53 protein-coding genes and 1 pseudogene (2 of these 54 running past the window's edge) are annotated in these 56003 nt (G+C 64.2%); 26 read left to right on the top strand and 28 right to left on the bottom strand.

The features are described from left to right. Positions 1 to 194, top strand: partial view of an adenine phosphoribosyltransferase gene (locus tag ASD87_RS07970; RefSeq protein ID WP_056319625.1) — the 3' end only. The gene continues 361 nt to the left of window position 1, outside the view; only the last 194 of its 555 coding nucleotides appear in the window; its start codon lies off the left edge, out of view; its stop codon occupies positions 192 to 194. A 51-nt stretch (positions 195 to 245) separates the two neighbouring features. Here the strand turns inward: ASD87_RS07970 and ASD87_RS07975 are convergent, their stop codons facing one another. Next, entirely contained in the window at positions 246 to 1136 is an 891-nt protein-coding gene (locus tag ASD87_RS07975) for a LysR family transcriptional regulator (RefSeq protein WP_056319627.1), read from the bottom strand. Positions 1137 to 1521: 385 nt separating this feature from the next. Here ASD87_RS07975 and ASD87_RS07980 point away from each other — a divergent pair, with 385 nt between their 5' ends. Next, complete coding sequence (locus tag ASD87_RS07980; protein WP_056319630.1) at positions 1522 to 1902, top strand: DUF4148 domain-containing protein; 381 nt, start codon at positions 1522 to 1524, stop codon at positions 1900 to 1902. 448 nt (positions 1903 to 2350) lie between these two features. Further along, positions 2351 to 3463 carry a porin gene (locus ASD87_RS07985; protein ID WP_056319633.1) on the top strand — a complete coding sequence of 371 codons (1113 nt, stop codon included), beginning with the start codon at positions 2351 to 2353 and terminating at the stop codon, positions 3461 to 3463. 161 nt (positions 3464 to 3624) lie between these two features. Here ASD87_RS07985 and ilvA read toward each other — a convergent pair whose 3' ends face one another. Then, a complete protein-coding gene (ilvA, locus tag ASD87_RS07990) occupies positions 3625 to 5133 on the bottom strand; it encodes a threonine ammonia-lyase, biosynthetic (RefSeq protein ID WP_056319636.1) in 1509 nt (502 codons plus the stop codon). 95 nt (positions 5134 to 5228) lie between these two features. Between ilvA and ASD87_RS07995 the strand changes: the two genes are divergently transcribed. The 5 genes from ASD87_RS07995 (at position 5229) to ASD87_RS08015 (ending at position 12274) form a co-directional block, all read left to right on the top strand. Continuing rightward, entirely contained in the window at positions 5229 to 5765 is a 537-nt protein-coding gene (locus ASD87_RS07995; protein ID WP_056319771.1) for a YqaA family protein, read from the top strand. A gap of 132 nt (positions 5766 to 5897) precedes the next feature. After that, on the top strand, positions 5898 to 9857 hold the full coding sequence (locus ASD87_RS08000; RefSeq protein ID WP_056319639.1) for an FAD/FMN-binding oxidoreductase: 3960 nt from the start codon (positions 5898 to 5900) through the stop codon (positions 9855 to 9857). A gap of 238 nt (positions 9858 to 10095) precedes the next feature. Continuing rightward, positions 10096 to 11214, top strand: a complete 1119-nt coding sequence (locus ASD87_RS08005; RefSeq protein ID WP_056319640.1) for a YhcG family protein — start codon at positions 10096 to 10098, stop codon at positions 11212 to 11214. Between the two features lie 188 nt (positions 11215 to 11402). Beyond that, a complete protein-coding gene (locus ASD87_RS08010) occupies positions 11403 to 11846 on the top strand; it encodes an Hsp20/alpha crystallin family protein (RefSeq protein ID WP_056319643.1) in 444 nt (147 codons plus the stop codon). A gap of 32 nt (positions 11847 to 11878) precedes the next feature. Then, positions 11879 to 12274, top strand: a complete 396-nt coding sequence (locus tag ASD87_RS08015) for an Hsp20/alpha crystallin family protein (RefSeq protein WP_056319645.1) — start codon at positions 11879 to 11881, stop codon at positions 12272 to 12274. A 175-nt stretch (positions 12275 to 12449) separates the two neighbouring features. Here ASD87_RS08015 and ASD87_RS08020 read toward each other — a convergent pair whose 3' ends face one another. After that, the gene (locus tag ASD87_RS08020) at positions 12450 to 13418 is read right to left on the bottom strand and encodes a tripartite tricarboxylate transporter substrate binding protein (protein ID WP_056319648.1); all 969 of its coding nucleotides are present in this window, start codon (positions 13416 to 13418) and stop codon (positions 12450 to 12452) included. A gap of 155 nt (positions 13419 to 13573) precedes the next feature. Then, positions 13574 to 14293 carry a YggS family pyridoxal phosphate-dependent enzyme gene (locus tag ASD87_RS08025; protein WP_056319653.1) on the bottom strand — a complete coding sequence of 240 codons (720 nt, stop codon included), beginning with the start codon at positions 14291 to 14293 and terminating at the stop codon, positions 13574 to 13576. 211 nt (positions 14294 to 14504) lie between these two features. On the opposite strand from ASD87_RS08025, the gene ASD87_RS08030 reads away from it, so the two are divergent. Beyond that, positions 14505 to 15746, top strand: coding sequence for a PLP-dependent aminotransferase family protein (locus ASD87_RS08030; protein WP_056319774.1), 1242 nt, complete (start codon positions 14505 to 14507; stop codon positions 15744 to 15746). A 172-nt stretch (positions 15747 to 15918) separates the two neighbouring features. Then, positions 15919 to 16935, top strand: coding sequence for an amino acid ABC transporter substrate-binding protein (locus ASD87_RS08035; protein ID WP_056319656.1), 1017 nt, complete (start codon positions 15919 to 15921; stop codon positions 16933 to 16935). A 70-nt stretch (positions 16936 to 17005) separates the two neighbouring features. Here the strand turns inward: ASD87_RS08035 and ASD87_RS08040 are convergent, their stop codons facing one another. The 3 genes from ASD87_RS08040 to dprA all read right to left on the bottom strand — a co-directional run bounded on the left by ASD87_RS08040 (position 17006) and on the right by dprA (position 19627). After that, positions 17006 to 17479, bottom strand: coding sequence for a hypothetical protein (locus ASD87_RS08040; protein ID WP_056319659.1), 474 nt, complete (start codon positions 17477 to 17479; stop codon positions 17006 to 17008). Positions 17480 to 17518: 39 nt separating this feature from the next. Beyond that, complete coding sequence (locus ASD87_RS08045; protein WP_056319662.1) at positions 17519 to 18427, bottom strand: hydroxymethylglutaryl-CoA lyase; 909 nt, start codon at positions 18425 to 18427, stop codon at positions 17519 to 17521. Between the two features lie 93 nt (positions 18428 to 18520). After that, positions 18521 to 19627: a DNA-processing protein DprA gene (gene dprA / locus ASD87_RS08050; RefSeq protein WP_056319665.1), complete on the bottom strand. Its 1107-nt coding sequence runs from the start codon at positions 19625 to 19627 to the stop codon at positions 18521 to 18523. A gap of 230 nt (positions 19628 to 19857) precedes the next feature. Between dprA and def the strand changes: the two genes are divergently transcribed. Both def and fmt read left to right on the top strand, forming a co-directional pair. Continuing rightward, positions 19858 to 20370: a peptide deformylase gene (gene def / locus ASD87_RS08055; protein WP_056319667.1), complete on the top strand. Its 513-nt coding sequence runs from the start codon at positions 19858 to 19860 to the stop codon at positions 20368 to 20370. Between the two features lie 14 nt (positions 20371 to 20384). Continuing rightward, on the top strand, positions 20385 to 21326 hold the full coding sequence (fmt, locus tag ASD87_RS08060; RefSeq protein ID WP_056319669.1) for a methionyl-tRNA formyltransferase: 942 nt from the start codon (positions 20385 to 20387) through the stop codon (positions 21324 to 21326). 19 nt (positions 21327 to 21345) lie between these two features. On the opposite strand, the gene ASD87_RS08065 is transcribed toward fmt, so the two are convergent. The 5 genes from ASD87_RS08065 to ASD87_RS08085 all read right to left on the bottom strand — a co-directional run bounded on the left by ASD87_RS08065 (position 21346) and on the right by ASD87_RS08085 (position 24411). After that, positions 21346 to 21867, bottom strand: a complete 522-nt coding sequence (locus ASD87_RS08065) for a class IV adenylate cyclase (protein WP_056319671.1) — start codon at positions 21865 to 21867, stop codon at positions 21346 to 21348. Positions 21868 to 21882: 15 nt separating this feature from the next. Then, positions 21883 to 22509 (bottom strand): pyridoxamine 5'-phosphate oxidase family protein, encoded by a 627-nt coding sequence (locus ASD87_RS08070; RefSeq protein WP_056319673.1) that lies wholly within the window; start codon positions 22507 to 22509, stop codon positions 21883 to 21885. Positions 22510 to 22521: 12 nt separating this feature from the next. Then, positions 22522 to 23148, bottom strand: a complete 627-nt coding sequence (locus ASD87_RS08075; protein WP_056319675.1) for an HAD hydrolase-like protein — start codon at positions 23146 to 23148, stop codon at positions 22522 to 22524. Between the two features lie 70 nt (positions 23149 to 23218). After that, the gene (locus tag ASD87_RS08080; protein ID WP_056319678.1) at positions 23219 to 23785 is read right to left on the bottom strand and encodes a hypothetical protein; all 567 of its coding nucleotides are present in this window, start codon (positions 23783 to 23785) and stop codon (positions 23219 to 23221) included. A 35-nt stretch (positions 23786 to 23820) separates the two neighbouring features. Beyond that, positions 23821 to 24411, bottom strand: coding sequence for a TIGR00730 family Rossman fold protein (locus ASD87_RS08085; protein ID WP_056319681.1), 591 nt, complete (start codon positions 24409 to 24411; stop codon positions 23821 to 23823). 234 nt (positions 24412 to 24645) lie between these two features. Here ASD87_RS08085 and ASD87_RS08090 point away from each other — a divergent pair, with 234 nt between their 5' ends. After that, positions 24646 to 25206, top strand: coding sequence for a bacterioferritin (locus ASD87_RS08090; RefSeq protein WP_056319683.1), 561 nt, complete (start codon positions 24646 to 24648; stop codon positions 25204 to 25206). Between the two features lie 136 nt (positions 25207 to 25342). Here the strand turns inward: ASD87_RS08090 and rimO are convergent, their stop codons facing one another. The 6 genes from rimO to ASD87_RS08120 form a co-directional block, all read right to left on the bottom strand. Beyond that, entirely contained in the window at positions 25343 to 26692 is a 1350-nt protein-coding gene (gene rimO, locus ASD87_RS08095; protein ID WP_056319685.1) for a 30S ribosomal protein S12 methylthiotransferase RimO, read from the bottom strand. 597 nt (positions 26693 to 27289) lie between these two features. Continuing rightward, positions 27290 to 27541 (bottom strand): HigA family addiction module antitoxin, encoded by a 252-nt coding sequence (locus tag ASD87_RS26550; RefSeq protein ID WP_082586233.1) that lies wholly within the window; start codon positions 27539 to 27541, stop codon positions 27290 to 27292. 156 nt (positions 27542 to 27697) lie between these two features. Then, on the bottom strand, positions 27698 to 28732 hold the full coding sequence (locus ASD87_RS26555; RefSeq protein WP_082586234.1) for a hypothetical protein: 1035 nt from the start codon (positions 28730 to 28732) through the stop codon (positions 27698 to 27700). A gap of 127 nt (positions 28733 to 28859) precedes the next feature. Then, the gene (locus tag ASD87_RS08110; RefSeq protein WP_056319694.1) at positions 28860 to 30887 is read right to left on the bottom strand and encodes a hypothetical protein; all 2028 of its coding nucleotides are present in this window, start codon (positions 30885 to 30887) and stop codon (positions 28860 to 28862) included. Positions 30888 to 30891: 4 nt separating this feature from the next. Next, a complete protein-coding gene (locus ASD87_RS08115) occupies positions 30892 to 31386 on the bottom strand; it encodes a hypothetical protein (RefSeq protein WP_056319697.1) in 495 nt (164 codons plus the stop codon). Further along, positions 31379 to 32308, bottom strand: coding sequence for a hypothetical protein (locus ASD87_RS08120; RefSeq protein ID WP_056319700.1), 930 nt, complete (start codon positions 32306 to 32308; stop codon positions 31379 to 31381). The genes ASD87_RS08115 and ASD87_RS08120 overlap by 8 nt, the downstream gene beginning before the upstream one ends. A gap of 236 nt (positions 32309 to 32544) precedes the next feature. Here ASD87_RS08120 and ASD87_RS27290 point away from each other — a divergent pair. Further along, a pseudogene (locus ASD87_RS27290) lies at positions 32545 to 32736 on the top strand (transposase); the annotation flags it as partial. A 132-nt stretch (positions 32737 to 32868) separates the two neighbouring features. On the opposite strand, the gene ASD87_RS08125 reads toward ASD87_RS27290, so the two are convergent. The 3 genes from ASD87_RS08125 to ASD87_RS08135 all read right to left on the bottom strand — a co-directional run bounded on the left by ASD87_RS08125 (position 32869) and on the right by ASD87_RS08135 (position 36411). Further along, on the bottom strand, positions 32869 to 33474 hold the full coding sequence (locus ASD87_RS08125; protein ID WP_235512660.1) for a transcriptional regulator: 606 nt from the start codon (positions 33472 to 33474) through the stop codon (positions 32869 to 32871). A gap of 257 nt (positions 33475 to 33731) precedes the next feature. Continuing rightward, a complete protein-coding gene (locus ASD87_RS08130) occupies positions 33732 to 35003 on the bottom strand; it encodes an MCT family MFS transporter (protein WP_056319703.1) in 1272 nt (423 codons plus the stop codon). Between the two features lies 1 nt (position 35004). After that, a complete protein-coding gene (locus ASD87_RS08135) occupies positions 35005 to 36411 on the bottom strand; it encodes an amidase (RefSeq protein ID WP_056319705.1) in 1407 nt (468 codons plus the stop codon). 197 nt (positions 36412 to 36608) lie between these two features. On the opposite strand from ASD87_RS08135, the gene gcvA reads away from it, so the two are divergent. Further along, positions 36609 to 37496: a transcriptional regulator GcvA gene (gene gcvA / locus ASD87_RS08140; protein ID WP_056319708.1), complete on the top strand. Its 888-nt coding sequence runs from the start codon at positions 36609 to 36611 to the stop codon at positions 37494 to 37496. A 63-nt stretch (positions 37497 to 37559) separates the two neighbouring features. Here gcvA and ASD87_RS08145 read toward each other — a convergent pair whose 3' ends face one another. After that, positions 37560 to 38192, bottom strand: coding sequence for a LysE family translocator (locus ASD87_RS08145; RefSeq protein WP_056319711.1), 633 nt, complete (start codon positions 38190 to 38192; stop codon positions 37560 to 37562). A gap of 95 nt (positions 38193 to 38287) precedes the next feature. Here ASD87_RS08145 and rsmB point away from each other — a divergent pair, with 95 nt between their 5' ends. From rsmB to ASD87_RS08180, 7 genes are all read left to right on the top strand, one after another. After that, on the top strand, positions 38288 to 39625 hold the full coding sequence (gene rsmB / locus ASD87_RS08150; protein WP_056319713.1) for a 16S rRNA (cytosine(967)-C(5))-methyltransferase RsmB: 1338 nt from the start codon (positions 38288 to 38290) through the stop codon (positions 39623 to 39625). A gap of 39 nt (positions 39626 to 39664) precedes the next feature. Continuing rightward, positions 39665 to 40255 (top strand): DUF4390 domain-containing protein, encoded by a 591-nt coding sequence (locus ASD87_RS08155; protein WP_082586235.1) that lies wholly within the window; start codon positions 39665 to 39667, stop codon positions 40253 to 40255. Next, complete coding sequence (locus ASD87_RS08160) at positions 40252 to 42567, top strand: ATP-binding protein (protein ID WP_056319716.1); 2316 nt, start codon at positions 40252 to 40254, stop codon at positions 42565 to 42567. Before ASD87_RS08155 ends, ASD87_RS08160 begins: the two co-directional genes overlap by 4 nt. Before the next feature lie 11 nt (positions 42568 to 42578). Beyond that, positions 42579 to 43274, top strand: coding sequence for a response regulator (locus tag ASD87_RS08165; RefSeq protein WP_056319719.1), 696 nt, complete (start codon positions 42579 to 42581; stop codon positions 43272 to 43274). Beyond that, on the top strand, positions 43271 to 44650 hold the full coding sequence (gene trkA / locus ASD87_RS08170) for a Trk system potassium transporter TrkA (protein WP_056319722.1): 1380 nt from the start codon (positions 43271 to 43273) through the stop codon (positions 44648 to 44650). The genes ASD87_RS08165 and trkA overlap by 4 nt, the downstream gene beginning before the upstream one ends. 53 nt (positions 44651 to 44703) lie before the next feature. Then, positions 44704 to 46173, top strand: coding sequence for a TrkH family potassium uptake protein (locus tag ASD87_RS08175; RefSeq protein WP_056319723.1), 1470 nt, complete (start codon positions 44704 to 44706; stop codon positions 46171 to 46173). A gap of 327 nt (positions 46174 to 46500) precedes the next feature. Beyond that, positions 46501 to 47739, top strand: coding sequence for a YbdK family carboxylate-amine ligase (locus tag ASD87_RS08180; protein WP_056319726.1), 1239 nt, complete (start codon positions 46501 to 46503; stop codon positions 47737 to 47739). A gap of 25 nt (positions 47740 to 47764) precedes the next feature. On the opposite strand, the gene ASD87_RS08185 is transcribed toward ASD87_RS08180, so the two are convergent. Further along, entirely contained in the window at positions 47765 to 48700 is a 936-nt protein-coding gene (locus ASD87_RS08185; RefSeq protein WP_056319728.1) for a methyltransferase domain-containing protein, read from the bottom strand. Between the two features lie 89 nt (positions 48701 to 48789). Here ASD87_RS08185 and ASD87_RS08190 point away from each other — a divergent pair, with 89 nt between their 5' ends. Both ASD87_RS08190 and ASD87_RS08195 read left to right on the top strand, forming a co-directional pair. Then, positions 48790 to 49524 (top strand): ComF family protein, encoded by a 735-nt coding sequence (locus tag ASD87_RS08190; RefSeq protein WP_369818514.1) that lies wholly within the window; start codon positions 48790 to 48792, stop codon positions 49522 to 49524. Positions 49525 to 49704: 180 nt separating this feature from the next. Next, positions 49705 to 50175 (top strand): tRNA (cytidine(34)-2'-O)-methyltransferase, encoded by a 471-nt coding sequence (locus tag ASD87_RS08195; protein WP_056319784.1) that lies wholly within the window; start codon positions 49705 to 49707, stop codon positions 50173 to 50175. A gap of 21 nt (positions 50176 to 50196) precedes the next feature. Here the strand turns inward: ASD87_RS08195 and ASD87_RS08200 are convergent, their stop codons facing one another. The 5 genes from ASD87_RS08200 to ASD87_RS08220 form a co-directional block, all read right to left on the bottom strand. Continuing rightward, positions 50197 to 51189: a tripartite tricarboxylate transporter substrate binding protein gene (locus tag ASD87_RS08200; protein WP_056319730.1), complete on the bottom strand. Its 993-nt coding sequence runs from the start codon at positions 51187 to 51189 to the stop codon at positions 50197 to 50199. A gap of 65 nt (positions 51190 to 51254) precedes the next feature. Further along, positions 51255 to 52322 (bottom strand): NAD(P)H-dependent glycerol-3-phosphate dehydrogenase, encoded by a 1068-nt coding sequence (locus ASD87_RS08205; protein ID WP_056319731.1) that lies wholly within the window; start codon positions 52320 to 52322, stop codon positions 51255 to 51257. A 17-nt stretch (positions 52323 to 52339) separates the two neighbouring features. After that, the gene (gene secB / locus ASD87_RS08210; RefSeq protein WP_056319734.1) at positions 52340 to 52876 is read right to left on the bottom strand and encodes a protein-export chaperone SecB; all 537 of its coding nucleotides are present in this window, start codon (positions 52874 to 52876) and stop codon (positions 52340 to 52342) included. 37 nt (positions 52877 to 52913) lie between these two features. After that, a complete protein-coding gene (gene grxC, locus ASD87_RS08215; RefSeq protein WP_056319736.1) occupies positions 52914 to 53171 on the bottom strand; it encodes a glutaredoxin 3 in 258 nt (85 codons plus the stop codon). A gap of 52 nt (positions 53172 to 53223) precedes the next feature. Further along, positions 53224 to 53646: a rhodanese-like domain-containing protein gene (locus tag ASD87_RS08220; protein ID WP_056319739.1), complete on the bottom strand. Its 423-nt coding sequence runs from the start codon at positions 53644 to 53646 to the stop codon at positions 53224 to 53226. A gap of 214 nt (positions 53647 to 53860) precedes the next feature. Between ASD87_RS08220 and gpmA the strand changes: the two genes are divergently transcribed. After that, positions 53861 to 54613 (top strand): 2,3-diphosphoglycerate-dependent phosphoglycerate mutase, encoded by a 753-nt coding sequence (gene gpmA / locus ASD87_RS08225; protein ID WP_056319742.1) that lies wholly within the window; start codon positions 53861 to 53863, stop codon positions 54611 to 54613. A gap of 7 nt (positions 54614 to 54620) precedes the next feature. After that, positions 54621 to 56003: the 5' portion of a murein hydrolase activator EnvC gene (locus tag ASD87_RS08230; protein WP_056319744.1), read on the top strand. Its footprint extends 219 nt past the window's final position; only the first 1383 of its 1602 coding nucleotides appear in the window; its start codon is at positions 54621 to 54623; its stop codon lies beyond the right edge, outside the window.

The raw sequence follows: 56003 nt of genomic DNA on the forward strand, positions 1-56003 counted from the left end.
TGCTGGTGGACGATCTGATCGCCACGGGCGGCACCATGCTCGCGGCCATCAAGCTGCTGCAGCGCCTGGGCGCCAACGTTGTGGAAGCCGCCGCGATCATTGATTTGCCGGATCTGGGCGGGTCCGCCAAGGTGGCTGCCACCGGCACGCCGCTCTACACGGTCTGTCAGTACGGCGCGGACACGACGCCGTAGCGGTACGGCATCAGCCGCCTCCTTCGCAGAAGGCCGCCCTGCGCACCTTCCTCAGGCGTCAGACAAGCGGGGCTGGATGAAATCCAGAAAAGCCTTGGTCTTGGCCGGCAGCATGCGCGAGGGCAGCAGCGCAAACAAGGGCAGGGGCGTCAGGCTCCACTCCGGCAACACGCGCACCAACCCCGTCTGCTTGATGGCGCGCTCCATCGCGTCGAACACCAGCAGCGGCGTGATGCCCAACCCCTGACCGGCCAATCGTCCCAGCATCCCCACGTTATTGGCCGACAGGCGGCCAGACACCTGCACGCGCTCGACCTTGTCGCCCGAATGGAGCATCCAGAAGGACGATTCCTCGCGCATGGTGGGGCGCAGGCATTCGTGGTGGGTCAGGTCCGCCGGTACCCGCGGTTCGCCGTGGCGGGCCAGATACTCGGGCGACGCATAGAGCTGGTGCGCCATCAGCACGATCTTGCGCGAGATGAGGCTGGAATCGGGCTGCTGCCCGAAACGTAGGATCAGGTCGAAGGGATTACTGATGGGATCGATCGGGCGCATGCTCAGATCGAAGTCGCATTCGATATCCGGATGCTGTTCGCGAAATTCGCGGATCACGGCGGGCAGGAACAATTGCGCCAGGCTGGTCGGCAGCGAGATCCGCAGACGGCCCTTGGGCTGCACGGCCATGTCCAGCAGTTGGTCGTGCGCGATGCGCGCCTCTTCGACGATATGGCGGCAACGTTCGAAGTAGATGGCGCCGGCTTCGGTCAGATCGATCTTGCGGGTGCTGCGGTTGAGCAGCCGCATGCCCACGCTGCGTTCCAGTTCGCTGACCCGGCGCGAGAGCGTGGAGGTCGGGATATTCAAGGCTTCGGCGGCGTGGCTGAAGTTCTTGCGCTTGGCGACCTCGACGAATAGCGCGATGTCGTTAAGCTGAATGTCCATGAATGTCCTCGAGACTCAAGTTTCCATTTCTGGCAGATTCGTATGATAAATGGAATTATTGTCCCGCCAGTAGAAATGTCTATTTCTCCACTTTGAACAACAATTCCATCGCGTGGGGGCTTCATATTGCGATACCCACCTTGCGGGAAACTGAACAAATGCGAGGTTTGGCATCATCCTGCGCAACCATTGCGGGCCCGTTCCACATAGAGCCATGACCCGGATTCGGCACGCAATTGTCCCATCCGTGCAAATATGTTCCCCAAATTAAGGGTTTTTACTTAGCGCCAATCGCCAGATACTTCGTCCCAGCAATCAAATTGTCATATCGAGCCCGCCAGCCTGGCGCAAGACGATGTGCAACGTTTAGGATGGAGTCATCGCAATGAAAGCCCTAGCAACCGCACTCATGGTTACCGCAACTCTGGTTGGCATGTCCGCCGCTCACGCCGATGGCAAGACGCGTGAACAAGTCCAGCAGGAACTGCAAGCCGCCAAGGCCGCGGGCACCGTCACGTTCGGCGAACTGGACTATCCGCCCGCTGCCCCTCAGACCACCAGCCTGTCGCGCGAACAGGTTCAGCAGGAACTGCAAACTGCCAAGGCCGCAGGCCAGGTGACGAGCGCTGAACTCGACTATCCGCCCAAGGCCGTCTCGCAGACCGCCGGCAAGACCCGTGCGGAAGTTCGCCAGGAACTGGCCGACGCCAAGGCGCGCGGCGAATACACGTTCGGCGAACTGGATTACCCGCCCAAGGGCCGCTGATTCAAAACCGGCTATCCAGCCGCCCGGAAGGTCACCGAAAGAACCCCTTGTGACGCCGAGGGGTTTTTTTGTGTCCTGCTTTTTGTGCGGCGGCTGAATTCGTGTGGCATTTACGCTGCAAAAACTGTTCCGCTCCCGCTACATCTGTTTCCCGCCAGGACGCGCGCCGCACGGCCGATCCGGTGATGTGAAAGCGCGATGCGAGCAATAATTCATATTTGAGATCAAGGTGTTAGCAGGCGCCAAGTGACGCCGCGCGCCTTCAGGGGCGCGTCATTATCCCAACCATGGAAAGTAGTTCGTCGAAATCCGGGTTACTACGAACTGCTACAAGCCGGACACTACCTTCAGTGCATCAGCCGCGCGATTGGACGCAGCGGCATGCGAGGTTCCGCGGTCTTGCGGCGCCAAGCAGTGCGCCTTTCATCTCGCCATTTTGGGGTTTCAAATGAAGAAGACGTTTTTGGCCGTCGCGTTGCTGACCGGCTTTGCCGGCGCCGCGCAGGCCGCCGATTCCGTGACGCTGTACGGTTTGATCGATGCTGGCCTTGGCTACGAAAAAGTGAAGTTCAAGGGCGACTCGCAGAGCCGCATTGGTGCGGTGCAGGGCGTGAGCAGCGGTTCGCGCTTCGGTCTGCGCGGCACGGAAGACCTGGGCGACGGCCTGCGCGCGGTCTTCACGCTGGAAGGCGGCTTCGGTCCCCTGAACGGCAACTCGCTGCAGAGCAATCGCCTGTTCGGACGTCAGGCCACCGTTGGCCTGGACAGCGATTCGTGGGGCCGTCTGGAATTCGGCCGTCAGACCAACCTGGCCTCGAAGTACTTCGGCTCGATCGACCCGTTCTCGATCAGCTACAACAACGCCAACATGGGCACCACGTTCGGCAGCGCCAACACGATGCGCCTGGACAACATGGTCCTGTATCAGACCCCCAGCCTGGGCGGCCTGAAGGTCGGCCTGGGTTATGCGTTCAGTGCGGACGACACCGTTACCGATTCGACGCAGAAGGGCTTTGCCACGGGCAACAACAACCGTGTGATCACCGCCGGCGTGCAGTACGTCAACGGCCCGCTGAACCTGGCCGCCGCCTACGATCGCTTCAACCCGTCCAACGACCGCGTCGGCGGCAAGGATGCGGCGCGCATTCAGGAATACATCGTCGGCGGTTCGTACGACTTTGAAGTCGTGAAGCTGGCCGCCGCCTTTGGCCAGACCCGCGATGGCTGGTTCATCGGCCAGAACATGGGCACCACGCCTGACGGCATGAACAAGCTGGGTTCGTTCAAGCTGGCCGACGGCTTCCGCGCCAACTCGTACATGATCGGCGCCACCGTGCCGCTGGGCCGCCACGCCGTGTTCGGCTCGTGGCAGCGCGCCACCGCCAGCAATGACAAGCTGACGGGTGACGACGCAACGTTCAACGTGTACAGCCTTGGCTATACCTACGAGTTCACCAAGCGCACGAACCTGTACGCGTACGCCTCTTATGGCGACAACTACGCGTTCCAGCACGATGCCACCGATACGGCAGTTGCCGTCGGCCTGCGTCACCGTTTCTAAGCAACAGCGCGTCCGGCCGGACCTTGCTGAATGCGCGGGCCATTCTCCGTGGACCGCCGAGTGACAGCGAACCCCCCCTACATTGGGTCCGGCCGGGCGTGACTTGCGCCCAGAAGGGAAGGGCCTCCGCAAGGAGGCCCTCTCGCATTGCAGCGCCGGAACTACAGGAAGAGCTTGTAGGCCGGGTTGTCGGTTTCGTTCCAGTGGGGATAACCCAATTCCGCCACGAAGTTGCGGAACAGCTTCTTGTCCGCGGGCGGCACCTGGATGCCGATCAGGATGCGGCCATAGTCGGCGCCCTGGTTGCGGTAATGGAACAGGCTGATGTTCCAGTCGGGATTCATCGCGTTCAGAAAGCGCATCAGCGCGCCCGGACGCTCGGGAAATTCAAAGCGGTACAGCAATTCGTTTCGCGCCAGCGCCGAGCGGCCGCCCACCATGTGGCGCAGGTGGGTCTTGGCCATTTCGTCGTGAGTCAGATCCAGCGTGTCGAATCCGTGCCGGCGGAAGTTCGCGGCGATCTTGTCCGGTTCCGCGGCGGACGAGACCTGGATGCCGACGAACACGTGGGCGCGATCCGCGTCCGAGATGCGGTAGTTGAATTCGGTGACGCTGCGTTCGCCCACTAGTTCGCAGAAGCGGCGGAAGCTCCCGCGCTGCTCGGGCATGGTGACCGCGAAGACGGCCTCGCGCATTTCGCCGACCTCGGCGCGTTCGGCCACGAAGCGCAGCCGGTCGAAGTTCATGTTCGCGCCGCAGGCAATGGCGACGAGCGTCTTGTTCTTGAGGTTGTGCTCGGCCGCGTACTGCTTGGCGCCTGCCACCGCCATCGCGCCGGCCGGCTCCAGCACGCTGCGCGTGTCCTGAAAGACGTCCTTGATGGCCGCGCAGATCGCATCGGTGTTGACCACCACGTAATCGTCCACGTACTTGCGCGCCAGCTTGAAGGTCTCGGCCCCCACCATCTTGACCGCCGTGCCGTCCGAGAACAGGCCGACGTCGTTCAGCTGGACGCGCCGGCCCGCGCGCACGCTGCGCAGCATGGCGTCGGAGTCCTCGGTCTGCACGCCGATGATCTTGATCTCGGGGCGCAGCTGCTTGATGTACGCCGCGACCCCGGCAATGAGGCCGCCGCCGCCGATGGCCACGAAGATCGCATCGATGTGGCCGGGGTGCTGGCGCAGGATTTCCATGCCGACGGTGCCCTGGCCGGCGATCACGTCGGGATCGTCGAAGGGATGGACGAAGGTCAGCTTCTCTTTCTTTTCCAGCACCTGCGCGTGCGCGTAGGCATCCGAAAAGCTCTCGCCGGCCAGCACGACCTCGCCGCCCAGGCGGCGCACGGCATCGATCTTGACCTGCGGGCTGGTCGTGGGCATGACGATCACGGCGCGGCAGCCCAGGCGGCTGGCCGCCAGCGCGACGCCCTGCGCGTGGTTGCCGGCCGAGGCCGCGATGACGCCGCGGTTGCGGGCCGCCGGACTCAGGTTGGCCATCTTGTTGTAGGCGCCGCGCAGCTTGAAGCTGAACACCGCCTGGGTATCCTCGCGCTTGAGCAACATCGTGTTCGACATCCGCTGCGACAGCAGGGGCGCTGCCTCGAGCGGGGATTCGACCGCAACGTCGTAAACCTTGGAAGTCAGGATGCGTTTCAGATAATCAGTGGACATGGACCGCGCGACAGGGCAAGAGTGGGGACTGGCCAGGATTATTGCAGGGAATGCCTGTCGCCTTCCCGGTTTCCCGCGGCTACACTGCCGCAACCATGGAAGAAAGTCTCTTATCCGCAGTTCATTGGCTCTTGGGGGTGCTGGCGCTGCCCTCGGTAGGCCTGCCGGCCATCTTCACCGTCTCGCTCGTGTCCGCGACCCTGCTGCCGCTGGGCTCCGAGCCGGCGGTGTTCGGCTATATCAAGCTATCGCCGGACATGTTCTGGCCCGCCGTCCTGGTGGCGACGGCCGGCAACACCGTGGGCGGGGCCATCAGCTACGCGATGGGGCTGGGCGCGGAGAAAGCGGTCGAGCGCTGGAAGGAAAAGCACCCCCATCCGCATCCCAAGGCCACCGAAGGCGGCCGGATGCGCGGACGCTGGAACGAGCGCGCCCACGATTGGCTGCATCGGATGGGGCCGCCGGCGCTGCTCTTGTCCTGGTTGCCCGCAGTGGGTGACCCCTTGTGCGCCGTCGCGGGCTGGTTGCGCCTGTCCTTCTGGCCCTGCGTCTTCTACATGGCCATCGGCAAATTCATGCGTTATCTGTTCATGACTGCCGGCCTGCTCTGGTTCTTCCCGGGCAAAATCTAGCGCTGACGCCACACTTAAACGGGGACGAGACACGTCGTCCCCGATGCGCTTTTGCACGGCTTGCCCGGGTTATTCGGGGCCAGGTCGGGACAATGGCATAAAATACTTTTTTAAGGGCCCCCTCTTGCCGCCATGAACGCCCCACTCGCCAGCCACATCTTGAACGGGGCGATGCCGCCCGCCGCACCCGCGCGATTGCGCGAAATCCCCTACAACTACACGTCGTTTTCCGACCGCGAAATCGTGGGCCGGTTGCTGGGCGAAGATGCCTGGAGCCTGCTGAGCGATCTGCGCGGCGAGCGCCGCACGGGCCGTTCCGCCCGGATGCTCTACGAAGTGTTGGGCGATATCTGGGTCGTGCGCCGCAACCCTTACCTGCAGGATGACCTGCTCGACAATCCCAAGCGCCGCAAGCAGCTCATCGAGGCCTTGCATCACCGCCTGGGCGAAATCGACAAGCGCCGCGAACCGGGCGCGCCCGCCGAAGCCGGCCACGATCCGCATCGCGACGAGAAGGTGGTCGGGCTGCTGGCCCGGGCGCGTTCGGCCATTGCCGCCTTCGAAGGCGAGTTCGACCAGACCGCCATGATGCGCAAGCAGGCCCAGAAGGTGCTGGGCCGCATCACGGCGCGCGACAACATCAAGTTCGACGGCCTGTCGCGCGTGTCGCACGTTACCGATGCGACCGACTGGCGCGTGGAATATCCCTTCGTCGTGCTCACGCCCGACACCGAGGACGAGATCGCCGCGCTGGTCACCGCCTGTATCGAACTGGGCCTGACCATCGTGCCGCGCGGCGGCGGCACCGGGTACACCGGCGGCGCCATTCCGCTGACCTGGAAGTCGGCGGTCATCAACACCGAGAAATTCGACAAGCTGGGCAAGGTCGAGTCCTGTATCCTGCCCGGCCTCACCGAGCCCGTCGCGGTCATCCACGCCGGCGCCGGCGTGGTCACCAAGCGCGTGTCCGAAGCGGCCGAGGCGGCCGGCTTTGTGTTCGCCGTGGACCCGACGTCCGCCGAGGCCTCGTGCGTGGGCGGCAACATCGCCATGAACGCCGGCGGCAAGAAGGCCGTGCTATGGGGCACCGCGCTGGACAACCTGGCCTGGTGGCGCATGGTCGATCCGGACGGCAACTGGCTGGAAGTCACGCGCCTGGACCACAACATGGGCAAGATCCATGACGTGGAAGTGGCCCGCTTCGAGCTCAAGTGGTTCGACGGCAAGGGCAAGCCCGGCGAACGCCTGCTCAAGACCGAGACGCTGGAAATCCAGGGCCGTGTGTTCCGCAAGGAAGGCCTGGGCAAGGACGTCACGGACAAGTTCCTGGCGGGCCTGCCCGGCATTCAGAAAGAAGGCTGCGACGGTCTCATCACGTCGGCGCGCTGGGTGCTGCACCGCATGCCGCGCCACACGCGCACCGTCTGCATGGAATTTTTCGGGCAGGCGCGCGACGCCATCCCGTCGATCGTCGAGGTCAAGGGTTACCTGGACGGCGAAGGCAAGGCGCGCGGCGCCATCCTGGCCGGCCTGGAGCACCTGGACGAACGCTATCTGCGTGCGGTGGGCTACGCCACCAAGAGCAAGCGCGGCGTGCTGCCCAAGATGGTCCTGATCGGCGACATCGTCGGCGATGACGACGACGCGGTGGCCGCGGCCGCCAGCGAGGTCGTGCGCCTGGCCAACACGCGCCACGGCGAAGGCTTTGTGGCCGTCAGCCCCGAGGCGCGCAAGAAATTCTGGCTGGACCGCTCGCGCACCGCCGCGATCGCCCGTCACACCAACGCCTTCAAGATCAACGAAGACGTTGTGATCCCGCTGCCCCGCATGGGCGAATACACGGACCACATCGAACGCATCAACATCGAGCTCTCCACGAGCAACAAGCTCAAGCTGCTGGGGGAACTTGACGCCTATCTGTGCACGCCGCTGCCGGTGGGCAAGATCGACGATGCCGACATCGAAACCACCCGCGCCGAAGCGCTGGCCGAGCGCACGCGTCAGGCCATCGAACTGATCGCCGCCACGCGCCAGCGCTGGCAATGGTTGCTGGACAACCTGGACCTGCCGCTGGGCGAGGCGCTGCCGCAATTGGACGGACTGGGTCTTGGCGAACTGCGCACCACGTTGACCCAACGCCTGGCCGCACAGCCCGGCGCACGCGTTTTTGACGTGGTGCAGGACCGCACCATCCGGGTCTCCTGGAAGACCGAGGTGCTGGCGGGCCTGCAGCGCGCGTTCTCGGGCGCGGCCTACAAGAAGATCGTCGACGAACTCGTCGCCATTCACGCCCGGGTGCTCAAGAGCCGTGTGTTCGTCGCGCTGCACATGCACGCCGGCGACGGCAACGTGCACACCAACATCCCGGTCAACTCGGACGACTACGAAATGCTGCGCGAGGCCCACGCGGCCGTCGAGCGCATCATGCAGATCGCCCGCGACCTGGACGGCGTGATCTCCGGCGAACACGGCATCGGCCTGACCAAGTACGAGTTCCTGACCGAGGCCGAGCTGGCCCCGTTCCAGGACTACAAGCGCCGCGTCGACCCGAATGGCCACTTCAACGCCGGCAAGCTCATGCCCGGCGCGGACCTGCGCCACGCCTGGACGCCCAGCTTCAACCTGATGGGCCACGAGTCGCTGATCATGCAGCAGAGCGACATCGGCGCCATTTCGGAATCGATCAAGGACTGCCTGCGCTGCGGCAAGTGCAAGCCGGTGTGCGCCACGCACGTGCCGCGCGCGAACCTGCTGTACTCGCCCCGCAACAAGATCCTGGCCACGTCGCTGCTGGTCGAAGCCTTCCTGTACGAAGAGCAGACCCGCCGCGGCGTCAGCCTGAAGCACTGGGAAGAGTTCGAAGACGTTGCCGACCACTGCACCGTCTGCCACAAGTGCTACAACCCCTGTCCGGTCGACATCGACTTCGGCGACGTGTCGATGAACATGCGCGCCGTGCTGCGCCGCATGGGCCGCAAGTCGTTCAACCCGGGCACGGCCAGCGCCATGTTCTTCCTGAACGCCAAGGATCCGGCCACCATCAACGCCACCCGCAAGGCGATGGTGGGCGTGGGCTACAAGGTGCAGCGCGCCGCGCACGACCTGTTCTCGGGCCTGGTCAAGAAGCAGACGGCCAAGCCGCCGGCCACGGTGGGCAAGCCGCCGCTGCGCGAGCAGGTGGTGCACTTCGTGAACAAGAAGATGCCGGGCGGGCTGCCCAAGCAGGCCGCGCGCAAGTTGCTCGACATCGAAGACGCGAACTACGTGCCGATCATCCGCGACCCCAAGGCCACCACGGCCGACACGGAAGCGGTGTTCTACTTCCCGGGCTGCGGTTCCGAGCGCCTGTTCTCGCAGGTGGGCCTGGCCACGCAGGCGATGCTGTGGCACGCCGGCGTGCAGACCGTGCTGCCACCCGGCTACCTGTGCTGCGGCTATCCCCAGCGTGGCAACGGCATGACCGACAAGGCCGAGCAGATCATCACCGACAACCGGGTGCTGTTCCACCGCGTCGCCAACACGCTGAACTACCTGGACATCAAGACCGTGGTGGTCAGCTGCGGCACCTGTTACGACCAGCTTGCCGGCTATGAATTTGAAAAGATCTTCCCGGGCTGCCGGCTGATCGACATCCACGAATACCTGCTGGAAAAGGGCATCAAGCTGGAAGGTGCCAAGGGCGTGCGCTACATGTACCACGACCCCTGCCACACGCCGATGAAGCTGCAGGAACCCATGAAGACCGTGCGCGCGCTGGTGGGCGATGGCGCGATCAAGAGCGACCGCTGCTGCGGCGAGTCGGGCACGCTGGCGGTCAGCCGTCCCGACATCTCCACGCAGGTGCGCTTTCGCAAGCAGGAAGAGCTGCAGAAGGGCGATGCCGCGATCCGCAGCGACGGCTTCACGGGCGACGTGAAGGTCCTGACTTCTTGCCCGTCGTGCCTGCAGGGCCTGTCGCGCTACGAGGGCGACACCGGCATGGAAGCCGACTACATCGTGGTCGAGATGGCGCGCCACATTCTTGGCGAAGGCTGGATGGAAGACTACGTGCGCCGCGCCAACGCGGGCGGGATCGAACGAGTCCTTGTGTAATCCGCGCCCTGCGCAATCGAGAACCGCGGCCAGCGATGGCCGCGGTTTTTTTTTGCGTCGCGCAATGCAGAGGGACGTCGCGTTGACTCCACTACGCGCTGCCGCGCTGAACGGGTGGACAAAATGGTCTCGTCTCGTCCGTTTCCATGCGAGCCGGGCGCTAGAGTGGCGCCTGGCCGCGTATTGGACCGAACATCCGGTATGCCGGCGGATTGGGCGGTTTCGAGGAGGCGTGGGCGTGACCAGAAAGACTGCTGCAGCGGGGAGGACGGCAATTCCCCCGCCGGTCGGCTATGCAGGAATACACGGTGGCATTGTCGAACTGCTGGACGCAACGCGTCAGGTTGCCGCGCGCAGTGTCAACGCCTTGATGACGGCCAGCTACTGGGAGATCGGCCGCCGCATCGTGCAGGCAGAGCAGAAGGGCAAGAGGCGCGCCGGCTACGGTGAGCAACTGATCTCTCGGCTGTCCGCGGACCTGAGCCAGCGCTTCGGCCGGGGCTTCAGCCCGGACAACCTGGAGAACATGCGTCAGTTCTTTCTTGTGTATCCCACGCCACCAATTTCCGAGACATCGTCTCGGAAATTCGGCCTCACAGGCCACGTGCCGTTATTTCAACTGCCTTGGTCGGCGTATGTCCGTCTGATGGCGGTAAAGAATGCTTCTGCGCGCCAATTCTATGAAGATGAAGCGTTGCGGGGCGGTTGGAGCGTGCGTCAGCTCGACCGACAGATCGGCAGCCAATTCTATGAGCGCACCATGCTGTCCAAAGAGAAGGCCGGTATGTTGGCGAGGGGTGGGGCGCTGACGCCGCAGGACCTGGTGACGCCTGACGACGCGATCAAGGACCCCTATGTCCTGGAATTTCTGAACCTCAAGGACGAATACTCGGAGTCTGATCTGGAAGCGGCCTTAGTGCAGCGGCTTGAAGACTTCCTGCTTGAACTCGGTGAAGGATTCGCCTTTGTCGGTCGCCAGCGCAGACTGCGGATTGATCAGACGTGGTATCGCGTGGATCTGTTGTTGTTCCATCGCAAGCTGCGCTGCCTTGTCATCATCGATCTGAAGCTGGGCAGTCTGACCCACGCCGACGTGGGTCAGATGCACATGTATTGCAACTACGCCAAAGCGCATTGGGCGTACACCGATGAGAATCCCCCGGTCGGCCTGATCTTATGTGCCGACAAGGGGCAAGCCCTGGCTCGTTACGCGCTGGAGGGATTGCCGACGAAGGTCATGGCCGCCAACTACCGCACCGTGCTACCCGATGCCGAGGTGCTGCAAAAAGAGCTGGAGAATGCGCGCAGGCTTATCGAAATCAGCGGGCCGAAGTTTCGCGGGACGAAGCGGCCATAGGTCGCGCACGACAGCTGTTGGGCTGTCGAAATTGAGGCTTTTGCTCCTGGTTTCACATGAAAAAAAGCCCCCTTGAAACTCCAAAAACCGCTCCCATACTTGGCACTGAAGCGATCAGACGTGCGGTCGCGGTGGTGGCGATTGTGGCGCGTCTGCATCAGTCCCTTTTTTGATCCGAGGAGACCTTCATGAGCAACTTTCCGTTCAACGACAGCGGCTTCGCGTCGGCCTTCGACGCCATTCAGGAACACATGGGCCGCGTGCTGCGCGGCGCTGGGGTGCCCGCCGCCTTGCGCGCCACGCCCCAGGGGTACTTTCCGCCCGTCAACGTCGGGGTGTCCGGCGATTCGATCGAAGTCGTCGCGTTCATTCCCGGCGTGGATCCGGAAGGCTTGAACGTGTCGATCGAAAAAAGCCTGTTGACCATCAGCGGCGAGCGCAAGCCGCAGGACCTGCCCGAAGGCGCCCGCTACTACGCGCGCGAGCGTACGCAGGGCCGTTACACGCGCGTCATCGAGCTGCCCGCCGACGCCGATCCGGACAATGTGCAGGCGCGTTACACGGACGGCTGCCTGGCCATTTCGGTCAAGCGTAAGGAATCGGCCAAGCCGCGCACCGTGACCGTGCAGTGACCCGCCAACGCAACCGCATAGGAGTAACGATCATGAATGAACGCAAAGACCTGACCGTGCCCGCCGAAGCGGCCGTCTCCGAAAAGCGCGACGGACGCGGGGTGACCGTGCCGGCCGTGGACATCTACGAGGACAAGGAAGGCATCACGCTGCTTGCGGACCTGCCGGGCGTGTCCAAGGAAAGGCTGCGCATCAACGTCGAGGCCGACGTGCTGCAGATCGAGGGCGAGGCCTCGGTCGAGACGCCGAGCGACCTGCGGCTGGTGCTGGGTGAAATGCGCGCGCCGCTCTTTCGCCGGGCGTTCCGGCTGGGACAGGAGTTCGATCGCGCGCAGATCAGCGCGAGCCTGAAGCAGGGCCTTCTGACGCTGCGCATTCCGCGCGTGCGTGAGGCGCAGCCGCGGCAGATTCCTGTCGTAGCGGGGTGATTCGGGCGTCGGAACGCCGTTTGGCGCGGCCAACTAGTGTCGGGCACCCGACGAGTCGCCACGGCAAACGGGGACTGTCTGCGCCGGGTGTCTGACACCGTACCGAGCACGCCCATGAAGAAAGCCGCGGTCAGTCGACCGCGGCTTTTTGCCGTGCCGGATGACGCCGGAGCGATCACTCCAGCTTGATGTTCGCCTTCTTGATGACGTCGGCCCAGGCGCTGCGCTCCTGATCGGCATACGTCTTGAAGTCCTGCGCCGACATCGGCATGGGGATGACGCCCATGTCCAGCATCTTCTGCGAGACCGCGGGCGACTTGAGCGTGGCGTCCAGGTCGGTCGACAGCTTCTTGACGACGGCTTCCGGCAGGCCGGCCGGGCCGACCAGGCCTTGCCAGGCGTAGGCCGTGAAATTGGCCACGCCCTGTTCGGCCATCGTCGGGACGTCCGGCAGCACCGTCACGCGCTCGGGTGTGGCGGCGGCCAGCACGCGCAGCTTGCCGGCCTTGACGTTGGGCAGGCCCGATCCCAGGTCGATGAACATCATGTCCACCTGGCCGCCCAGCAGGTCCTGGATGGCGGGCGCCGCGCCCTTGTACGGAACGTGCAGCACGTTGACGCCCGTGCGCTGCTTGAAGAGCTCCAGCGCCAGGTGATGCGGCGAGCCCGCGCCGGCGGATGCCGAGGTCAGCTTGCCCGGTTCCTTCTTGGCGGCAGCGAGCACGTCTTCGACCGTCTTGTACGGCGAATTGACGTTCACGGCCAGCAGCAGCGGGAACTTGGCGATGCCGCCGATGTAGGTGAACTTGGCGGGGTCGTAGGACAGCTTGGCGTAAAGCGACGAATTGAAGGCCAGCGTGCCGGAGTCCGCCGTGCCCACCAGGTAGCCGTTGGGTTCGGCCTGGGCGATGGCCGTGGCGCCGATGATGGTGCCGGCGCCCGGACGGTTCTCGACCACGATGGTCTGGCCCAGTGTCTTTTCCAGGCTGCTGGCCACGGTGCGGGCCACCACGTCGGTGCCGCCGCCGGCGGGGTAGGGAACGATCCAGCGGACCGGTTGCGTGGGCCAGGATTGGGCGGATGCCGCGGTGGCGGCCAGCGACAGGGCGGCAAGCGCCAGCAGGCGCTTTGCGTGCTTGTGCATGAAGTGTCTCCTCGTGCGGGATATCGTGAGCGCGGCGCTTGCGTCGTTGATCGACGTCAACTTACGCCGCATATTTTTTGCGTGGCTATTATGCCTTGCGCCTGCGCAAAAAGGGGCCCGTGCATTGGGCCCCCTCAAACTCCCGCATCTCCGTCTTATTGCGGATCCGGATAACTTCGCGCGCCGAAGATGGCCGAGCCGATGCGGACCTCGGTCGAGCCCTCCTCGATGGCCAGTTCGAAGTCGCCGCTCATGCCCATCGACAGACGGTCCAGCGAAACGCCGGGAATGTTCTCTTTTGCCAGTCCATCCCGCAGTTCGCGCAGCGCGCGAAAGCAGGCACGGACTTCATCGGCATTGGGGGAGTTGACCGCCAATGTCATCAGCCCCTGCACGCGCAGCGTGGGATAGTCGGCGGCGATGCGGCGCAGGAACGGGCCGACCTCTTCGAGCGCCATGCCGTACTTGCTGGGTTCGGACGAGGTCTTGACCTGCACCAGCACGTCCAGCGTGCGGCCCGCATTCTGCAGGCGGCGGTGCAGGGCATCGGCCAGCTCCACGCGGTCCAGGGATTGGACCTCCGACGCATCGCGCGCGGCGTCCTTGGCCTTGTTGGTCTGCAGGTGCCCGATCAGCACCCATTGCAGCCCCAAACCTGCCAGCGCCTCGGCCTTCTGGCGAATCTCCTGGGTCTTGTTCTCGCCAAAGCGGGTCAGGCCCAGCGCCATCGCTTCGCGGATGGCGTCCTCGCCAAAGGTTTTGCTGACGGGCAGCAGAGTCACGCTGCCAGGAGGACGGCCCGCCCGTTCGCAGGCCTCTCGGATGCGTTGCTGGATCCGGGCGAGGCGCCCGGCCATGGTGTCGTCGGCGGTCATGCAGCTCTCTGGGAAAACAGGATGTCCCATAGTGTAGGACGTGTTTTGGCGCTTGTCGGCGCGCGGACCAATAACCGGGCAAGGCTGGCGTTGACCCTGTCAGAGGGGCAGGCTTAGAATTTGCGGAGATTTGTTTATATTTCAAAGTTCTATGCCGTCCGGCGCCGCCCATTCGGGCGCCACGATCCCCCTCCTACTCAGCCATTCCGCCATGTCCAGTGCAGCGCCCGAATACGTCTTTGCCACGCCGTTCCTGAACCCTCCCGCCTCGCCCATCCGATCGCTCATGCCCTACGCCATGCGTCCGGGCACCATTTCGCTGGCTGGCGGATATCCGGCGCAGGAATTGTTCGACGTCGACGGCTTGTCGATCGCGTCCACGCAGGTCATGGCCCGGCTGGGCGCCTGCCTGCAGTATTCCAACATCGACGGCCAGGCCAGCCTGCGGCATGAGCTGGCGCGCCTGTCCGCGGCGCGTGGCCTGCATTGCAATGCCGACACGGAACTGGTCGTGACGGGCGGCTCGCAGCAGGCGCTGGCGCTCCTGACCCGCGTGATGCTGCAGCCCGGCGACCACGCCATCATCGAATCGCCAGCCTTCCCGAACTCCGTGCAGGCCTTGCGCTACACGGGGGCGACGGTCCACACCGTGCCTTCGGGCCCGGATGGCATCGACGTGGATGCGCTGGACGAATTGGCCGCGCGCGTGAAGCCCAAGATGGTCTGCGTCGTTGCCTCGTTTTCGAATCCCTGCGGCGCCACCATTTCGCGCGCGCGCCGCCTGCGGCTGCTGGAACTGGCGGTCAAGCACCGTTTCCTGATCGTCGAAGACGACCCTTACAGCGAACTGCGCTTTGCCGGGCAGGCCGTGCCGCCCATCGCTGCGCTGGCCGAGGGCGAGGCCCGCCATTGGGCGGTATATCTGGCCAGCATGTCCAAGACCATGGCGCCCGCGCTGCGTATCGGCTGGCTGGTCGCGCCGCCCGAAATCCGCCGCCGCTGCGTCGCCGCAAAGGCTGCCGACGACATGGCGTCCTCCGCGTGGATCCAGGAGGTCGTCGCCCAGTATGTGGCCAACGGCCGCTATGACGAACACGTGCCGCGCATCCGCGCCGCCTACGGCTTGCGCTGCACCGCCATGGCCGACGCGCTGGCGCGCGAACTGGATGGCCGCATCACGTTCAGCAAGCCCGAGGGCGGCATGTTCTTCTGGGCACGCCTGACCGGCGAGGTGGATGCGACGCGCCTGTTGCCTTACGCCATTGAGCACGAAGTCGTCTACGTGCCCGGCAAGGCGTTCTACGCCGACGCGGCGCAGGCGGATCTGTTCGCCATGCGCATGTCGTTCGCCACCATGAATGAAACCCAGATCGCACAGGGCATGGTCCGCCTGGGCCGCGCGCTCGACGCGTGCCAGGCCAACGAGCCGGTGTCGATTTCGCTGGCGGCTTGACGGCGCGCAGCGTCATGCCCACGCCGCGTTGCTATCCTTTCTGCGCAGGTCCGCCGGCACGCGCCGGCGGCATACCTAAATAAGCGTCCGTTATTTGGCGGGGGCGCTTCATGTCTATAAGCTGCATGCCTTGGCGCGCTTTCGCGCCCGGTAGCAGAAAGGAATTCTCGTCATGAACATTGCAAAAGGGTTGGTGGGCGCGGCGCTTCTGATGGCAGCCGCGCAGGGCGCGCAGGCCGCAACACTGGACGTCGTGAAACAGCGCGGCGCCGTCGCATGCGGCACGACCACAGGCTTTGCGGGCTTTTCCGCGCCCGACGCGCAAGGCAAATGGCAGGGCCTGGACGTGGACCTGTGCCGCGCCATCGCGGCCGCGGTGTTCGGCGATGCGAACAAGATCAAGGTGGTGCCGCTCAATTCGCAGCAGCGCTTCACCGCGCTGCAATCCGGCGAAGTCGATGTGCTGACGCGCAACACCACGGTGACGCAGCAACGCGACACGGCGCTGGGCATCATCCATGCCGGCATCAATTTCTACGACGGTCAGGGCTTTCTGGTGCCCAAATCGCTGGGCGTGAAAAGCGCCAAGGAAATCAACGGCGCCACGGTCTGCCTGCAGACCGGCACGTCCAACGAGAACACCCTGGCCGACTGGGCGCGCGCCAACAACGTGACCTACAAGCCCGTCGTCATCGAGACCTTCAACGAGGTCGTCAACGCGTTTGCCTCGGGCCGCTGCGACGTGTTCTCGACCGACGCCTCGGGCCTGGCCTCGATCCGTATCTCCAAGCTGCAGAATCCCGACGACTACGTCGTGCTGCCCGAGATCATCTCCAAGGAACCGCTGGGCCCGTTCGTGCGCCAGGGCGACGACGCGTGGCTGAATATCGTGCGCTGGTCGTTGTCGGCCATGATCGAAGCCGAGGAATACGGCGTCACGTCCAAGAACGTGGACGAACAGGCCAAGAGCGCCAATCCCAACATCAAGCGCATCCTGGGCGTGACGCCCGGCAGCGGCGCGAATCTGGGGCTGGACGAAAAGTGGGCCTACAACATCGTCAAGCAGGTGGGCAACTACGGCGAGAGCTTTGAGCGCAACGTGGGCGAGGGCAGCCCGCTCAAGATCAAGCGCGGCTTGAATGCGCAGTGGACGCAGGGCGGATTGATGTACGCGTTGCCGATCCGTTGATCCCGTGTGTCTCAAAGCCCGTGCGTGTCAGACACCTTGTGTGTCTGACACCGGCTGACTTTGGACGGAATCAGGCGCTCTTGTACAACTCTCCGATCTTCACGAACGCCGCGCGCAGTTCCCGCGTGCCGCCCTGAAAAATCACCGGCTTTCCGCGGTGCGTGAAGACGACGAGCCGCTTGGAAAACACCATTGGCACGAAGCGCGCGAAGCGCACGTCTTCCCAGGCCACTTCGCGCCGCGTGAACCATGTCTGGCGGATGCCGTGATCGTCGATCGTGGTGATGGACGTCTGCATGTGCCACGAGACAAACAACAGCGCCACAAAGCACAGCACCACGGCCACTGCCAGCAGCGTGTCGAAGGGCTGTGAGGGCGCGCGGATCGCGGTGGTGACAACCTGCACGCCCAGCACCGCAAGCAACACCCAGGTCAGGATGCGCACCCAGTCCGGCCAGGCCTGGCCCGCCAGGGGCAACGGGCCGATGGCGCGGAGCAGCGCCGCGAGGTCTTCGGGCGCGCGGGTGGCTGTCGGGGTGGTCATGCGGGCCGGGTCATGCGGACGGGGGCGTGCGGCGCGGGATCAGGCCGCGCGCTTGGCGGCGATGGCGTTGCCGGCGCGGCTGGAGCCCTTGCGGTTCAGATGCGCGGACATCCATTGCCCGATGTCGACCACGGCGTCGAAGTCCACGCCCGTGTCGATGTCCAGGCCGCGCAGCATGTACAGCACGTCTTCCGTCGCGACGTTGCCGGTGGCGCCCTTTGCGTAGGGGCAGCCGCCCAGGCCGGCCACCGACGTGTGGAAGATGGAAATGTTGGTTTCCAAGGCTGCCAGGATGTTGGCAAGCGCCTGGCCATAGGTGTCATGAAAATGGCCCGACACGCGCGCCGGGTCCACGACCTGCGTGACGGCGGCCATCACTTCGCGCACGCGCTTGGGGTTGCCCACGCCGATGGTGTCGGCCACGTCGATCTCATCGACCTGCATCGCCAGGTAGCGCTGCGCCACGTCCACCACGGCCTCGACGGGAACTTCGCCCTGGTAGGGACAGCCCAGCGCGCAGCTGATGCTGCCGCGCACGCGGATGCCGGCTTCGCGCGCGGCCTGCACGACGGGCTCGAAACGCGCGATGGATTCGGCGATGGAGCAGTTGATGTTCTTTTGGGAAAAGGCCTCGCTGGCGGCGCCGAAGATCACGATTTCGTCCGCGCGGGCGGCCAGCGCCCCTTCAAAACCCTTCATGTTGGGCGTCAGCACCGAATAGATGGTGCCGGGCCGGCGTTCGATGCGCGCCATCACGTCGGCGCCGTCGGCCATCTGCGGCACCCATTTGGGCGACACGAACGACGCGGCTTCCACATTGGGGAAGCCCGCGGCGCTCAGGCGGTTGACCAGTTCCACCTTGATGTCGGTGGGGACAAATTCCTTTTCGTTCTGCAGACCGTCGCGAGGCGATACCTCGACGATCTTCACGCGGGAGGGCAATGCCATGTCTCTTCCTGTGTCGGTATTGGGAGGCCGGCGCTACAAGGCTGCGGCGCTGCCGAACATATTAGCGCCATCGCATCCGGCCCCGTTGCAGTGCTAGTGCAAACGCTGGTAGCGGCCATCGTCCAGCCGGGCGATGCGGCCCTGCAATTCCAGTTCGACCAGTTGCGTCTGCAGGTCGGCCGTCTGCAGGCCGCATCGCGCCTGGATGGCATCCAGATGCAGCGGGTCGAAACCCAGGGCGTCGAGCAAGGGATGGGCGGGGGCCGGTGTCTGCCTGCGCGCGGGCGGCGTCGGCGTGGGGCCCCCGCCAAGCTCGTCCGTGATGTCCATGGCGGTTTCGACCAGCTTGGCGCCCTGGCGGATCAAGGCATGGCAGCCGCGCGACAGCGGCGAATGGATGGAGCCGGGGATGGCAAAGACTTCGCGTCCGCATTCCCCGGCTAGCCGCGCGGTGATCAGCGACCCGCTCTGCTTGGCCGCTTCCACCACCAGCACGCCGCGCGCCAGGCCCGCCACGATGCGGTTGCGCTTGGGAAAATGTTGCGGGCGCGCGCCGGTGCCCAGCGGAAGCTCCGACACCAGCGCACCGTGCGCGGCGATGCGGTGCGCCAGGTCGCGATGGCTGGCCGGATAGATGCGGTCGATGCCCGTTCCCATGACCGCAACGGTGCCCGCGCCCTGCGGGCCGGCGTCCAGCGCCCCTTCATGCGCGGCGGCGTCGATGCCTAGCGCCAGGCCGCTGACGACGCGCCAGCCGTTGCCCGCAAGATGCCGGGCAAACGCGCGCGCATTCTCCTGGCCGCCGGGCGTGGCATTGCGCGCGCCCACGACCGCCAGCGACGGCCCCTGCAGAAAAGCGGGGTCCCCGGCGACATACAGCAGGATGGGCGGGTCGGCGATCGTCAGCAGGCTTTGCGGATAGGAGGGATCGGCCAGCGTGAGGACGTGGCGGCCGGGCTGCTGCACCCATTCCAGCGCCGCCTGCACCTGCTTTTCCATGTCGGCCGGCATGGGCGCCGCCAATTGCCGCGCCAGCGCTTCCGGCACGTGCCGCGAGAGCGCGGTGGCGCGCTGCGCGTAGATCTGGTCGGGCAGACCAAGCGCGGCCAGCAGCTGGCAGGCGGTCGCGGAACCGACGTTGGGTTCGAGGGACAGCCGCAGCCAGGCGGCGAGTTCTTCGGGTGATTGCGTGAGGGGCATGAAACGGGCGCAGAAAAGGCGTCTGGGGTTCGAGAGTGTCGCATGTGCCACGCCCGTCCATCAGGACCGGGGTGGACGGATATGCGCGCCCGCGCAAATGGCGAAAACCCCCTGCAAAAACGGTGCCGCAGCAATGTCCGCAATCCCTGAATTAGCCGAAAACTATTAGAAATCAAGACTCTAATGAATTAAACTCTCGACCAAGCATCACTACTGGCGATCCCTCTTCAATGGCTTTACTTCCCATCCTTCGCTACCCGGATCCGCGCTTGCACAAAAAGGCCAAGCCGGTTGCCGAGGTCGACGACCGCATCCGCCAACTCGTGCGCGACATGGCCGAAACCATGTACGACGCGCCGGGTGTCGGCCTGGCCGCGACCCAGGTCGACGTGCACGAGCGCGTCGTCGTGATCGACGTGTCCGAGGAAAGCAATTCGCTGCTGACCCTGATCAATCCCGAGATCACCTGGCGCAGCGCCGATTACAAGATCTACGAAGAAGGCTGCCTGTCCGTTCCCGGCGTCTACGACGAAGTGGAACGCGCGTCGCGCATCCGCTGCAAGGCGCTGGACATCGACGGCAAGCCTTTCGAGTTCGAGGCCGACGGTCTTCTGGCCGTTTGCGTGCAGCATGAACTCGATCACCTGGAAGGCAAGGTGTTCGTCGAGTACCTGTCCAACCTCAAGCAGAATCGCATCAAGACCAAGCTAAAGAAAGCCGAGCGCGAAGCGCTGCGCGCCTGACGGAGAGCCGGTCCATGCGTATCGTCTTTGCCGGAACCCCGGAATTTGCCCGTATCGCGTTCGACGCCCTGCGGGCCGCGGGCCACGAAATCCCCTTGGTCATGACGCAGCCGGACCGGCCGGCGGGGCGGGGCTTGAAGCTCACGCCCAGCCCGGTCAAGCAAGCGGCGCTGGATGCCGGCATTGCCGTGGCCCAGCCGCGCAGCCTGCGTCTGGATGGCCGTTATCCGGACGAGGCCGCCGAGGCCCGTGCGTTGCTGGAAAGCGTGGCGCCCGATGTCATGGTGGTGGCTGCGTACGGATTGATCCTGCCGCAATGGGTGCTGGATCTGCCGCGCCTGGGCTGCCTGAACATCCACGCCAGCCTTTTGCCGCGCTGGCGCGGCGCCGCACCCATCCAGCGCGCCATCGAGGCGGGCGATGCCCGTACCGGCGTCACCATCATGCAGATGGACGAAGGCCTGGATACGGGCGATATGCTGCTCGAACGCATCGTGCCGATCTCGGACGAGACCAATGCCGCGCAGCTGCACGACGCGTTGGCGCAGGCTGGTGGTGAAGCCATCGTCCAGGCGCTGGATGCGTTGGCCAATGGCGGCCTGACCGCGCGCAAGCAGCCGGAAGACGGCGTGACCTACGCGGCCAAGCTGGACAAGGCCGAAGCCGCGCTCGATTGCAGCCAGCCCGCCCAATTGCTGGCGCGCCGTGTGCGGGCTTTCAATCCCGTCCCGGGCGCCAGCATCCGGTTGCCGGGGCAGCCCGATGCCGTGAAGGTCTGGCGCGCCCAGGCGCTGGCCGAGCCCACCTCGGCGGCCCCGGGCAGCGTGCTGCGCGCCGATGCGGCGGGCATCGACATCGCCACCGGCCAGGGCGTGCTGCGCCTGCTTGAATTGCAAAAGGCGGGCGGCAAGCGCCAGCCGGTGGATGTGTTCGTGCGCGGCTGGCAGCCCGCCTGACGGCGCTGCGCCAGGCGGCTCACGCCTGGCCGCGCGCCGCCAGCAGATCCAGATACGCGCCCGACAGCAACTGCTCGGGCGCGACGCCCAGCCCGGCCATCAGCGTCCGGGCTTCTTCCATGCCTGCTTCGACGCTTTCGTCGTCGCGCAGCACCACTTCCAGCTCCAGGAATTCGCCCAGGCCTTGCACGCGGTCCAGGTGGATGCGCGTGCGCCCGGCGATGAACACCGTGCGGTGTTTCCTGACGCGGCCGATCACGCCATAGGCGTGCGACAAGGCCTCGCGCAGGGAGTCGGGCGCGTCGGTGGGTGAGATGACGTAGAAGCTTTCCTTGGGGCCGCTATCGTTGGCGCGCTGATAGAAGATCAGCTCGCCTGAGCCGTCCGCGAAGGCGCGCAGCTTCAGGCGGCCGTTGGCGCACGTGAAGAAGGTGTCGTCCTGGTCGATGAAGACCGGCTCTTTTCCCGATAGCGCCGCGGCCAGGTGTTCGAGGGCATCCAGGCTGTCCACCCGCGCCTTGATCTCGACATTGCGTGCCATGGCCGCGCTCCGGATTCAGTAAAGCGAACCGGCCACGCGGGCGGGCAGTTCGCGATCGTAGGTCACGCCGTCGAACGTGCCCGCGGTCAGGTCGGACAGAATGCGGCCGACGCTGGGCAGCGCGGTGCGGGGGATCTGCGTCTGCGGGTCCCAGAGGCGCGAGCGCAGCAGGGCGCGCGAGCATTGGAAATAGACCTTCTGCACGTCGATGACCAGCACGGAGCGGGGCAGCTTGCCGTCCATCTCGAAGCGCGCCAGAAGCGCCGGGTCGACGCTGATGCGCGCCGTGCCGTTCACCCGCAATGTTTCGCCCACGCCCGGCACGAGGAACAGCAGGGCCACGCGCGGATCGGCGATGACGTTGAGCAGGCTGTCCACGCGGTTGTTGCCGCGGCGGTCGGGCAGGAGCAGCGTCTTTTCGTCTTCCACCACTACAAACCCGGCGGGGTCGCCGCGCGGCGAGGCATCCAGCCCATCCGGTCCCGCCGTCGCCAGCAGCGCGAACGGCGCGGCCTCGATGAACGCGCGGTAGTGCGGATGCACGTGGTCGACCTCTTTTTTCAGGGAGGCTTCGCCGGGCGAACCGTAAAGCGCGTGCAGGGCGTCGGCGTCGGTAATCAGGTGAGCGGGATCGGTATGCATGGGATCTGGGCGTTAGGCCAGTGCGTTGGGAAGGTCTTGAACCGCCAGGAACAGCTCGTCGGGGCCGCGGCCGCGCAGGGCGTCGACATGGTTGTAGCCCCAGGCAACCGATCCGACGCGCACGCCCGCCTTGCGGGCCGCGTCGATGTCGCGCATTTCGTCGCCCACCAGCAGGAAACGTTCGGGGGACGTGCCGTGCTGCTTGAGCAGGCGGTCGATCTTGGCGGCCTTGCCGAACAGGTCGCTGCCGCATTCGTAGTCGTCAAAGAGCGCCGCGGTTTCCTCGCCCAGCACGCGCTTGACGTTTTCGACGGAGTTCGAGCTGACCACCGCCAGGCGCAGGCCGCTCGCCTTCAGGCGGGCCAACGCTTGCGGGATGCCGTCAAACAGCTGCACGCTGGGATCGATTTCCTGCATCAGCGTGCGCACGTGCGTCATGATCGCGGGCAGCTTCCATAGCGGGATGTTCAGGTACTTCAGGATCTCCATCGCATCGCGGCTGCGAAGCGCTTCGCGTTCGGACGCATCGATCTTGCGGAAGTTGTACTTCTCCGCGACGGTATTGAGAATGGTGTTGAACCACGGCATGGTGTCTGCCAGGGTCCCGTCGAAGTCGAAGGCTGCAATGTCGTATTTCAATTCTTGAATCCAATGCCGGCAGGCTGGGCGGGGACGCCTCTCCCACGCTGACAGGCGTCGTCGCGCATCCCTACATGCCGTGCGGGTGAAGCAAATAGTGCACGACCGGCGCCAGGTCTTCAAGCGGCGGAGCGCCGGCGACCACGCGCGCGGCGCTGGTCCAGGGGTAGTCCAGGGCCAGCAGCCAGCCGAACACCGCGGACGCATCGCCCGGGGGCAGGGTTACCATGGTTTCGATCGTGATGGTCAGGCGCTTGGCGCGATACGGGTCGGGCTGAAACTCCCAGTCGTATCGCCCACAGCCCACGCGCACGTTGCCGGTCGCCTTTTCGGTCATGCCGACCAGCCAGTCGCAGTGGTAATCCGGCAGGCGTGTGTCCGCCGGGGGGCGCGACAGGTAGAAGGTGTAGACGTTGTCGTAGGTCTGGCCGAACTTGCGCACCAGCGTGTCGGTGATGGCGGCCAAGCCATGCGATTCAGGCGGAAAGGCGATGGCCTGCGTGCGCAGGGCCATTTTCAGCACGGCATCGGGCGCGAAGGCGCGGGCCATGTAGTGCGGGCGGTTCTCGTCCTTGGCGTGAAAATAGTCGCGCAATACGGACTCGGTGCAACCGGGGAACAACGAATCGGTAGGCATTGCGGGGGCTTCCGTTCAGGTCTTTGGCGTGGGGGTCAGGGCTTTCGGATCGGATCGAACCACTTCGAGACGTTGGGCGGCTCGTAGATGGCGTAGCGATCCAGCAGCAAGGCGGGGTCTTCTTCCACCACCAGCATGTCGCGATGCTGGGGACGGATGAATGCTTCTTCCACGGAGTGGTCAATGAATTGCATCAGGGCATCGTAGTACCCAGCCACGTTCAGCAATCCGCAGGGCTTCTGGTGCATGTTCAGTTGCGCCCAGGTCCAGACTTCGAAGAATTCTTCCAGCGTGCCGGCGCCGCCGGGTAGGGCAACAAAGCCGTCGGCCTTCTCCATCATCATCGCCTTGCGCTCGTGCATGTTTTGCACCGTGTGCAGCTCGGTCAGCCCCAGATGCGCCTGTTCCTTCTTGAGAAGCAGTTCGGGGATGACGCCGATGACGCGGCCGCCGCCGGCCAGCACTTCGTTGGCCACCACGCCCATGATCCCGACGATGGATCCGCCATACACCAGGCCCAGGTCGCGCTTGACGAGTTCGCGCGCCAGCACGCGGGCCTGCTCGACGTAGTCCGGGCGCGTGCCCGGGTTGGAGCCGCAATACACGCAGATATTCTTCAGAGTCATAAAACGGGTGGGAAATTGCCGGCCGCGTTACAGATTGCGTCACGAGGCGTTTCGCGAAGCCGATAGTTTACGCAAGGTTGCCGAAGGACTCCCGAGACCCTGGGCGAGCACCGCGGGGAGACGCGGGCAATGTTTGGACACAGCAAGTTCCGGCGCGCTCGGTAGACTGAAGATTGCGAAAACGACTGGAAGTCCAGCGTCGTGCTGCTTTCACGGACTAGAGGAGCTAACGATATGGAACAAGCAAACCGCAACCCGCAGGAAAACAAGCGTCCCTTCGATATGGACGTGAAGGCGATTCGCGCCAAGGCGCGCAAGGACATCGAATCCGGCGCCATCACCGACACGTATCGCGCAGACCGTGAAACCGTGCTGAAACTGCTGAATGAAGCGTTGGCCACGGAAATCGTCTGTGTGCTGCGCTACAAGCGCCACTACTTCATGGCCCGCGGCCTGAATGCGGAACCGGTCGCGGCCGAGTTTGCCGAGCACGCGGCGCAGGAGCAGGATCACGCCGACAAGCTGGCCGAGCGGATCGTGCAGCTGGGCGGCGAGCCGAACCTGTCGCCCAAGGGCATCCTGGACCGCAGCCATTCGGAATACGTCGAAGGCGACTCGCTGGAAGAGATGATCAAGGAAAACCTGATCGCCGAGCGTATCGCCATCGACAGCTATCGCCAGATGATCGACTACATCGGTGAACAGGATTCCACCACGCGCCGTCTGCTGGAGGAAATCCTGGCGGTGGAAGAGGAACACGCCGACGACCTGTCGGACTTCCTGGCCAAGTCCTGATCGGGCGCCGCGCCCCGTCCGCGGGGCGGATTGATGGGCGGCAGCGGGGTCCCGGGATCCGCGGCTCGTCACGCTCAAAGAAAAACGCCGTCCGGCGCGCGATGCGCCGGACGGCGTTTGTCCGAAGGCGCTGCGATTACAGCGCGTCGGCCCAGAGGTCGTACTCGTCGGACTCGGTGACGCGCACGCGCACCATGTCGCCCGGCTGCAGGGGCTTGTCCGAGCTGACGTAGACGCAGCCGTCGATTTCAGGCGCGTCGCCCGCGCTGCGGCCCACCGCGCCGTCTTCGTCAACCTCGTCGATCAGCACATCGATCTCGCGGCCGACCTTCAGCGCCAGGCGCTGGGCTGAGATGGTCTGCTGCAGCGCCATGAAGCGCTCCCAGCGATCCTGCTTGACGTCGTCCGGCACCGGATCGTCCAGCAGGTTGGCCGGCGCGCCTTCAACTGGCGAATACTGGAAACAGCCCACGCGGTCCAGCTGCGCTTCCTGCATCCAGTCCAGCAGATACTGGAAGTCTTCCTCGGTTTCGCCGGGAAAGCCGACGATGAAGGTCGAGCGGATCGTCAGGTCCGGGCAGATTTCGCGCCAGCGCTTGATGCGCGCAAGCGTCTTGTCTTCGAAGGCCGGGCGCTTCATCAGCTTCAGGATGCGCGGACTGGCGTGCTGGAACGGGATGTCCAGGTAGGGCAGGATCTTGCCCTCGGCCATCAGCGGAATCACTTCGTCGACGTGCGGGTACGGGTAGACGTAATGCAGGCGCGTCCAGACGCCCATTTCGGACAAGGCCATACAGAGCTCGGTCATGCGGGTCTTGACCGGGCGGCCGTTCCAGAAACCGCTGCGGTATTTCAGGTCCACGCCGTAGGCGCTGGTGTCCTGCGAGATCACGAGCAGCTCTTTGACGCCGGCCTTCACCAGACGCTCGGCTTCGTTCAGCACGTCGCCGACGGGACGGCTGACCAGGTCGCCGCGCATCGAGGGAATGATGCAGAAGCTGCAGCGATGATTGCAGCCTTCGGAGATCTTCAGGTAGGCATAGTGGCGCGGCGTGAGCTTCACGCCCTGCGGCGGCACCAGGTCCACGTAGGGATTGTGGTCCGTGCGCGGGGGCGCCACGCCGTGCACGGCGCGCACGACCTCTTCATATTGCTGGGGACCGGTCACCGACAGCACGCTGGGATGCACGTCGCGGATCACCGATTCCTCGACGCCCATACAGCCGGTCACGATGACCTTGCCGTTCTCGGCCAGGGCTTCGCCGATGGCTTCCAGCGACTCGGCCTTGGCGCTGTCGATGAAGCCACAGGTGTTCACGACGACCACGTCGGCACCGTTGTATTCCGGCGTGATTTCGTAGCCTTCGGTGCGCAGCTGGGTCAGGATGCGTTCGGAGTCGACCAGGGCTTTGGGACATCCAAGGCTAACGAATCCCACGCGCGGAGTATGGTCTTTAGAGTCTGTTGATTTAGAAGAGCTTTTCATGATGGTTCCGGACGTGGCCTTGGTGGGGCGAGGAAAGTGCCCAAGGAGACAAAGCCAGCGTTGATTTTAGCGTGTCGTGGAATTCGGACGTCAGGTTGGTGCCCGTATGCAGGCATCTAAGGGGCGCAATGCCTATGACGAAGAGACTGCGGTGACTTTCGGGGCGCGAGAACGCGATAGCTGAACTACTGGTACAGCAGCTTTCTCAAGGACCTTTGTCATGCAATAGAGGTCGGCAATTGCCCAGAATCACTTGGCGCTTGGTCCAGTACCGGTCAGTTGGCTGCATTGCCAAATGCTTACGTTGCAGATTTGAAGCAAAATTCGTCGAATGCTATGCGCTGGCGCACATCTGGATCACACGGTCAATTTGGAGTTCTCCGGCGGCGACTCGATAGAGTTATTCCACCGTCCTAATATTGGGTTCCAAGCCGGCCAGTCGTTGGTTAGCAATGACGTTGTTGATCGTGCGCAGGCGCCCGTTCCGGCCAAATGTATTGGGCATAGAGGATCTCCGCGAGGGTGCGCGCCATTTCAGGGTTAGAGGCGTGTCTTAATCCAAACTCGCTACGCTGAGGTAAACGGCCTCACGGACGGCTACGCACGCTGCTGGGCTTGCCACAAATCATAGTTGGCCTGCATGGCGGCCCATGCCTCAGCAGTGCCTGCTCCGACCTGCTCCAGTCGAACCGCGAGATCTGGGCTGATATTGGCTTTGCCATTGAGCACTTGGGACAATATAGTCAGCGGCAAAGCTAATCGATTAGCTGCATCAGTCACCGACAACCCTAGGTGTGCAAAAACGTCTTCTCGAAGGATTTCGCCCGGATGCGGCGGGCTGTGCATCATATTGGCATCTAGGGGATACCGGCGCTACCATCTCCCGTTTGAAACATTTTGAGGATTAGTGTCGCAGTTCTATGCCATCCACGAATTTTCATGAGGTCAGCACTGTGAGGCTCGCCAGTTTCAGAGAAAGCGGGGCGGTTCACTTTAAGGTGACGGCTAATCATCGCGCATCATCTTCTCGTGCACGTAATTGTGATATCCACAAAGTCCGCCATTAAACTGGTCTTCCTGTCGCAGTGCCTCTCCGCAAACGTCGCATTCCGCATAATCGAGCTCTGCTCGACACCATAAGCATTTTTGCTCGCCAATAACGAAAGTGTCGCGCTGGCATTCATTGCAGGTCTCGACACCAGGTTCCCCACCGTCGCGAGGATCATAGTCATGCGCGTCCTCGAGGTTCTTTATCATCAACGGCCCGATCAGATCGGACTGGCCGCAGGCGACGCAGACATACCTGAACGTTTCATCGTCGCTTTCAACACTTATACCTTCTTCGATATCTTCTGCATGAGGACGTAGCAATGACGAGCTACAAGCCTCACATTGGCATTTCTCAAGCCAGGGCTGCATCAGATCTGGCACGCCGGCCTGATTCCAGGCATCAACGCACTCCGCTCTGGTATCCATGAAGAATTTATGATGCTCAAGCATGATCGGCCATGCCGCGCCCAAGAGCTCTGCAGGCTGCTCATTCATCTGCGTCTGAACAAAATCACGCAATATTGGAAAAAGCTCGGCAACGAAATCTGCAACCTCGCCAAGCGTATTTGCTGGGTGCAAATGTTCGAGATGATTGCGGCATTCCTGCAGCTTTTCTATCGTGGCCCAATCCATTTCGATGTCGAAACCTTCGAATCGCTTTTTTATCGTGGCCACGTCAACAGTCGTACGTTTGAACTTCCCAACGGGCTGCCATTCAACGCCGCCATTGCCATCGGCCTGGGGTAACACCTCAGGTGGGTTAAAAATGAGGGTTGCGGCATCCTCTGGATCATCGACTGATGTCGCAATCTTGTATTTAAATAGAAGTAGAACTCCCGCAAACAAATTGCGTATGGCCGATAGGGCACGAGCAGGATCGCCATTTTGTTCGGGCGAAAGGCGGCCTCGCTGGAAGTCCTCAATTCCAAGGCGAATTGACGTCAGCGCGTTTTCCTTCAACTTTTCTGCGTCCAATGCTGGCATAGCCATTTCACATGATCCTGTGTTAAGTCCGCCCAGGAGGGGGCTTCCTAGTTTAAGCCCGGTACTATTTTAAATTACTGCTTGGAGCCGGCGCCTATCGAGGGGCCGCAACATACGAGACAGATGTATGGCGCTAGTTGCTGACCTGGAGTTTTTGAATGACCCGGCCGTCAATTTCTGCAAGCTGGTGGTCGAGGCTTTGTAGATGACTTTTTAAGCGCGTTTTATCTTCGCTTGTGAAAAGGATCACCTGTTGGCCAAACTTGGCCGATTGAGCGACGCGCTTCAGCAACTCAAGGAAGCTGACATCGTGCGTGGACTGCTGCCTTGGCTCGTCGAAGACAAGCAAGCCGGGGTGATGCGTGGACGCAGTGCGGGCCACTTCCAACATGCCGTACTGGTAGGCCCAGATGGTGCGGATGAGATCGCTCGCGGAGATCGTCGTTTGCATCTCGAAGCCCTCAATTTCAGGGCGATAGGTTAAGGGGGAGAGAGTGATTTCTGTGATCGGAAAGCTCCTGAAATCGTAGTCCTGCAACTGTTTCTGAATCGAGACTCCCCAACTTTCCAACTTGCGATGGTCAGTCGAAGAGAGGTCGTCTTTTGGAAGATTCCCAATTTCTGTTTGTACGGTCTGCCACTCCTCGGACAATGATGCAAACGTCGCCGAGGCGCGTAGAAAAGCGCTATAGAAGTGAGCATCTTGTTTCAGGTCGCGTTCGAGCTCGACACGTTCATAGACTGCCGCAATGGAAGGGCTGTTGCCACTGGATGTGAGTGTCCGCCGAAGGTACTGAATGCGCTCGCGCGCGTTTGCTATATCTGCGCGTGCCGCGTGCACTTGCTGCTGACGCGCTGCGACGACACGTTTGCTTTGCTCTAGCACGCCCGTGAACGTGCGATTTTGTTCTTGCAAAAACTCAATATTCTCATCTAGGGACATCACTATCTGGTGCGGTGCAAGCGGCACCAGCGCGTCGAGCACGGATTGATGACACACCGGGCATGAGCCCTGGTCGAGCTCGGAACCCTGACGGGAACCCAGTTGTCTGAGCGTCCGGGAATCCTTGTTTTGCTGGATGTCCTCTTTGATCGCGGTGAGACGCTGTTGAACGCGGGCGACTTCTTGTTCTTCAGCTGCTAACGCATCGATCAGTCTAGACAGGACTGCTTGCTGATTCGCCACGAACGTTTCGAGCTCTGCGAGCTCCTGCCGCACAGTCTCCGAGACGGACGACGATTCTGGAATACTCTGTGCTTCCAAGACGGCCTTCTTCTCGGTGCGTTGTCTTATACGTTCCGAAAGGCTGATCCAGTGCTTTGACTGGGGCACATTGATCGTCGGAGGGACCGTCGGCGGCCACTGGGTCAACGGTTCGGCCGGCAGGGCGTTGACGATCCCACCAGCGGCCGAGGCAAGTTCTTTAAGCTGCCGAACCTGAGCCGACCATTGTGCCTCGAGTTGAGCTCTACGCATTTGCAGAATCTGCCGGTCTAGCGCAATCTTGTGGGCATCCAGACCCATTAGAAATTCCACTGCTCGCTTGTGAACATCGCGGATGCGGAATTGGCTAGGGACCGGCGGCTGAATGCTCGACCAGCCTCGAGTCTGCTCGGTCATCACAAATGGGAGTATGCACTGGAGGTACAGTGGGACTTCATTTCCTTCATAGTTCTGGACTATAGGCAATTCCCAGCCAAGGAACTGGGCGAGATACCAATGAAATCCGACGGTGCGCACAGCCCCTCCCGAACGGTTCACGAAATAGTCGCGGGAGTTATAGTCGGCTGGTTGGGTTAACGCAGGACCTTCATGCACGGTAATGAGATTTTTATCCCGCGTTCCTTTTACCGTGCGTTGAACGGTAATGCGCTTGCCTGAGTCATTCTCAATTTCGAGCCATATCTCGGACTCAAGCACCGCATGCGAATGTCGACCTCCATCGAGCTTTGTCGTCATAGCCGGCGTCAACGGGAGATCTTGCTGCGAGGTGGTGAGCATTGCCTCCATGCCAAGCACGACCAATATGGCGCGTGCGCATGTAGACTTTCCCATCGAATTGTCTGCCCAGACAACAACTAGGCCGTCGGAAAAATTCAATGTCGTCCCGTATGGGCCGTCCGTGGTACTAATGTTGATCTTTAGCTGTCGAAGGCGCATGCATCTATTTCCTGATTCCGAAGATATTTTCCACCAGCGTCTCCGACGCTTTCTGCTTTATGGCGCCGATCAAACGTTTTTCATTTATATAGACGTCGGGCGTTTTTATGACGTCTGCCGCGAACGCTCTCCCCTGTTGAGTAAGTTCAATTCGCGAGCCGTCTACACGCTGGACGAGATTCTCGCCGAGGGCAAAGTCGATCGCACGGTTGAATGCGGGGTCAAAACGAACGACCAGCGCGTCAGGGCGGAGCTGCTGCGATATCAGCGCCATAAGGTTCTCGTGGTTTTCTTCGGAGCGCATCGCCCAGTTCAATACATGCAGCCTAGTGAGGCTGGAGCGTTGCTGCCGACAACACTGTGCGAGCAACAGCATTAGCAGCCCAATGCGCCACGTGGGCCGTAAGTCGCCGGGAAGTGCAATAGGTCGTCGGCCGAAAACGAACTCGACATTTAGCTCGGAGATGTCGAAGACATTCTCGATGTCATGTTCAGTCATGGGCCGGACTCGGGAAGTCGAGTGGGCAACGCATCAACCAATCAGCCACCGCTTCAGTAGCAAGATGTTGAGCGGTGAAAGTATGGAGTTCGCCTGCTTCTGCTTGGAGGTCATTTTTGAAGTCCGCGACCACCTCATTTAAGCGTGCATTTGCGGCGATTCCATCGAGACAACTCAATGCGAGAAACTCTTCGCGATGGGATTTGGTTGCAATAACCTTCTCGTACACATCAGGATATTTTCTCAGTTGCTCCAGTAGCTCTTGTCCCATCAAATACCATTTCAGAACGCGGCCGACGAATGCATCGAGTTGTGCTTCATTCTTGATCATGGGCAGCCGTGCGAGCTTTGTCTTGAGGACGTCGACCAACTTGTCGTTGGAAGTGCTCCAGGCATCGACTTCCTCTTCTGTGATTGGCGATTGATTGAACCTCAAGCCCTGTGGTGCCGTGCTCAGTAACTGTTCGCGCGCCACGGAATAACTTGACTCCTGCACCACCATTACACGAAAAGTCGTGTCGACATAGGGCAAAGCAGCACTAAGAATCTCTTTTGTCTTCTTGGCGGCGTGTGCAACGATTTCCTTGCTGTCAAATAAGGGGACGAACAGGATCCAGCGTTTGATTTTCAGTGAAGGCCGAAATAGACGTTGGAGTACAATTTTGTTCTGGATGAACTTCGTCAAATCCTCGGTCATCTTGTCGCGCTGCTTGTCGTAGCGCTCTTGTACGCTAATCGGCTCGTCGCACCCGTAGCACTGAAAGGCTAGGCAGTTGGCAATGCAGAAGCCCTCGATGCCTGCATCTCCGCGATCTTTAGATGGGACTCTTTGATATTCCGTCGGCCCGTAGTGGTGTGATAACAGACGATTCGCCCATTCTTCCCAGTCGGCACCTACGAGGCGCGCTACCGATGCAGTCATTTCACCCCCATTTTTCCACCTCTATGGGCTCGTTAGCCAGCCGGCTATAGGCATTTCCTATGCCTCGCAGTTCAATAGTGGTGGGCTGTTACAACGCCTTACTATACCTGAGGTCGTCGTGAGTGTGCGTGAGGGACATTGCAGAGCATTCGAATCGCGGGAGGCGGAATATTCGTACAGGTCAAAACTAGAGTTAAGGTTGCTTCTCCTCGCCCCAAACGGGGCGAGGAGAAGCCATGAAACGGTCTAGATTTATCGAAGAGCAGATCACCTTTGCGCTGCGATAGGCCGATAGTGGTACGCCGTTGGTCGAAGTATGTCGGCAGCTGGCGTGTCGGAGGCGACTTTCTACACGTGGAAGAAGAAATACGCCGATTTCGGGGTGAGTGAGCTGCGTAAGCTCAAGCAGCTTGAGGAGCAGCGTGCAGCGCGCTTGCGCACTGGGGCTGCTGCAAGGGTCGACGTGGTACGCCAAGAATCATGCGCGAGACCAAAGCGCGATGCGCCAACGCATTCGCGCGTGAGTGAGCGAATGGATGCTTCTGAGATCTAGGTAAGGCCTACGTTTTCCAACTCACCGACTGCAACCGCTTTTGCCCAACATAATGAGGCCGATTCGTTAGATTCAGAATCAGCCCGACTGCCGCCGTAGTGAACTGACCTCGCGTATCAACGTGAACGTCTCCATAGCTTTTTGCTGAAAGCTGGAGGTGCGCGCACAGGCTCACGATCCGTTCTGTCTTGAATGACACCTTAATTTGATGCGCGAACTCGTTACGCACCTTTCGAATCAGCTCGCACTCACGATACTCAACCTCCGACAAGAGGCCAAGGGCGAACGCCGACGCGATGCGCGCAGAGAAGGTGCCGAGCGGAGCATTGAAGCCGTCGAGCAAAGCCTTGCTCCCTTTGTTCGGAATCAGGAACGATTCGATGATCCGCCCCAGCACCTCATCGAGCATCGCTGCAGCCGCAAGAGCCGTTCCGCGCTCAGTCTCTTTGTTGAACTCGGCCAAGAAATCCATGAAACCGTTCAGGTGCGGATTGGTTTCAGAGAACGGCTTTCGAAGTTCTCCGATTACCGTCTTGCTCGCAAACCTCCCGGCCTTCATGTCCTCGACGGACCGCAGTAGCGCGGCTTGGAATTCTTTCTGCTCTTCGTCCATGGCATCCAAGGGGCCAATACGGTATGAATCCACTTCGCGAGTGTCCCCGGAAGCCAGCGTCACTCCTGTCGAGTACCGCGCTAACAGTTTAGTTGGGCTCGCCTACGGGCACCCTAACGACACCATAGCTACACTTGGGGCCCGCTTCGTTTCCATCTGGAAATCCAATTCGTAAAGACAAAACCTATAGTTTACAGCTACTTAAGCTTCAGCGATCGGGGGGTCAGACACGAAGAGCAAGCGGGTCAAGGCACCCATCAACCGTCGGTGTCAGAAGGGGCTCGGGGGTACCTGGAAGGGAACGCGATTTTCGCTGGCTTCTTCACGGCGAACGTCGCCACGATGGCCGCGATGACGTTCGCGGCAACGCTCACGAGGATGGGTAGCGTGTAGCTCTTGCTCATATCGAAGATGAAGCCGGCCGCGCTGGGGCCGACCAGGGTTCCGATCGCCACGCTGGTATAGAGAATTCCGATGATGCCGCTGACATTGCGTCCGCCAAACTGATCCATGACCACGGCGGGCAGGATCGCCACCCAGCCGCCATAGAAGAGACCAAAGAGCAGCGCAAAGACGGCGAGTGGCCAGAAGCTGGATGCAAGAACCCAGATCGCGAGCGCGGCAGCCATCCCGATGAACATCATCAGAAGGAAAGATTGGCGCCCGACCCGATCGGCCAGGCCGCCGAGGAAGAAGCGTCCAAGCGTGCTGCCAATACCGATGGCGCCGAGTAGCAGCACGGCGGCGGATTGGTCGATGTGATGATCTTGCGCATAGGGCACGAGATGCACGAAAGGCACGAAAACACCGAACGAGCAGATCAGGCAGGCCGAATATAGCGCGGCGAATTGCGGGGATCTGACCGCTTCTCCCACCGAGGCGCCGATACGGGCCGCTCCAGGTTGAACGACCTCAAGGGGAACCCCGTCAGGTCCGGTTCCCTTGTCGCGAGGATCATTCGCAATGAGCCAGGACATGCCCACGCCGATCATCGCGGCGAGGCCCCCCAGCGCCAGATAGGCCCCCCGCCAACCCAGCATCTCGATCATCCACGAGGCGAGTGGCGGCATCACCAGGGTCCCGACGCCGATGCCGCTCACCGCGATGCCGGACGCGAAGCCCCGGCGCTTGAGGAACCAGCGCTGGACCACCCCGACGGCCGGCACATAGGCGCAACCGATGCCAAGACCGACACCAAGTCCGTAAGCGGCATAGACTTCGTAAATGGTGCGCGCGACGCTGGCGAGCGCTAGGCCAGCGCCGACCAGGGCCATGCCGAGCATGGCAAGGCTCCGCGCGCCCCACCGATCGGCCAACGGGCCGCTCACAACGCCCAGCCCGAAATACAGGAATCCCGCTAGAGAAAAGACGAGCGACACCGAGCCCCGCGATGTCCCGAAGTCTTGTTGCAACGACGGAACGAAGGCGCTGAACGTATAGGCGCTGCCGAAGCCGACAAAGGTGATGGCGAATGCTGCTGCGACGACGATCCAGCCGTAAAAGAGGCGATTGGTGGGTGTGGTCGTCATGTCACGCCACCGGGTGGCGACGATGCCATGTCGAAATGCTTTGGAACGCCGCACCGGCTCGGATCAATTTCGCCTCGCCGAGATGGCCGGCGACGAGCTGGAAGCCGATCGGCATTCCCGCTTGAGTGAAGCCGCCGGGCATGGTCAGGGTTGGATGGCCCGACATATCGAACGGGCAGGTGTATCGTTGCAGCCTGGCGATCAGGCCCGGCTGTTCGCCGAGCGTTTGAACCGTGGCGAGCGTCAGCGGCGCAAATGGCTGAACCGGCGTCAGCAGCAGGTCGATCTTGCTGAAGAGCGCTTCCACTTGGCCACGGAACGCCATGCGCCGCAGCAATATCTCCTGATACTGCGTGCCCGAGACCGCATGTCCCGCCTCGATGACCGAGGCGAGCACGCTGCCATATTGGTCCTTGTGCATCGGGTATGTTGCGTTGTGCGCGACGGCGGCTTCGACCGCACAGTTCGGCACCCAGTCGGCGACCGCCTGGGTAACGTCGGGGAATTCTATGTCGACAATCTCAACCCCCAGCGCTGCGAATGCCGTGATGACTTCAGCAAGGGCCGCCTGCGTGCCAGCATCGACATCGTCGTTGTTCCAGACGGCATCGATGCCGATCCGCAGGTCACGCACATCCCCGATAACGGTCGCCAGATAGTCCGGCACGGGGTCCAGCAGCGCCGTCGGGTCGTTTGGATCGCCGCCGGCTATTGCACCGAGCAGTGTTCCCGCATCCACGGCGCTGCGCGCCATTGTTCCAACATGGTCCAGCGAAGGCGCCAGCTCGAAAACGCCGTAACGGCTGACCCGTCCCCAGGTCGGCTTCAATCCAGTCACGCCATTGGCGGCCGCCGGCCAGCGGATGGAACCCCCGGTATCGGACGCAAGCGACCCGTAGCAAAGTCCCGCCGCCGTCGCCGCGCCCGAGCCGCTAGAGGAAATGCCAGGCCAGTAGTCGGCATGCCACGGATTGCGCGGCGGTGTAACGGATGGGTGGTGATCGGAATAGGCGCCCTCGGTGAGTTGAGGCTTGCCGAGCAACACCGCACCGCCCTCCTTCAGGCGACGTACAACCGTCGCGTCTTCGTCGGAAACGACATGCCGATGGACCGCCATGCCGGCGCCCGTCGGAAAGCCTTTGATCTGGCAGAGGTCCTTGATCGCGATGGGAACGCCATGGAGCGGTCCGCGACTATGCCCGGCAGCCGTCTCCGCGTCAGCCACGTCCGCTTGGGCGAGCGCGGCATCCGCCATCACCAGCGCGTAGCTGTGCAACGTTCCATCAAGCGCGGCAATCCGGTCGAGCTGCGCTTGCGTCACCTCCCGCGAAGAGATGTCGCGATTGCGGATTAGCGCCGCGACTTCCGTGAGCTCTAGATAGTGCAAGGCAATGGATTCTTTGGTCAATGTTGATCTCCGTGGGCGGCGTCGGTCGTTGGCCCAATGCGCGTTGAACGCACGAACCTCACTCGAATAACGATAGTTTGGCTAATGGGTATCAAAGCAGGGGGGCTGCACGCCTAAAAGTGCTGCAAGCACTATATTGGCTATATGGTTGCATCAACAAACCAGTCTTTCTCCGAGATTCACGTTAGATTATCTAAATGATCCCTAGAAAATTTCCCCCGCTGAATGCATTGCGAGCATTCGAATCCGCGGCGCGGCATCTCTCTGTGAAACTCGCAGCGCAAGAGTTGTGCGTTACGCCGGGAGCCGTCAGCCAGATGCTGCGAAACCTGGAAGACCATCTTGGCGTGAAGCTGTTCGAGCGGGTGAATCGGGGAATCCTGTTGACCCAAGCAGGCCGGGACTATCTGCCCCCCATCCGAAACGCGTTCCGTCAGATCGCCGACGCGTCCAGGCGCGTGGCTGTCGCCGCCGATACCGGTAACCTGACGCTCAGCGTCACGCCGTTCTTTGCGTCGGCCTGGCTCGTTCCACGTCTGAAGTCATTTCAGGAAGCCCACCCTGGAATCGACCTTCAGATCCTCACCAGCGGCGCATTGGTGGATTTCTCGCGTGACAGCGTTGATCTTGCGGTGCGCCATGGCGTCGGCCGCTATCCTGGCTTGCGGAGCTATCGCGTCGTTTCCGTAGAAATGGTGCCTGTTGCAGCGCCGCCGCTCGTCGAGCGCCTGGGGACGCCGGCGCAGTCTGCCGAGTTGACGCGATGGCCGCAGGTTCACGACGTTGACCGAAAGGGCTGGAGCCTGTGGTTTCAAGCGCAAGGCATCAGCGAGGTTGGGGTTCCCCGCGGCCCCTCCTTTGACGACTCCGGGCTACTGCTGAGCGCTGTGGTCGCAGGCCAAGGCGCGGGCCTGCTCCCGGCCGCGATGGTGGCGCGCGACGTGGCCGAAGGGCGCCTCGTCATGCTCGCGAAGCCGACCCATATGGAAACCTTCGCCTATTACCTGGTCTATCCAGAGGCCAAGCACGACAATCCGAAAATTTCCGCGTTCAGGGATTGGATTCTCGGCGCCGCGACCACGTAACGGGAGTTAGCTCCGTAAAAACGGAGCCAGGTGTGCGACGCGGACCGTCGGCCCGTGTCCGGTTCAGGCTGCGGTGCGCCGGTACAGGGCCAGCGTCCCGGCCAGACCGATCAGCATGCCCCCGCAGATCCGGTTCAGCCAGCGCAGGCCGCCCGCCTGGAAGGCGCGGACCATCTGCGCGCCCAGCGTGGCGTACGCCAGCATCGTCGCCACGTTCAGCAGCGCCAGGATCCCGGCCAGGATGGCGTATTGGGCGGGCAACGGCGCTGCGGGGTTGATGAACTGGGGCAGAAAGGCCGACATGAAAAGCAGGGCCTTGGGGTTGGTCAGCGCCACGACGAAGCTGCGCATGCCCAGGGCCAGGCCGTCCGGACGGGCGTCGCGGGGGCGCTCGGACGGCAGGATCAGCGCCGCGTCCGAACGCAGGAGCTTGACGCCCAGCCACGCCAGATAAGCCGCGCCCGCCCATTTGACGATCTGGAAGGCGACTTCGGAGGCCGCCAGCAGCACGCCCAGGCCGCAGGCCACCGCGCCGATCAGGACCAGATCGGCCAGCACGGCGCCGCCCATGCCCCAGCACGCGGCGCGCACGCCGTGGCGCGAGCCATTGGACAGGGCGAGAAGCACGGTGGGACCGGGCGTGATGATGGCAACGGCAGAGGCCAGGACGAACAGCAGCAGCGTGGCAAGGGTCATATCGGGCTCCGGGGCAGGCACCCAGTGTGCCGCGCCCGCCGCCCTCTCGTCCAGGTCCGGGCTACCATAGCGGTCTTACTCTTTGATTTCGCCCCATGTCCACGCGTTCCGACTCCCCCAATCTGGCTCCTCCGCTCTCTTCAGTCCTTCTTGCCAGCGCGGAAGTGGTGGAGGATGTGCTCGACGGCCGTTCGCTCACCGAGGCGCTGGCCGACGTGGACGCCGCGCTGCGTCCTGCCACGCAGGCCGTGTCGTTTCATGCGATGCGCTACCTGGGTTGGGCCGATGCGGTCGGGCGCGAGATGGTGCAGCGCTATCCCAGCGTGCTGTTCGAGTCCCTGCTGCTGGTGTCGCTGACGCTGCTCAAGGAAGAGGGCGATGCGGCCGTGGCCTTGCCCGGCATGCCGGTCTACGCCCCGCACACGGTTGTCGACCAGGCGGTGACCGCAGCCGCCGGCTCGCGCGCCCTGGCGTCGTACAAGGGCATGCTCAACGCCTGCCTGCGCCGCTTCCTGCGCGAACGCGCCGCGCTTGAAGCCGCGGTGGCCGACAGCCCCGAGGCGCAATTCAATCACCCCGGCTGGTGGGTCAAGCAACTGACCGTGGCCTATCCCAAGCAATGGCGCGACATCCTGGCCGCCGCCAACCTGCCGGCCCCGCTGACGCTGCGGGTGAACCGCCGTCGCGCCACGCGCGAACAGGTGCTGGCGGCGTTTGCCGATGCGGGCCTGGCGGCCGAGCCGGTGGGTCAGTCGGGCGTGGTGCTCGCCACGCCCAAACCGGTGACGCAGTTGCCCGGCTTTGCCGAGGGCTGGTGGTCGGTGCAGGACGCGGGCGCGCAACTCGCCGCCGAATTGCTGGCGCCCGCGAACGGCATGCGGGTGCTGGACGCGTGCTCGGCGCCGGGCGGCAAGACGGCGCATCTGCTTGAGCTGGCCGATATCGACCTGCTTGCCCTGGACGCCGATGCCGACCGGCTTGCCCGCGTGGAACAGAACCTGGCGCGGCTGGGCTTGGGCGGCGGTCACGTCCGGCTCAAGGCGGCCGATGCGGCCGACCTGGACGCCTGGTGGGACGGCAAGCCCTTTGACGCGGTGCTGGCCGACGTGCCCTGCACGGCGTCGGGCATCGTGCGGCGTCACCCCGACATCCGCTGGCTGCGCCGCGAGAACGACCTGCGCCGCACGGCCAGCCTGCAGACCCGGATCCTGGACGCGCTCTGGTCCACCGTGGCGCCGGGCGGCCGCCTGCTCTATGTGACATGCTCGGTCTTTCCGATCGAAGGCACGCGCCAGGCCCTGGAGTTTCTGCAGCGCCACCCCGACGCGACCCGCCTGGAGGCACCGGGCCAGTTGCTGCCAGTTGCGGTCGATGCAACACCCGCGGCGCAACACGACGGGTTTTTCTACGCCTTGTTTGCCAAGCAGTCCTGAATCCCGAAGAATAGGGGCATGACGTAGTCCCGGTGCCGTATGTCCATTATTTCGCGCGTATTTCTTGGGTTGTTGCTGGTATCTGCCGTGCTTTTGACCGCGCCGGGCGGCTTGGCGCATGCGTCCGAACCTCGCGTCACCCGGGTGGATCCGGTGGTGCGGGACGGCAACCTGGAAATCGATGCGGATATCGAATTCGAGCTGAATCAGCAGTTGCGCGACGCCGCCCAGCGCGGCGTCGCCTTGTATTTCACGGCCGACCTCACCATCACCCGCGAGCGCTGGTACTGGTTCGACCAGTCGCTGGTGGACACGTCCCGCACCTGGCGGGTGGTCTATAACGCGCTGACCCGTCAATGGCGGGCTGGCGTGGGCGAGCTGTCCTTTCCGGTGGCCTCGCTGGACGACGCGATGAGCGCCATCCGGCACATCCGCAATTGGCGGGTGGCGGAGGCGAGCGAGTTTGATGCGGGGTCGCAATACAACGGGCAATTGCGCCTGAGGCTGGATACGTCGCTGTTGCCGCGGCCGTTCCAGGTCAATGCCCTGAACAGCAGTTCTTGGGCGCAGGCGACGCCGTGGATGGACTTCTCGTTCATGTTGGGCGACAAGGAGAAAGATCCCTCATGAGGCTTTTGCTTCGGCTGGCGCTGATGGTCGGCGCCGTGAGCGGTCTGGCGCTGCTGGGCTTACTGGCCTGGTCCACCGGAAACGCCTCGCGCTTTGCGCGCTACTACGACACGCTGCTGGTCCTGAACGGCATTTTCGCGCTGGCGCTCTTTGTCTGGGTGGTTGCACTGACGGTGCGGCTGGCCCGGCAGATCCGGCGCCGGCAGTTCGGCGCGCGGCTCACCGCCCGATTTTCCCTGGCGTTCGCCCTGATCGGTGTGGTGCCCGGCGCGCTCATCTACACCGTGTCGGTGCAGTTCATGTCGCGCTCCATTGAATCCTGGTTCAACGTGCGCGTGGATACGGCGCTGGAAGCCGGCCTGAACCTGGGCCGCGCCGCGCTGGATTCGCTGCTGGCGGACCTGGACGCTCGGGCGCGCTCGATGGCGGTCGAACTGAACCGCAGCACCGACAGCGGCGTGACGCTGGCGCTGACCCGGCTGCGCGAGGCCAATGGCGTGCAGGAAGCCATGGTGTTCACGGGCAGCGGCCGCATGGTGGCGTTTTCGACCAGCCAGTACGGGCAACTGCTGCCTGCAATGCCGCCGTCCACGGTGATGAACCAGTTGCGGCTGGCGCGCGGCTACTCGGCGGCCGAAGCCGACGATCCCGTGACGCCGGGCGCCGAGGGCGGCCTGCATCTGCGGGTGGTGATCCCGCTGAACGGCCCGGACCGCTACGACAACCTGCTGGGGCCGGCGTCCGAACCCCGCTGGCTGCAGCTGCTGCAGCCGGTGCCCGAGCAGATCGCGCACAACGCCAACCTCGTGCAGCAGGGCTTTCGCGATTACCAGGAGCTGGCGCTGTCGCGGCTGGGCCTGCGCAAGCTCTACGGCATCACGCTGACGCTGGCCCTGCTGCTGGCGGCGTTCGGCGCCATCGCGGTGGCGTTGTCCCTGTCCAAGCGGCTGGTGCGCCCGCTGCTGAGCCTGGCAGGCGGCACGCAGGCGGTGGGCGTGGGCGACTACCGGCCCTTGCCCGAACCCCCGGAACGCGACGAAGTCGGCCAGCTTACGCGCTCGTTCAACGCCATGACGCGCCAGCTCGACGAGGCGCGCCGCATGGTCGAAAGCAACCGTCAGCAGCTCGAGCGCTCCAACGTCTACCTGGAAAGCGTGCTGTCCAATCTGTCCTCCGGCGTGCTGGTGTTCGATGAAGCCTTCCGCGTCACCACGGTCAACCAGGGGGCCCAGACCATCCTGGGCGCCGACTTGCGTTCGGTGATCGGCCGCCCGCTGGAGACGGCGGACGGCATGCTGGAATTTGCGAACATCGTGCGTCAGGCGTTTTCCACGCATGCGGCGGTCGGTTCCGAACGCCAGCACTGGCAGCAGCAGTTCGAAATCGCGCCCGCCGCGGTCGAAGGCGAGACCGCATCGCAGCCGCTGACGCTGCTGGCGCGGGGCACGCACCTGCGCGTGGACGGGCGCGGCAACGGCTATCTGGTGGTGTTCGACGACATCACCGAAGTCATCTCGGCCAACCGGACGGTGGCGTGGGGCGAGGTGGCGCGCCGTCTGGCCCACGAAATCAAGAATCCGCTGACCCCCATCCAGCTCTCGGCCGAGCGCCTTGCCATGAAGCTGGAAGGCAAGCTGCCGCCCGCCGAGGCCCAGATCGTGGCGCGCTCGACCAACACGATCGTGAACCAGGTGGCGTCGCTCAAGCAGATGGTGGACGACTTCCGCGAATACGCCCGCACGCCGCCGGCCGTCATGCAACGCATCAACTTCAACGCGCTGGTGGCGGACGTGCTGTCGCTGTACGGCTGGGAGCCCGAGGGCGGGTCCTCGCGCCTGACGGAGAAGGCCCTGAATCTGGACGTGAACCTGGCGGCCGGCCTGCCCGACATCGAAGGCGATCCGACCCAGCTTCGGCAGGTGATCCACAACCTGCTGTCGAATGCCCGCGATGCGATCGCCGAACTGGGCGGGCAGGGTCGCGTCAGCGTGACGACGCAGCTCATGCGCAGCGAACAGCCTGATCGCGTGGCCCATCAGGCGCTGCGTTTCACGGTCGCCGACACGGGTCCGGGCTTCCCGCCGCAGGTCATGCAGCGCGCGTTCGAGCCCTACGTAACCACAAAGTCCCACGGGACTGGGTTAGGATTGGCAATCGTCCGCAAGATCGTGGAAGAGCATGGCGGACGTATCGACCTTGCCAACCGCAAGGAAGGAGGGGCGCGGATTTCCATCCTGTTGACCCGGCTCGCGCCCGGGTCCGATACTATGGACGCCACCGCGCAAGAAAAGGATAATGCGGCTACGCAATAGGTGGATGCTTTATGGCCAGAATTCTGGTGGTTGACGACGAAGTCGGTATACGCGAGCTTTTGTCGGAAATCCTTTACGACGAGGGACACACGGTCGAGCTGGCCGAAAACGCGGCGCAAGCGCGCGCTGCCCGTCTTCGCATGCGTCCCGATCTGGTGTTGCTGGACATCTGGATGCCGGACACCGACGGTGTCAGCCTGCTCAAGGAGTGGGGCTCGCAAGGCTTGCTGGACATGCCTGTCATCATGATGAGCGGCCACGCCACCATCGACACGGCAGTCGAAGCCACGCGCATCGGCGCCATGGATTTCCTGGAAAAGCCCATCACGCTGCAGCGTCTGCTCAAGACCGTTGCCGCGGGTCTGGCACGGGGCCGCTTGCCGCATCCGGCGCCTGCCGCCGCCAATCCGGCGGTCGCCAGCCCGGTGGTCGCGCTGGAAGACGAACTCGATCCGCCGGCCGCGCTGGCTGCGGTGTCCGTGAACGATGCGCCGGCCACCTCCAACGGCCAGCTTGGCAGCATCTCGCTGGACCAGCCGCTGCGCGAGGCGCGCGACGAGTTCGAGCGCATCTACTTCGAATATCACCTGGTCAGGGAAAGCCACAGCATGACGCGCGTGTCCGAACGCACCGGGCTGGAACGCACCCACCTCTACCGCAAGCTCAAGCAATTGGGCATCGAGTCCGCGCGCAAGCGCAGCACATGAAGATCCTCATCATGGGCGCTGGTCGCGTAGGCACCAGCGTGGCGGAAAACCTGGTGTCCGAGCAAAACGACATCACGGTCATCGATTCCGCCCCCGCCCAGCTGCAATACCTGCAAGAACACTTTGACCTGCGTGTCGTCCTGGGAGACGGCTCGCAGGTGTCGGTGCTTGAAAACGCCGGCGCCGCCGATACCGATCTTTTCATCGCCTGTGCGGCGTCCGACGCCGCCAACATGGTCGCGTGCAAGATTGCGCGCCAGCTCTTCAACATTCCCCGCCGCATCGCCCGCATCCGCTCGGCTGAGTTCCCCGAACATCCCGAACTCATGAGCGAAGAAGGCTTCTGCATCGACGCGCTCATCAGCCCCGAACGCAGCGTCACCACCTACCTGCACAGCCTGATCGAATTTCCCGAGGCCTTGCAGGTCGTGGAATTTGCGGAAGGGCGCGTCAGCGTCGTGACGGTCCGGGTGGGGCATGGCAGCCCGATGGCGCATTCGTCCGTCGACAAGCTGCGCGACGTCTGGCCGGACGTGAAGGCGCGCGTGATCGACGTGCTGCGCGGCGGGCGTCCCCTGCGCGCGGGCAGCGGCACCGTCATCGCGCCGGGCGACGAAGTCGTGCTGGTCGTGGATTCGGACCATGCCCGCCGCGCCGTGCGCAAGCTGCGAGACGCCGAGCGGGCCGTGCGCCGCGTGATGATCGCGGGCGGCGGCAATATCGGCCTGCGGCTCGCGCGCCAGCTCGCCGAAGAAAAGTACAGCGTGCGCATCATCGAGCACGACCTCAAGCGCTGCGAGTACCTGGCGACCCAACTGCCGGACAGCGTGCTGGTCCTGCATGGCAGCGGCACCGATGAGGCGCTGCTCGAGCGCGAAAACATCGAGGACATGGACACCTGGCTGGCGCTGACCAGCGACGACGAGGACAACATCATGTCATCGTTGCTGGCCAAGCGGCTGGGCGCACGCAAGGTGATCGCGCTGATCAACCGGCAGGCGTACGGCGAACTGATGCAGGGCAGCCATATCGACATCGCGGTGTCGCCGTCGCAAGCCACCATGAGCGAGCTTCTGCGCCATGTGCGCCGTGGCGACGTGGTCGCCGTGCACCGGCTGCGCCAGGGCGTGGCGGAGGCCCTGGAGGCCATTGCCCACGGCGACCGCTCCACATCCAAGGTGGTGGGCCGCGCGGTGGGCAAGATCAGCCTGCCCAAGGGCGCCAGCATCGGTGCGCTGGTGCGCGGCGAAGAAATCATCCTGCCCGACGCCGATACCGTCATCGAAACCGACGACCACGTCATCGTCTTCGTGCCCTCGCGCCAGCAGATGCCGCGCGTGGAAAAGCTGTTCCAGGTCTCGGCGTCCTTCTTCTGATGCGCTGCCCCTCTCACTCCTTGCGTGGGCCGCGCGCGGCCGGATAAGCCTTCATGAAGCGCGTTCTGGCCACCCTGTACATCCTGGGCCTCACCATGGTGATGTTCGCCCTCACCATGCTGATCCCGCTGTTCATCGCCCATGTGGGGGCGGACGGGGCCCGCGACGCGTTCCGCGACGGGTTTCTCATTTCGGTGGGCATTGGCGGCGGCCTGGCCGCGCTGACCCGGCGCAACCGCAGTGAATTGCGGGCGCGCGACGGCTTCGTGCTGGTGTCGGCGGTGTGGGCGGGCCTGCCTCTGCTGGCGGCCATTCCGCTCCTGCTGTATTTCCATGGCGCGGGTCTGCCCTTGTCCTTCACCGGGGCCTATTTCGAGGCGATGTCCGGGCTGACCACGACGGGCGCCACGGTCCTGACCAACCTGGACACCTTGCCGCCGTCGATCAACCTGTGGCGCGCCACGCTGATCTGGATCGGCGGCATGGGCATCCTGGTGCTGGCCGTCGCCATTCTTCCCCTGCTGGGCGTGGGCGGCCATCAGGTGGTCCGGGCGGAAACCCCGGGTCCGATGAAGGACGAGCGGCTGACGCCGCGCATCGCCAGCACGGCCAAGGCGCTGTACGCGGTGTACTTCGTGTTTTCGATTCTCTGTTTCCTGGCGTACCGGCTGGCCGGCCTGTCCTGGTTCGAGGCCTGGTGCCACATGGCCACCACCATGGGGCTGGGGGGCTTTTCCACCTGGGACGACGGGTTCGCGCACTTTGACTCCGTGGCGGTCGAAATGGTGGCGATGGTGTTCATGCTGATCGCCGGGATCAACTTCGCGACGCACTTCAACGCCTTCCGCCAGCGCAGCCCGCGCGCCTATTGGCGCTGCCCGGAGGCCATCCCGTACCTGGTCGTGGTGCTGGGAGTGGGCGTGATCATCTCGGTGTACCTGTTCATCAAGGACGTCTACACGGATCCCCTGGAGGCGCTGCGCTACGGGATGTTCAACACCATCTCCATGGCCACCACCACGGGCTATGCCAACACGGACTTTGCGCAGTGGCCGCTGTTTGCGCCGCTGACGATGCTGCTGCTGTCGGGTTTTGCGACCTCGGCCGGGTCGACGGGGGGCGGGATCAAGATGATTCGCGCCATCCTGCTGATCAAGCAGGCCCGCAACGAGCTGGTGACCATGCTGCACCCGCATGCCGTCAGTCCGGTCCGGATCAACGGCAGGGCGGTGGAGACCCGGACCATGTCGTCTGTCCTGGCCTTCATGCTGTTCTACGGCCTGTCGATCGCCGTGTTCACCAGCCTGCTGCTGCTCTCGGGCCTGGACCCCATCACGGCGTTCTCCGCGGTGTTTGCCAGCGTGAACAACACGGGGCCGGGGCTGGGGCCCGTGGGTCCGATGGGCTCGTTCGCCGTGCTGTCGGACTTCCAGATCTGGGTCTGCACCTTTGCCATGCTGATCGGCCGCCTGGAGCTCTTGACCGTGCTGGTCCTGTTCACGCCAATCTTCTGGCGCAAATAGCCGCCGTCCGGCGTCAATTTGATAAGGGATAACCCTAATCAGGGTTATCCCACCCCCCCTCAGAATCCCCGTCAATACTGGCTTTCGGCTGCTGGCGCGCTGGCGACCCGCGCCAATCCTATGCTGTGAGCGCTTGCTTACTTTTCTTCAGAGGGCAAAACCGGATGATTCGCGATGTTGCACACAAATGTCACGATTTTCAATCGTTTTGCCACAAAGCTGCGGCTATCATGCGTTCACAAGCCGCCGTCTAGCGCCCCCCGGGAAGTTGCCGGGCTTCAAGGTCGAACGGCGCATACCCTCATCAAACATTCAAAGGAGTCCGAGATGGAACAAATCCCGTTCATTTCGTCGGCCCCCAACACCCTGGGCATCGAACTCGAGCTGCAACTGATCGACCCCCGCAGTTTTGACCTTGCTGCAGCCTCTGACGAACTGTTGGCCCAGATGGCCAACCATCCTATTGCCGACCGCGTCAAACCCGAAATCACGCGGTCCATGATCGAACTGAACTCCTCGGTGCACGAGCACCCCATGGGCCTTCTGGCCGAAATGCGCGAGATGCGCGACGCCCTGGTTGAAGCGGCCGACGCGGTGGGCGTGTCGGTGGCGGGCGGCGGCGCCCATCCCTTCATGCGCTGGCAGGAACGCTCCATCTCGGATACCCCGCGCTTCCAGTACCTGGCCGAAATGTACGGTTACCTGGCGCGTCAATTTACGGTTTTCGGCCAGCACATCCATCTGGGCGTGAAGAGCGGAGACGATTCCATCAAGCTTTTGCGCCGCCTGTCGCCCTACGTGCCGCATTTCATCGCGCTGTCGGCGTCGTCCCCCTACTGCGAGGGGGTGGATACTCTGTTCTCGTGCTCGCGCCTGAACGCGGTCAACAGCTTCCCGCTGGCCGGCCACATGCCCGCCGAGGTCAAGGACTGGTACCAGTTCGAGGCCCATCTGTCGCAACTGCGCGCCTTCGGCCTGGCCGAAAGCATCAAGGACCTGTACTGGGATATCCGTCCCAAGCCCGAGTACGGCACGGTCGAGATCCGCGTTTGCGACACGCCGCTGACCGTGGAACGCGCCTGCCAGGTGGCGGCGTTTGCCCAGGTGCTGGCGGTGCTGCTGATGCGCGAGGAAGATCCCAGCGACAACGCGTGGCTGTCCTACCGCAGCAACCATTTCCAGGCCTGCCGTTTTGGCCTGCAGGGCAGCTACGTGACGCCGGAAGGGCAACGCGTGCGCCTGATCGACCATCTGCGTGCGCTGTTCCAGCGCATGATGCCGGTGGCCGAGGAACTGGGCACGGGCGACATGATCGCCGCCTTGCGCGACGATGCCATGCGTGCCGGCAACGATGCCCGCTGGCTGCGTAGCCAGTATCACCGCCTGCGCGACCTGCCGCTGATGGTGGAGGCCATGTCCAATGCCTGGCGCGGCACGGCGGCCCCCGTCGCGCCGCCGGCGGAGCCCACTGCGGTGCTGCGCCGCCGGATCCGGGCGACGTCCGAGCCCATGCAGAGCCTGGCCGCGTCCGAGCCCGGCGTCATCGTGCCCGAACGGCTGCACTAGAAGTGCCAGCGGCGGGGCCCCCGTGTCAGGGGGCGCCGCGGTGCCGGCCCCCGATCGCGCTGACGGACAGGCGGGTTTCTCCGGCCACGGTCCGATGCGCGGCGGCGCGCCAGGCGTGACCGTACGCCACCTCGATGCTCAGCACGATAAGCCCATCGGCATTGCGCTGCGCTTCCAGCGCGGCGCACAGGCGGTCGCGCCAATCCCGTCCCACCAGCCCGCCGCGGCGGCCTTCGGCCGGGTTTCCGCCCAGGGCGCGCACGTCCTGCAGCAGCTTTTCCGGGCTGCGATAGGTCAGGGTCAGGATTTCCTGGTCCATGACCGGATCTGCAAAGCCGTTCTCCACCAGCAGGTCGCCGAAATCGTGCATGTCCACGAAGGACGGCGTGGCGGTGCGCAGGCCCGCGTCGGCCACCGCCTGACGCAGTTCGCGCAGGGTGGCCGGGCCCAGACAGGAAAACATCGCCAGGCCGCCCACTTTCAGGATGCGGCGCCACTCGGCCAGCACGGCGTGCGGTTCGCGGTGCCAGTGCATGGCCATGTTCGACCACACCAGTTCCAGCGATTCGGGCGGCAGGCCCGTGTTTGCCAGATCCGCATTGACGAACGCGGGGGCGGCGGGGCCGCGGCGCGCCAGCTTGCCGATCCAGGCCGACAGGCCGCCCGGCGCGTGGCGCTTGCGCGCTTGGCTGAGCAGCGGCTCACAGTTGTCCAGGCCGGTATAGGCGGCATCCGGGTAGCGCTCGCGCAGCAGCGGCAGGTTGTCGCCGGCGCCGCAGCCCGCGTCCAGCAAGGCTTGGGGCTGCACGCGGATGTACTGCAGGCGGCCGAGCATGCGGCGCGCCACCTCGCCATAAAGGAATTGGGCGTCAGCCAGGTCGCCGCGGCGCGCGAATTGGCGCGGCACGTCGGCGCTGACGAGGGGCAGGGAGGGGGGCGTTGCGGTTTCTGGCAGGGACATTTCGGTCGCGCCCGCGGGATCGCCCGGGGCGGAGCATGGTTTGATCTGGGATGGCACACATTATTGCGCATCCCGGCCACAGGCTCCGATTGCCCCTACTGGACATGGGGCGACGGCTGCTGTCGCGCGTGGGCGGCGATTGCCCGTTATGCGGCGCCCGGGTCGCGGGGGCGCGGCTGTGCGCCGGCTGCCAGGCCGACATCCTGGCGGGGCCGCCGGGCCCATCGGCCAGATGCCCGCAGTGCGCGCTTCGCCTCAAAGGCGGCGGGCAGCATTGCGCGGCCTGCCTGGCGGCGCCGCGCCCATTCAGCCGGACCGTCGCGGCCCTTGACTACGCGCCGCCCGGCGACACGCTGATCCTGATGCTCAAGACGCAGTTGCGGCTCAGCATGGCGCCGGTGCTGGCGCGGTTGATGGCGCAGGCGTTTAAGGCGGCGGACGGGGCAGCCAGTCCGGGCGCGGGCGCCTGGCCTGCCGATCTGCTCCTGGTCCCCATCCCGGCCAGCCGCGCGTCGCTGCGCCAGCGCGGCATGAACCCGGCGGCCGAGATCGCGCGCAGCCTGGCGGCCGAACTGTCGCTGCCCGCGCCACGCCTTGTTCTGGCGCGGCGGCGCGAGACGGCCCGGCAGGCCACGCTGGACCGGCGCGCCAGGCAGCGCGGGGCCGCGGGTCTTTTCACCTGCACCGGCACCGTTCTTGGCCGGCATGTGGCGGTGGTGGACGACGTGATGACCACCGGCAGCACCGCTGGGGCCGCCGCGGCGGCCCTGATGGCGGCGGGCGCGGCCAGCGTCACGGTGCTGGTCGCCGCGCGCACGCCATGACGCTGGATTGCCGGCGTACGTCGGGGCCAGAGCGGCATGCAAAGCGACAGTCAACGCATCGGCCGGCGTCCAGGCCCGGCCGCCGGGATGGCCCGCTGCGCGCCGGCCCCTCCTGTCAAATCGGCGACAATCACGCCTGCGGCCGCTTCCGGCCGCGCGCCTTTTTATCTTCCCTGCACCATGTTCCACGTCATTCTTGTCTGCCCGGAGATCCCGCCCAACACGGGCAACGCCATTCGCCTGTGCGCCAATACCGGCGCGCAGCTGCATCTGGTGCGGCCGTTGGGGTTTGAACTGGATGACGCCCGCATGCGGCGGGCCGGGTTGGACTATCACGAGTGGCAACCCGTGCGCGTGCATGACACGCTGCGCGAGGCGCTGGAAGATACCGGCGCGGCCGCGTCCAGCATCTATGCGCTGACCACGCACGCGCAGCGCAGCGTGGCCGACGTCAGTTTCAAGCCGGGGGATGTGTTCGTGTTTGGCCGCGAAAGCGCCGGCCTGTCCGACGAGCACCAGGCGATGTTTCCGCCGCAGCAGCGGCTGCGGCTGCCGATGCGCGCCGGCCAGCGCAGCCTGAACCTGTCGAATGCCGTGGCGGTCACGGTGTTCGAAGCCTGGCGCCAGCAGGGCTACGAAGGCGGCGCATAGCGCCACCTTCGGCCGGGAAGCTCAGTCCAGCGACAGCTTGAGCTTGTCGATCACCTGGTCCCAACGCGCCTTTTCATTCTTGATGCGGGCGGTCAGGGCTTCCGGGGTGGACGGGGCGGGCGTGAAGTATTGCAGCGCAAGCTGCTTGCGCACGGCGTCGCTATTGATGATGCGCGCCAGTTCGCTATTGAGCCGTTCGACGATCGGCGTGGGCGTGCCGGCCGGCGCCAGGATCGCATTCCACGAGATGGCTTCGAAATCCGGATAGCCTTGCGAGGCCATGGTCGGCACGCCGGGCAGGGCGTCGCTGGGCTGCAGGCTGGTCACGGCCAGCAGCTTGACCTTGCCGTCGCGCGCCTGCGGCACGGCGATCGCCGGCACCATGAAGCCCGCCTGCACGTCGCCGCCGATGATGGCGGTGATGACCTGGGGAAAGCCGGAATACGGAATGTGCGCCAGGTCCACGCCCGCGCTTTCCTTGAACATCTCCATGGCCAGGTGGGCCGAGCTGCCCGGGCCGACCGACCCGTAGTTCAGCGAATTGCCGCGGCCTTTGACCAGCTTGACGAAGTCCTGGACGTTGTCGACCTTCAGGCTGCCCGGCACCACCAGCACGTTGGGGCTGGTGCCCACCAGCGACACCGGCTCCAGATCGGTCAGGGGGTCGTAGCCCAGCGTCTTCTTGTACAGGGTGGGGGCGGTGACCAGCGGGCCGTTGATCGTGTAGAGCAGCGTGTAGCCGTCGGGCTTGGCCTGCGCCACCATGCGCGTGCCGATGTTGCCGCCCGCGCCCGGCTTGTTGTCGATGACGATGGGCTGACCCAGGGCCTGGGAAAGCGGCTCGGAAATCGTGCGCGCCAGGATGTCGGGAGACGAGCCCGGCGGGAAGGGCACCACCATGTGGATCGGGCGCTCAGGCCAGTCGGCATGGGCGGCAAAGGGCACGATGGCGGCCAGGCTCAGGCAAAGGCCACGCAGCAGCGGGCCGACCCGGAACTTGCGGGTTTGCGTCATGAAGGATGTCTCCTCGGGGTGGGTGTCGTGTGTTGTTGTCGGAGCGGAATGGACAGAGGCGCGGTCTAGGCGGCGCCGAAGGCCTCGCCGGAGCCGGACCCTTCGTAACGCGCATCCCGCGCCAGCAGGGCCGAGACGGCCGTCATGGGCGCCACGCCTTCGAACAGCACGGCGCACACGGCTTCGGTTATGGGCAATTCGACATTGATGGCGCGGGCGCGTTCCAGCGCGGCGCGGGCGCAGCGCACGCCCTCGGCGGTGATGCCGCTGGCCAGGATGTCGGCCAGCTTGCGGCCGGCGCCGATCTCCAGGCCCACGCGCCGGTTGCGCGATAGCTCGCCCGTGGCGGTCAGCACCAGATCGCCCAGGCCGGTCAGCCCGGCGAAGGTTTCGGCCTGCGCGCCCAGCGCGACGCCAAAACGGGTCATCTCGGCCAGGCCGCGGGTAATCAGGGCCGCGCGGGCATTGGTGCCCAGCGCAAGGCCGTCGCAGATGCCGCAGGCAACCGCGATCACGTTCTTTAGTGCGCCGCCCACCTCGACGCCGACCAGGTCGGTGCTGGCGTAGACCCGCAGCGCCGCGCCATGGAACGCCGCGGTCGTGACCTCGCGCAGCGCGGGGCTGCTGCTGGCGACCGTCAGCGCGACGGGCAGGCCTTGCGCGACTTCTCGGGCGAACGAGGGGCCTGACAAGGCGCCGCCCGTTGCGCCGGGCAGGGCCTCGCGCATGATTTCGTGGGGCAGCCTGGCCGTGTCGGCTTCAAAGCCCTTGCACGTCCAGACGATGGGAGTGTCCTGCAGGCCCAGGGCGGGCAGCCGTTGCGACAGCGCCTCGCAGATGGACATGAGACCCGCGACGGGCACGCCCAGCACGATCAGGGGGCGCGCGGCGTCGTCCTGCAAGGTGCGCAGCGTGGCGTCCAGATCGGCGGAAAACTGCAGCGTCCTGGGCAGGGAAATGCCCGCCAGATAGCGGGCATTTTCGTGGGTGGCGGCCATGGCGGCCGCTTGCGCGGCTTCGCGCGCCCAGAGCTGGGTGGGGTGGCGGCGGCTGGCGGCCGCCGCCAGCGCGGTGCCCCAACTGCCCGCACCCAGGACGGCGACGCGCAGGCGCGGCTCGGCGGGTTGGTTCATGGGGCGCCGCGGGGTGCTTACTGGCGGGTCGCGCCGGGGGGCAGGATGATGCCCGAGTCGCCGCCGCTACCATTGGCGGCGCCAGCCTGCTGCTGTTGCAGTTCGGCGATGCGCTGTTCGTACAGGGCCTGGAAGTTGACTTCTGTCAGGTGCAGCGGGGGCATCGAGGTGCGGGTGATCGCGTCGGCGATGTTGGCGCGCAGGTACGGGTAGAGCATCGTGGGGCAGACAATGCCCAGCAGCGGATCGAGCTGTTCCTCGGGGATGTTGGCCGCTTCGAAGATGCCGGCTTGCGTGCCTTCGACCAGGTACACGACCTTGTCGTTGATGCGCGTGGTGACGGTGACGGTGACCGTGGTTTCGAACACGGTTTCGGCCAGGCGCTGACCGCCCACGGTGATGCTCACCTCGACCTGGGGTGCTTCCTGCTCCAGGAACACGTGAGGCGCGTTAGGCATTTCCAGCGAAAGGTCTTTCAGGTAGACGCGCTGCAGATTGAACGAGGGCGCGTCGTTGCCGCCTTCTTGCTGGGAGTTTTGGTCTTGATCAGCCATGAGTGTTTCCGTTGGTGGGAGAGGCAAAAAGGGGCGATTAGCCGTTCAGCAAGGGGGTGAGTCCACCCGAGCGGTCCAGGGCCATCAGGTCGTCGCAACCGCCGACATGGGTATCGCCGATGAAGATCTGCGGGACGGTGCGCCGGCCGGTGCGTTCGATCATGACATCGCGCTGGGACGGTTCCCGGTCGATCTGGATGATTTCCAGGTCGGTCACGCCGCGCTGCTCGAGCAGCGACTTGGCGCGGGCGCAATAAGGGCAATAGTCCTTGCTGTACATGACGACTTTGTTCATAGGGCGCTCCTGTGGGTACAAGAATAGGTAGATGGGGGCGAGTCCGCCCGCTTCAACCCTTCTGGGTGACCGGCAGGCTGGCGGCGGACCACGCGCGCATGCCGCCTTCCAGCGGCACGACGTCGGTAAAGCCCTGAGCGCGCAGCTTGGCGGCGGCGCGGGCCGAATCGCGGCCATTGTCGCAAACCACCACGAGCGGCTTGTTCTTGGGCAGCGAGCTGGCCTTCTGCTCGATGTCGGCTGCCGGCACGTTTCGTGCCTGGGCGATGTGGCCGGCCTGGAATTGCTCGGCAGGGCGCACGTCGACCCACACGGCATTGCGCTGGTTGACCATCTGGATGGCTTCATTCGTGCTGATGGCAGATCCGGTACGGCCCTTGCGCAGGGCCGGAATGATCAGCATCACGCCGGACACCACGGCGACGGCGACAATGAAAATGTTGTTTTTATCGAGCAAGAATTGCAAAAGGTCCACGAAGGCTTCCTGTAGTACGTCGGCTGGCGCTACGCCGGCTTGCATGTCGGCAAGTCCGCCGGCCAGCCGGGTAGGGGCGAACCCTGATGCATCGCGTCCAGGACATGGACGCGGTGCGCCGGGGCAGAATCACGGGCAAAATCACTCAATTATAAAATGAGCCCATTCCTTAACCATCCTCCAACTTTAACCCGCGCTGCGGGCGCCCCAAACCATGCACAAACTCGTACTGATGCGCCACGGTGAAAGCCAGTGGAATCTTGAAAACCGTTTCACCGGCTGGACCGACGTCGACCTGACCGACACGGGCCGCGAACAGGCCCGCAAGGCGGGCGAACTGCTCAAGAAGGAAGGCTTCGCCTTCGACCTGGCCTACACCTCCGTGCTCAAGCGCGCCATCCGCACCCTGTGGATCGCGCTGGACGCCATGGACGCCATGTACACCCCGGTCGGCGTGAACTGGCGCCTGAACGAGCGCCACTACGGCGCCCTGCAAGGCCTGAACAAGTCCGAAACGGCCGCCAAGTACGGCGACGAGCAGGTGCTGATCTGGCGCCGCGCTTACGCCATCGCCCCGGAACCGTTGTCCCTGGACGACGAACGCCACCCGCGTTTCGACAGCCGCTACGCCAAGATTCCGGCCGACCAGCTGCCCGCCACCGAGTGCCTGAAGGACACCGTGGCCCGCGTGCTGCCGTTCTGGAACGAATCGATCGCCCCGGCCATCCGTTCCGGCCGCAAGGTGCTGATCGCCGCCCACGGCAACAGCCTGCGCGCCCTGATCAAGCATCTGGATAACGTGTCGGACGACGACATCGTCAACCTGAACATTCCGACCGGCCAGCCGCTCGTCTATGAACTGGATGATGACCTGCGCCCGATCCGCCACTATTATCTGGGCGATGCCGCCGAGATCGAGGCGGCCATGGCTGCGGTTGCAGCCCAGGGCAAGGCCAAGAAGGACTGATATCTCTATGCGTCGCACGGCGGGGTTGTTGTTGGCGGTCATGTTGGCCAGTGGGACGCTGCCTGCGCGCGCCGCGCCCAGCGACCTTGCCGGGCGTCAGTCCGATGCCGAGAAACAGCAGGCCGCCTTGCGCGACCGCATCGAGAGCCTGCAAAAGGAAATCGACGACCGCGAGGCCGCCCGCAAAGAGGCGGCCGACGCGCTCAAGCAGTCGGAATCGTCCATTTCCCGGATCAACCTGCGCCTGAAGGAACTGGCCGAGGCCAACCGCAAGGCGACGGCCGATCTCGCGTCGCTGGAAAAGCAGATCGCCGCGCAGGAGGCCGTGCTGGCCAAGCGCCGCGTCGAACTGGCCGACCAGCTGCGCACCCAATACACCAGTGGCCTGTCGCCCTGGACGGCGCTGCTCTCCGGCGATGATCCCCAGGTGCTGGGCCGCAATCTGGGCTATCTGGACTACGTGTCCCGCGCCCGGGCCGACGCTGTCAAAGCCTTGCGGGCCGACATCGATCGCCTGGCGGCGTTGCAAGCCCGCGCGGATGAACGCCGCGCCGAAATCGAAAAGGGGGTCGCCGAGACCTCCGAACAGAAAACCGCGCTGGTCGCGCAGCAAAAAGAGCGCGCCAGCCTGCTGGCCCAGCTGGAAGGGCAGATCGCAGCCCAGCGCGCCGAGGCCAACAAGCTCGGACGTGACGACCAGCGCCTGTCGCGGCTCATCACCGATCTGGACGCGGCGATTGCCAAGCAGATCGAGGAAGCGCGCAAGGCGGAAGAGGCGCGCAAGCGCGCCGAGGAAGTCCGCCGGGCCGAGGAGGCGCGGCGTGCGGCCGAGGAAGCCCGCCGCGTGGCCGAAGAAACCAAGAAGCGCGCCGAGGCCGAACGCCGCGCGCAGGACGCCCGCCGCAAGGCCGAGGCCGACCGCAAGGTTGCCGAGGACGGCGCCCGCCGCGACAACGAAGCCCGCGAGGCCGCCCAGGCGCGCGAACAGGTCGAGGCGGCCGCCCGCCAGAATCGGGGCCCGGTGGCCGTGGCCGACCCGGATGCCGCCGGATTGCGTCCCGCCGAGCAGCGCCAGACCCGCATTGGCGGCCCTGCCGATACGCCGGCGCAAACAAAGCCTGCCGAACCGCCCAAAAAGACGGAACCGATTGACGAGCCCGCCACTCCAACGCGCAGTGCATCGGCTCAGCAGACCGCAAAGGCGCCGCCCGTGGGCGGCGGCAGTGGTCTGCGGCACGGGCTGACCATGCCGGTGCGCGGCCAGGTGCAGGGCAGGTTCGGGGTGGATCGCCCGGACGGAGGCGTATGGCGGGGCGTGGTGCTGCGCGCGCCAGAAGGGACGCCCGTCAAGGTGGTGGCCCCCGGTACTGTGGTTTACGCCGATTGGCTG

The organism is Achromobacter sp. Root170 (assembly GCF_001428165.1).
GTDB classification, from domain to species: Bacteria; Pseudomonadota; Gammaproteobacteria; order Burkholderiales; family Burkholderiaceae_B; genus Achromobacter; species Achromobacter mucicolens.

What these genes read in the sequence shown, in the direction of transcription:
- rsmB (WP_056319713.1), top strand. Translation starts at nt 38,288, where the DNA reads ATGTCCACGCGTTCCGACTCCCCCAATCTGGCTCCTCCGCTCTCTTCA.
- ASD87_RS08130 (WP_056319703.1), bottom strand. Translation starts at nt 35,003, where the DNA reads ATGACGACCACACCCACCAATCGCCTCTTTTACGGCTGGATCGTCGTC.
- ASD87_RS07995 (WP_056319771.1), top strand. Translation starts at nt 5,229, where the DNA reads ATGGAAGAAAGTCTCTTATCCGCAGTTCATTGGCTCTTGGGGGTGCTG.
- gcvA (WP_056319708.1), top strand. Translation starts at nt 36,609, where the DNA reads ATGATCCCTAGAAAATTTCCCCCGCTGAATGCATTGCGAGCATTCGAA.
- secB (WP_056319734.1), bottom strand. Translation starts at nt 52,876, where the DNA reads ATGGCTGATCAAGACCAAAACTCCCAGCAAGAAGGCGGCAACGACGCG.
- dprA (WP_056319665.1), bottom strand. Translation starts at nt 19,627, where the DNA reads ATGCCCCTCACGCAATCACCCGAAGAACTCGCCGCCTGGCTGCGGCTG.
- ASD87_RS08015 (WP_056319645.1), top strand. Translation starts at nt 11,879, where the DNA reads ATGAATGAACGCAAAGACCTGACCGTGCCCGCCGAAGCGGCCGTCTCC.
- gpmA (WP_056319742.1), top strand. Translation starts at nt 53,861, where the DNA reads ATGCACAAACTCGTACTGATGCGCCACGGTGAAAGCCAGTGGAATCTT.
- ASD87_RS08020 (WP_056319648.1), bottom strand. Translation starts at nt 13,418, where the DNA reads ATGCACAAGCACGCAAAGCGCCTGCTGGCGCTTGCCGCCCTGTCGCTG.
- ASD87_RS08070 (WP_056319673.1), bottom strand. Translation starts at nt 22,509, where the DNA reads ATGCATACCGATCCCGCTCACCTGATTACCGACGCCGACGCCCTGCAC.
- ASD87_RS26555 (WP_082586234.1), bottom strand. Translation starts at nt 28,732, where the DNA reads ATGGCTATGCCAGCATTGGACGCAGAAAAGTTGAAGGAAAACGCGCTG.
- ASD87_RS08195 (WP_056319784.1), top strand. Translation starts at nt 49,705, where the DNA reads ATGTTCCACGTCATTCTTGTCTGCCCGGAGATCCCGCCCAACACGGGC.
- ASD87_RS08080 (WP_056319678.1), bottom strand. Translation starts at nt 23,785, where the DNA reads ATGCCTACCGATTCGTTGTTCCCCGGTTGCACCGAGTCCGTATTGCGC.
- ASD87_RS08085 (WP_056319681.1), bottom strand. Translation starts at nt 24,411, where the DNA reads ATGACTCTGAAGAATATCTGCGTGTATTGCGGCTCCAACCCGGGCACG.
- ASD87_RS08025 (WP_056319653.1), bottom strand. Translation starts at nt 14,293, where the DNA reads ATGACCGCCGACGACACCATGGCCGGGCGCCTCGCCCGGATCCAGCAA.
- ilvA (WP_056319636.1), bottom strand. Translation starts at nt 5,133, where the DNA reads ATGTCCACTGATTATCTGAAACGCATCCTGACTTCCAAGGTTTACGAC.
- ASD87_RS08110 (WP_056319694.1), bottom strand. Translation starts at nt 30,887, where the DNA reads ATGCGCCTTCGACAGCTAAAGATCAACATTAGTACCACGGACGGCCCA.
- ASD87_RS08185 (WP_056319728.1), bottom strand. Translation starts at nt 48,700, where the DNA reads ATGTCCCTGCCAGAAACCGCAACGCCCCCCTCCCTGCCCCTCGTCAGC.
- fmt (WP_056319669.1), top strand. Translation starts at nt 20,385, where the DNA reads ATGCGTATCGTCTTTGCCGGAACCCCGGAATTTGCCCGTATCGCGTTC.
- ASD87_RS08115 (WP_056319697.1), bottom strand. Translation starts at nt 31,386, where the DNA reads ATGACTGAACATGACATCGAGAATGTCTTCGACATCTCCGAGCTAAAT.
- ASD87_RS08120 (WP_056319700.1), bottom strand. Translation starts at nt 32,308, where the DNA reads ATGACTGCATCGGTAGCGCGCCTCGTAGGTGCCGACTGGGAAGAATGG.
- ASD87_RS08200 (WP_056319730.1), bottom strand. Translation starts at nt 51,189, where the DNA reads ATGACGCAAACCCGCAAGTTCCGGGTCGGCCCGCTGCTGCGTGGCCTT.
- ASD87_RS08065 (WP_056319671.1), bottom strand. Translation starts at nt 21,867, where the DNA reads ATGGCACGCAATGTCGAGATCAAGGCGCGGGTGGACAGCCTGGATGCC.
- ASD87_RS07975 (WP_056319627.1), bottom strand. Translation starts at nt 1,136, where the DNA reads ATGGACATTCAGCTTAACGACATCGCGCTATTCGTCGAGGTCGCCAAG.
- ASD87_RS08145 (WP_056319711.1), bottom strand. Translation starts at nt 38,192, where the DNA reads ATGACCCTTGCCACGCTGCTGCTGTTCGTCCTGGCCTCTGCCGTTGCC.
- ASD87_RS08010 (WP_056319643.1), top strand. Translation starts at nt 11,403, where the DNA reads ATGAGCAACTTTCCGTTCAACGACAGCGGCTTCGCGTCGGCCTTCGAC.
- ASD87_RS08040 (WP_056319659.1), bottom strand. Translation starts at nt 17,479, where the DNA reads ATGACCACCCCGACAGCCACCCGCGCGCCCGAAGACCTCGCGGCGCTG.
- rimO (WP_056319685.1), bottom strand. Translation starts at nt 26,692, where the DNA reads ATGAAAAGCTCTTCTAAATCAACAGACTCTAAAGACCATACTCCGCGC.
- ASD87_RS08000 (WP_056319639.1), top strand. Translation starts at nt 5,898, where the DNA reads ATGAACGCCCCACTCGCCAGCCACATCTTGAACGGGGCGATGCCGCCC.
- ASD87_RS08090 (WP_056319683.1), top strand. Translation starts at nt 24,646, where the DNA reads ATGGAACAAGCAAACCGCAACCCGCAGGAAAACAAGCGTCCCTTCGAT.
- ASD87_RS08160 (WP_056319716.1), top strand. Translation starts at nt 40,252, where the DNA reads ATGAGGCTTTTGCTTCGGCTGGCGCTGATGGTCGGCGCCGTGAGCGGT.
- ASD87_RS08030 (WP_056319774.1), top strand. Translation starts at nt 14,505, where the DNA reads ATGTCCAGTGCAGCGCCCGAATACGTCTTTGCCACGCCGTTCCTGAAC.
- ASD87_RS07985 (WP_056319633.1), top strand. Translation starts at nt 2,351, where the DNA reads ATGAAGAAGACGTTTTTGGCCGTCGCGTTGCTGACCGGCTTTGCCGGC.
- ASD87_RS08165 (WP_056319719.1), top strand. Translation starts at nt 42,579, where the DNA reads ATGGCCAGAATTCTGGTGGTTGACGACGAAGTCGGTATACGCGAGCTT.
- grxC (WP_056319736.1), bottom strand. Translation starts at nt 53,171, where the DNA reads ATGAACAAAGTCGTCATGTACAGCAAGGACTATTGCCCTTATTGCGCC.
- ASD87_RS08155 (WP_082586235.1), top strand. Translation starts at nt 39,665, where the DNA reads ATGTCCATTATTTCGCGCGTATTTCTTGGGTTGTTGCTGGTATCTGCC.
- ASD87_RS08180 (WP_056319726.1), top strand. Translation starts at nt 46,501, where the DNA reads ATGGAACAAATCCCGTTCATTTCGTCGGCCCCCAACACCCTGGGCATC.
- def (WP_056319667.1), top strand. Translation starts at nt 19,858, where the DNA reads ATGGCTTTACTTCCCATCCTTCGCTACCCGGATCCGCGCTTGCACAAA.
- ASD87_RS08045 (WP_056319662.1), bottom strand. Translation starts at nt 18,427, where the DNA reads ATGGCATTGCCCTCCCGCGTGAAGATCGTCGAGGTATCGCCTCGCGAC.
- ASD87_RS08035 (WP_056319656.1), top strand. Translation starts at nt 15,919, where the DNA reads ATGAACATTGCAAAAGGGTTGGTGGGCGCGGCGCTTCTGATGGCAGCC.
- ASD87_RS08175 (WP_056319723.1), top strand. Translation starts at nt 44,704, where the DNA reads ATGAAGCGCGTTCTGGCCACCCTGTACATCCTGGGCCTCACCATGGTG.
- ASD87_RS08125 (WP_235512660.1), bottom strand. Translation starts at nt 33,474, where the DNA reads ATGGACGAAGAGCAGAAAGAATTCCAAGCCGCGCTACTGCGGTCCGTC.
- ASD87_RS07980 (WP_056319630.1), top strand. Translation starts at nt 1,522, where the DNA reads ATGAAAGCCCTAGCAACCGCACTCATGGTTACCGCAACTCTGGTTGGC.
- trkA (WP_056319722.1), top strand. Translation starts at nt 43,271, where the DNA reads ATGAAGATCCTCATCATGGGCGCTGGTCGCGTAGGCACCAGCGTGGCG.
- ASD87_RS26550 (WP_082586233.1), bottom strand. Translation starts at nt 27,541, where the DNA reads ATGATGCACAGCCCGCCGCATCCGGGCGAAATCCTTCGAGAAGACGTT.
- ASD87_RS08205 (WP_056319731.1), bottom strand. Translation starts at nt 52,322, where the DNA reads ATGAACCAACCCGCCGAGCCGCGCCTGCGCGTCGCCGTCCTGGGTGCG.